Annotated in this window: 69 protein-coding genes, 2 tRNA genes and 1 pseudogene (2 of these 72 cut by a window edge); 22 read left to right on the top strand and 50 right to left on the bottom strand. The window is 41.6% G+C overall.

Annotated features, from left to right (window positions below):
* The 3 genes in view from maiA to ACPEPR_RS03965 are tightly spaced (at most 25 nt apart) and all read right to left on the bottom strand, a layout consistent with a single transcriptional unit that may run on beyond the window.
* On the bottom strand, nt 1–192 hold the start of the coding sequence (gene maiA, locus ACPEPR_RS03955) for a maleylacetoacetate isomerase (RefSeq protein ID WP_423561946.1). It extends 447 nt beyond the left edge of the window; only the first 192 of its 639 coding nucleotides appear in the window; its start codon is at nt 190–192; the stop codon falls past the left edge of the window.
* Nucleotides 189–1,409, bottom strand: coding sequence for a 3-hydroxybenzoate 6-monooxygenase (locus tag ACPEPR_RS03960; protein ID WP_160241396.1), 1,221 nt, complete (start codon nt 1,407–1,409; stop codon nt 189–191). The genes maiA and ACPEPR_RS03960 overlap by 4 nt, the downstream gene beginning before the upstream one ends.
* A gap of 25 nt (nt 1,410–1,434) precedes the next feature.
* Entirely contained in the window at nt 1,435–2,469 is a 1,035-nt protein-coding gene (locus tag ACPEPR_RS03965; RefSeq protein ID WP_423561947.1) for a cupin domain-containing protein, read from the bottom strand.
* Nucleotides 2,470–3,272: 803 nt separating this feature from the next.
* On the opposite strand from ACPEPR_RS03965, the pseudogene ACPEPR_RS03970 reads away from it, so the two are divergent.
* From ACPEPR_RS03970 to ACPEPR_RS04000, 7 genes and pseudogenes are all read left to right on the top strand, one after another.
* Nucleotides 3,273–3,593: pseudogene (locus tag ACPEPR_RS03970) on the top strand (IS30 family transposase); the annotation flags it as partial.
* Nucleotides 3,594–3,913: 320 nt separating this feature from the next.
* A complete protein-coding gene (locus ACPEPR_RS03975) occupies nt 3,914–5,272 on the top strand; it encodes an NAD(P)-binding domain-containing protein (protein WP_005177227.1) in 1,359 nt (452 codons plus the stop codon).
* A 72-nt stretch (nt 5,273–5,344) separates the two neighbouring features.
* On the top strand, nt 5,345–5,761 hold the full coding sequence (locus ACPEPR_RS03980) for a transposase (protein WP_423562020.1): 417 nt from the start codon (nt 5,345–5,347) through the stop codon (nt 5,759–5,761).
* Between the two features lie 419 nt (nt 5,762–6,180).
* Nucleotides 6,181–8,598: an Hsp70 family protein gene (locus ACPEPR_RS03985; protein WP_423561948.1), complete on the top strand. Its 2,418-nt coding sequence runs from the start codon at nt 6,181–6,183 to the stop codon at nt 8,596–8,598.
* A gap of 2 nt (nt 8,599–8,600) precedes the next feature.
* Nucleotides 8,601–9,767 carry a 3'-5' exonuclease gene (locus ACPEPR_RS03990; protein WP_423561949.1) on the top strand — a complete coding sequence of 389 codons (1,167 nt, stop codon included), beginning with the start codon at nt 8,601–8,603 and terminating at the stop codon, nt 9,765–9,767.
* The gene (locus ACPEPR_RS03995; RefSeq protein WP_423561950.1) at nt 9,767–11,602 is read left to right on the top strand and encodes a hypothetical protein; all 1,836 of its coding nucleotides are present in this window, start codon (nt 9,767–9,769) and stop codon (nt 11,600–11,602) included. Before ACPEPR_RS03990 ends, ACPEPR_RS03995 begins: the two co-directional genes overlap by 1 nt.
* 788 nt (nt 11,603–12,390) lie before the next feature.
* A complete protein-coding gene (locus tag ACPEPR_RS04000) occupies nt 12,391–13,653 on the top strand; it encodes a tyrosine-type recombinase/integrase (protein ID WP_423561951.1) in 1,263 nt (420 codons plus the stop codon).
* 681 nt (nt 13,654–14,334) lie between these two features.
* On the opposite strand, the gene ACPEPR_RS04005 is transcribed toward ACPEPR_RS04000, so the two are convergent.
* Both ACPEPR_RS04005 and ACPEPR_RS04010 read right to left on the bottom strand, forming a co-directional pair.
* On the bottom strand, nt 14,335–15,084 hold the full coding sequence (locus tag ACPEPR_RS04005) for an N-acetylmuramoyl-L-alanine amidase (RefSeq protein ID WP_423561952.1): 750 nt from the start codon (nt 15,082–15,084) through the stop codon (nt 14,335–14,337).
* Nucleotides 15,081–15,437, bottom strand: a complete 357-nt coding sequence (locus tag ACPEPR_RS04010) for a hypothetical protein (protein ID WP_423561953.1) — start codon at nt 15,435–15,437, stop codon at nt 15,081–15,083. The genes ACPEPR_RS04005 and ACPEPR_RS04010 overlap by 4 nt, the downstream gene beginning before the upstream one ends.
* A 143-nt stretch (nt 15,438–15,580) precedes the next feature.
* Here ACPEPR_RS04010 and ACPEPR_RS04015 point away from each other — a divergent pair, with 143 nt between their 5' ends.
* Complete coding sequence (locus tag ACPEPR_RS04015) at nt 15,581–16,603, top strand: acyltransferase family protein (protein ID WP_423561954.1); 1,023 nt, start codon at nt 15,581–15,583, stop codon at nt 16,601–16,603.
* Nucleotides 16,604–16,663: 60 nt separating this feature from the next.
* Here the strand turns inward: ACPEPR_RS04015 and ACPEPR_RS04020 are convergent, their stop codons facing one another.
* From ACPEPR_RS04020 to ACPEPR_RS04230, 43 genes are all read right to left on the bottom strand, one after another.
* Nucleotides 16,664–19,840: a hypothetical protein gene (locus ACPEPR_RS04020; RefSeq protein ID WP_423561955.1), complete on the bottom strand. Its 3,177-nt coding sequence runs from the start codon at nt 19,838–19,840 to the stop codon at nt 16,664–16,666.
* Between the two features lie 39 nt (nt 19,841–19,879).
* Nucleotides 19,880–22,693 carry a host specificity factor TipJ family phage tail protein gene (locus tag ACPEPR_RS04025; RefSeq protein WP_423561956.1) on the bottom strand — a complete coding sequence of 938 codons (2,814 nt, stop codon included), beginning with the start codon at nt 22,691–22,693 and terminating at the stop codon, nt 19,880–19,882.
* Entirely contained in the window at nt 22,659–23,042 is a 384-nt protein-coding gene (locus ACPEPR_RS04030) for a hypothetical protein (RefSeq protein ID WP_423561957.1), read from the bottom strand. Before ACPEPR_RS04030 ends, ACPEPR_RS04025 begins: the two co-directional genes overlap by 35 nt.
* The gene (locus ACPEPR_RS04035) at nt 23,042–23,539 is read right to left on the bottom strand and encodes a DUF1833 family protein (protein WP_423561958.1); all 498 of its coding nucleotides are present in this window, start codon (nt 23,537–23,539) and stop codon (nt 23,042–23,044) included. The genes ACPEPR_RS04030 and ACPEPR_RS04035 overlap by 1 nt, the downstream gene beginning before the upstream one ends.
* On the bottom strand, nt 23,536–24,015 hold the full coding sequence (locus ACPEPR_RS04040) for a hypothetical protein (protein WP_423561959.1): 480 nt from the start codon (nt 24,013–24,015) through the stop codon (nt 23,536–23,538). Before ACPEPR_RS04040 ends, ACPEPR_RS04035 begins: the two co-directional genes overlap by 4 nt.
* Nucleotides 24,015–26,573: a hypothetical protein gene (locus ACPEPR_RS04045; RefSeq protein ID WP_423561960.1), complete on the bottom strand. Its 2,559-nt coding sequence runs from the start codon at nt 26,571–26,573 to the stop codon at nt 24,015–24,017. Before ACPEPR_RS04045 ends, ACPEPR_RS04040 begins: the two co-directional genes overlap by 1 nt.
* A gap of 64 nt (nt 26,574–26,637) precedes the next feature.
* Complete coding sequence (locus ACPEPR_RS04050) at nt 26,638–27,291, bottom strand: hypothetical protein (protein ID WP_286396490.1); 654 nt, start codon at nt 27,289–27,291, stop codon at nt 26,638–26,640.
* A gap of 63 nt (nt 27,292–27,354) precedes the next feature.
* Entirely contained in the window at nt 27,355–27,525 is a 171-nt protein-coding gene (locus ACPEPR_RS04055) for a hypothetical protein (RefSeq protein WP_286396488.1), read from the bottom strand.
* Between the two features lie 41 nt (nt 27,526–27,566).
* Nucleotides 27,567–28,013: a hypothetical protein gene (locus tag ACPEPR_RS04060; RefSeq protein WP_423561961.1), complete on the bottom strand. Its 447-nt coding sequence runs from the start codon at nt 28,011–28,013 to the stop codon at nt 27,567–27,569.
* Entirely contained in the window at nt 28,010–28,492 is a 483-nt protein-coding gene (locus ACPEPR_RS04065) for a phage tail tube protein (protein ID WP_423561962.1), read from the bottom strand. Before ACPEPR_RS04065 ends, ACPEPR_RS04060 begins: the two co-directional genes overlap by 4 nt.
* Before the next feature lie 71 nt (nt 28,493–28,563).
* Nucleotides 28,564–29,100 carry a Rha family transcriptional regulator gene (locus ACPEPR_RS04070; RefSeq protein ID WP_423561963.1) on the bottom strand — a complete coding sequence of 179 codons (537 nt, stop codon included), beginning with the start codon at nt 29,098–29,100 and terminating at the stop codon, nt 28,564–28,566.
* A 103-nt stretch (nt 29,101–29,203) separates the two neighbouring features.
* A complete protein-coding gene (locus ACPEPR_RS04075; protein WP_423561964.1) occupies nt 29,204–29,575 on the bottom strand; it encodes a DUF3168 domain-containing protein in 372 nt (123 codons plus the stop codon).
* Nucleotides 29,572–30,030 carry an HK97-gp10 family putative phage morphogenesis protein gene (locus ACPEPR_RS04080; protein ID WP_423561965.1) on the bottom strand — a complete coding sequence of 153 codons (459 nt, stop codon included), beginning with the start codon at nt 30,028–30,030 and terminating at the stop codon, nt 29,572–29,574. The genes ACPEPR_RS04075 and ACPEPR_RS04080 overlap by 4 nt, the downstream gene beginning before the upstream one ends.
* Nucleotides 30,031–30,033: 3 nt before the next feature.
* Nucleotides 30,034–30,363 (bottom strand): phage head closure protein, encoded by a 330-nt coding sequence (locus tag ACPEPR_RS04085; RefSeq protein ID WP_423561966.1) that lies wholly within the window; start codon nt 30,361–30,363, stop codon nt 30,034–30,036.
* Nucleotides 30,364–30,371: 8 nt separating this feature from the next.
* Nucleotides 30,372–30,662, bottom strand: coding sequence for a head-tail connector protein (locus tag ACPEPR_RS04090; RefSeq protein ID WP_423561967.1), 291 nt, complete (start codon nt 30,660–30,662; stop codon nt 30,372–30,374).
* Nucleotides 30,659–32,095, bottom strand: a complete 1,437-nt coding sequence (locus ACPEPR_RS04095) for a phage portal protein (protein ID WP_423561968.1) — start codon at nt 32,093–32,095, stop codon at nt 30,659–30,661. The genes ACPEPR_RS04090 and ACPEPR_RS04095 overlap by 4 nt, the downstream gene beginning before the upstream one ends.
* A 10-nt stretch (nt 32,096–32,105) precedes the next feature.
* Nucleotides 32,106–32,273 carry a hypothetical protein gene (locus ACPEPR_RS04100; protein ID WP_423561969.1) on the bottom strand — a complete coding sequence of 56 codons (168 nt, stop codon included), beginning with the start codon at nt 32,271–32,273 and terminating at the stop codon, nt 32,106–32,108.
* An 81-nt stretch (nt 32,274–32,354) separates the two neighbouring features.
* Nucleotides 32,355–33,695 carry a phage major capsid protein gene (locus ACPEPR_RS04105; protein ID WP_423561970.1) on the bottom strand — a complete coding sequence of 447 codons (1,341 nt, stop codon included), beginning with the start codon at nt 33,693–33,695 and terminating at the stop codon, nt 32,355–32,357.
* Entirely contained in the window at nt 33,692–34,285 is a 594-nt protein-coding gene (locus tag ACPEPR_RS04110; protein ID WP_423561971.1) for an HK97 family phage prohead protease, read from the bottom strand. The genes ACPEPR_RS04105 and ACPEPR_RS04110 overlap by 4 nt, the downstream gene beginning before the upstream one ends.
* Before the next feature lie 55 nt (nt 34,286–34,340).
* On the bottom strand, nt 34,341–36,008 hold the full coding sequence (locus tag ACPEPR_RS04115) for a terminase large subunit (RefSeq protein ID WP_423561972.1): 1,668 nt from the start codon (nt 36,006–36,008) through the stop codon (nt 34,341–34,343).
* A gap of 8 nt (nt 36,009–36,016) precedes the next feature.
* The gene (locus ACPEPR_RS04120; RefSeq protein ID WP_423561973.1) at nt 36,017–36,478 is read right to left on the bottom strand and encodes a terminase small subunit; all 462 of its coding nucleotides are present in this window, start codon (nt 36,476–36,478) and stop codon (nt 36,017–36,019) included.
* Between the two features lie 112 nt (nt 36,479–36,590).
* Nucleotides 36,591–37,355, bottom strand: coding sequence for an HNH endonuclease (locus tag ACPEPR_RS04125; protein ID WP_423561974.1), 765 nt, complete (start codon nt 37,353–37,355; stop codon nt 36,591–36,593).
* Between the two features lie 88 nt (nt 37,356–37,443).
* Nucleotides 37,444–37,782, bottom strand: a complete 339-nt coding sequence (locus ACPEPR_RS04130) for an HNH endonuclease (protein WP_423561975.1) — start codon at nt 37,780–37,782, stop codon at nt 37,444–37,446.
* A complete protein-coding gene (locus ACPEPR_RS04135) occupies nt 37,706–37,999 on the bottom strand; it encodes a hypothetical protein (protein ID WP_423561976.1) in 294 nt (97 codons plus the stop codon). Before ACPEPR_RS04135 ends, ACPEPR_RS04130 begins: the two co-directional genes overlap by 77 nt.
* A 2-nt stretch (nt 38,000–38,001) precedes the next feature.
* Nucleotides 38,002–38,205 (bottom strand): hypothetical protein, encoded by a 204-nt coding sequence (locus ACPEPR_RS04140; protein ID WP_423561977.1) that lies wholly within the window; start codon nt 38,203–38,205, stop codon nt 38,002–38,004.
* A gap of 101 nt (nt 38,206–38,306) precedes the next feature.
* Entirely contained in the window at nt 38,307–38,492 is a 186-nt protein-coding gene (locus tag ACPEPR_RS04145; RefSeq protein ID WP_423561978.1) for a hypothetical protein, read from the bottom strand.
* Nucleotides 38,493–38,551: 59 nt separating this feature from the next.
* A complete protein-coding gene (locus ACPEPR_RS04150; RefSeq protein WP_423561979.1) occupies nt 38,552–39,061 on the bottom strand; it encodes a hypothetical protein in 510 nt (169 codons plus the stop codon).
* A gap of 9 nt (nt 39,062–39,070) precedes the next feature.
* Nucleotides 39,071–39,211 (bottom strand): hypothetical protein, encoded by a 141-nt coding sequence (locus ACPEPR_RS04155; protein ID WP_423561980.1) that lies wholly within the window; start codon nt 39,209–39,211, stop codon nt 39,071–39,073.
* Nucleotides 39,211–39,483 (bottom strand): hypothetical protein, encoded by a 273-nt coding sequence (locus ACPEPR_RS04160; protein ID WP_423561981.1) that lies wholly within the window; start codon nt 39,481–39,483, stop codon nt 39,211–39,213. Before ACPEPR_RS04160 ends, ACPEPR_RS04155 begins: the two co-directional genes overlap by 1 nt.
* Nucleotides 39,458–39,646 carry a hypothetical protein gene (locus tag ACPEPR_RS04165; RefSeq protein WP_407410729.1) on the bottom strand — a complete coding sequence of 63 codons (189 nt, stop codon included), beginning with the start codon at nt 39,644–39,646 and terminating at the stop codon, nt 39,458–39,460. The genes ACPEPR_RS04160 and ACPEPR_RS04165 overlap by 26 nt, the downstream gene beginning before the upstream one ends.
* A 623-nt stretch (nt 39,647–40,269) precedes the next feature.
* Nucleotides 40,270–40,346 (bottom strand) — tRNA-Arg (locus tag ACPEPR_RS04170).
* Between the two features lie 204 nt (nt 40,347–40,550).
* A complete protein-coding gene (locus ACPEPR_RS04175) occupies nt 40,551–40,991 on the bottom strand; it encodes a hypothetical protein (protein ID WP_423561982.1) in 441 nt (146 codons plus the stop codon).
* Nucleotides 40,992–41,002: 11 nt separating this feature from the next.
* On the bottom strand, nt 41,003–41,422 hold the full coding sequence (locus tag ACPEPR_RS04180) for a hypothetical protein (RefSeq protein ID WP_423561983.1): 420 nt from the start codon (nt 41,420–41,422) through the stop codon (nt 41,003–41,005).
* On the bottom strand, nt 41,415–41,750 hold the full coding sequence (locus ACPEPR_RS04185; RefSeq protein WP_423561984.1) for a dATP/dGTP diphosphohydrolase domain-containing protein: 336 nt from the start codon (nt 41,748–41,750) through the stop codon (nt 41,415–41,417). Before ACPEPR_RS04185 ends, ACPEPR_RS04180 begins: the two co-directional genes overlap by 8 nt.
* 322 nt (nt 41,751–42,072) lie before the next feature.
* A complete protein-coding gene (locus tag ACPEPR_RS04190; protein ID WP_423561985.1) occupies nt 42,073–42,654 on the bottom strand; it encodes a hypothetical protein in 582 nt (193 codons plus the stop codon).
* Nucleotides 42,651–43,127 (bottom strand): hypothetical protein, encoded by a 477-nt coding sequence (locus ACPEPR_RS04195; protein ID WP_423561986.1) that lies wholly within the window; start codon nt 43,125–43,127, stop codon nt 42,651–42,653. Before ACPEPR_RS04195 ends, ACPEPR_RS04190 begins: the two co-directional genes overlap by 4 nt.
* Nucleotides 43,124–43,318 carry a hypothetical protein gene (locus ACPEPR_RS04200; protein WP_423561987.1) on the bottom strand — a complete coding sequence of 65 codons (195 nt, stop codon included), beginning with the start codon at nt 43,316–43,318 and terminating at the stop codon, nt 43,124–43,126. Before ACPEPR_RS04200 ends, ACPEPR_RS04195 begins: the two co-directional genes overlap by 4 nt.
* Nucleotides 43,315–44,634, bottom strand: a complete 1,320-nt coding sequence (locus ACPEPR_RS04205) for a replicative DNA helicase (protein ID WP_423561988.1) — start codon at nt 44,632–44,634, stop codon at nt 43,315–43,317. Before ACPEPR_RS04205 ends, ACPEPR_RS04200 begins: the two co-directional genes overlap by 4 nt.
* On the bottom strand, nt 44,634–45,365 hold the full coding sequence (locus ACPEPR_RS04210; RefSeq protein ID WP_423561989.1) for a replication protein: 732 nt from the start codon (nt 45,363–45,365) through the stop codon (nt 44,634–44,636). The genes ACPEPR_RS04205 and ACPEPR_RS04210 overlap by 1 nt, the downstream gene beginning before the upstream one ends.
* A complete protein-coding gene (locus ACPEPR_RS04215; RefSeq protein WP_423561990.1) occupies nt 45,358–45,528 on the bottom strand; it encodes a hypothetical protein in 171 nt (56 codons plus the stop codon). The genes ACPEPR_RS04210 and ACPEPR_RS04215 overlap by 8 nt, the downstream gene beginning before the upstream one ends.
* Nucleotides 45,525–46,268, bottom strand: a complete 744-nt coding sequence (locus ACPEPR_RS04220; protein ID WP_423562019.1) for a KilA-N domain-containing protein — start codon at nt 46,266–46,268, stop codon at nt 45,525–45,527. Before ACPEPR_RS04220 ends, ACPEPR_RS04215 begins: the two co-directional genes overlap by 4 nt.
* Nucleotides 46,269–46,270: 2 nt before the next feature.
* The gene (locus ACPEPR_RS04225) at nt 46,271–46,600 is read right to left on the bottom strand and encodes a hypothetical protein (RefSeq protein ID WP_423561991.1); all 330 of its coding nucleotides are present in this window, start codon (nt 46,598–46,600) and stop codon (nt 46,271–46,273) included.
* Nucleotides 46,597–46,797, bottom strand: coding sequence for a hypothetical protein (locus tag ACPEPR_RS04230; RefSeq protein WP_423561992.1), 201 nt, complete (start codon nt 46,795–46,797; stop codon nt 46,597–46,599). The genes ACPEPR_RS04225 and ACPEPR_RS04230 overlap by 4 nt, the downstream gene beginning before the upstream one ends.
* 123 nt (nt 46,798–46,920) lie before the next feature.
* Here ACPEPR_RS04230 and ACPEPR_RS04235 point away from each other — a divergent pair, with 123 nt between their 5' ends.
* From ACPEPR_RS04235 to ACPEPR_RS04290, 12 genes are all read left to right on the top strand, one after another.
* Nucleotides 46,921–47,604, top strand: a complete 684-nt coding sequence (locus tag ACPEPR_RS04235) for a S24 family peptidase (RefSeq protein WP_423561993.1) — start codon at nt 46,921–46,923, stop codon at nt 47,602–47,604.
* A 202-nt stretch (nt 47,605–47,806) separates the two neighbouring features.
* Nucleotides 47,807–48,031 carry a hypothetical protein gene (locus tag ACPEPR_RS04240; RefSeq protein ID WP_423561994.1) on the top strand — a complete coding sequence of 75 codons (225 nt, stop codon included), beginning with the start codon at nt 47,807–47,809 and terminating at the stop codon, nt 48,029–48,031.
* Nucleotides 48,028–48,375 (top strand): hypothetical protein, encoded by a 348-nt coding sequence (locus ACPEPR_RS04245; protein ID WP_423561995.1) that lies wholly within the window; start codon nt 48,028–48,030, stop codon nt 48,373–48,375. The genes ACPEPR_RS04240 and ACPEPR_RS04245 overlap by 4 nt, the downstream gene beginning before the upstream one ends.
* Nucleotides 48,372–49,244 (top strand): recombinase RecT, encoded by an 873-nt coding sequence (locus ACPEPR_RS04250; protein ID WP_423561996.1) that lies wholly within the window; start codon nt 48,372–48,374, stop codon nt 49,242–49,244. Before ACPEPR_RS04245 ends, ACPEPR_RS04250 begins: the two co-directional genes overlap by 4 nt.
* On the top strand, nt 49,244–49,903 hold the full coding sequence (locus ACPEPR_RS04255; protein WP_423561997.1) for a hypothetical protein: 660 nt from the start codon (nt 49,244–49,246) through the stop codon (nt 49,901–49,903). The genes ACPEPR_RS04250 and ACPEPR_RS04255 overlap by 1 nt, the downstream gene beginning before the upstream one ends.
* Complete coding sequence (locus ACPEPR_RS04260) at nt 49,900–50,214, top strand: hypothetical protein (RefSeq protein ID WP_423561998.1); 315 nt, start codon at nt 49,900–49,902, stop codon at nt 50,212–50,214. Before ACPEPR_RS04255 ends, ACPEPR_RS04260 begins: the two co-directional genes overlap by 4 nt.
* Entirely contained in the window at nt 50,214–50,612 is a 399-nt protein-coding gene (locus ACPEPR_RS04265; protein WP_423561999.1) for a hypothetical protein, read from the top strand. Before ACPEPR_RS04260 ends, ACPEPR_RS04265 begins: the two co-directional genes overlap by 1 nt.
* A complete protein-coding gene (locus tag ACPEPR_RS04270) occupies nt 50,612–50,857 on the top strand; it encodes a hypothetical protein (RefSeq protein ID WP_423562000.1) in 246 nt (81 codons plus the stop codon). The genes ACPEPR_RS04265 and ACPEPR_RS04270 overlap by 1 nt, the downstream gene beginning before the upstream one ends.
* Complete coding sequence (locus ACPEPR_RS04275) at nt 50,858–51,439, top strand: HNH endonuclease signature motif containing protein (RefSeq protein WP_423562001.1); 582 nt, start codon at nt 50,858–50,860, stop codon at nt 51,437–51,439.
* Entirely contained in the window at nt 51,439–51,762 is a 324-nt protein-coding gene (locus ACPEPR_RS04280) for a hypothetical protein (protein ID WP_423562003.1), read from the top strand. The genes ACPEPR_RS04275 and ACPEPR_RS04280 overlap by 1 nt, the downstream gene beginning before the upstream one ends.
* Entirely contained in the window at nt 51,755–52,069 is a 315-nt protein-coding gene (locus tag ACPEPR_RS04285; protein ID WP_423562004.1) for a hypothetical protein, read from the top strand. The genes ACPEPR_RS04280 and ACPEPR_RS04285 overlap by 8 nt, the downstream gene beginning before the upstream one ends.
* Nucleotides 52,069–52,287: a hypothetical protein gene (locus ACPEPR_RS04290; RefSeq protein ID WP_423562005.1), complete on the top strand. Its 219-nt coding sequence runs from the start codon at nt 52,069–52,071 to the stop codon at nt 52,285–52,287. The genes ACPEPR_RS04285 and ACPEPR_RS04290 overlap by 1 nt, the downstream gene beginning before the upstream one ends.
* A 6-nt stretch (nt 52,288–52,293) precedes the next feature.
* On the opposite strand, the gene ACPEPR_RS04295 is transcribed toward ACPEPR_RS04290, so the two are convergent.
* On the bottom strand, nt 52,294–52,725 hold the full coding sequence (locus ACPEPR_RS04295; RefSeq protein ID WP_286420577.1) for a hypothetical protein: 432 nt from the start codon (nt 52,723–52,725) through the stop codon (nt 52,294–52,296).
* A gap of 115 nt (nt 52,726–52,840) precedes the next feature.
* A tRNA-Ile gene (locus ACPEPR_RS04300) sits at nt 52,841–52,917 on the bottom strand.
* Nucleotides 52,918–53,669: 752 nt separating this feature from the next.
* Here ACPEPR_RS04300 and ACPEPR_RS04305 point away from each other — a divergent pair.
* Both ACPEPR_RS04305 and ACPEPR_RS04310 read left to right on the top strand, forming a co-directional pair.
* Nucleotides 53,670–54,236: a 1-acyl-sn-glycerol-3-phosphate acyltransferase gene (locus ACPEPR_RS04305; protein WP_005177219.1), complete on the top strand. Its 567-nt coding sequence runs from the start codon at nt 53,670–53,672 to the stop codon at nt 54,234–54,236.
* A 109-nt stretch (nt 54,237–54,345) separates the two neighbouring features.
* Nucleotides 54,346–54,720 carry the 5' portion of a YebC/PmpR family DNA-binding transcriptional regulator gene (locus tag ACPEPR_RS04310; RefSeq protein WP_005177213.1) on the top strand. The gene runs 375 nt beyond the window's last position, so 375 of the gene's 750 nt are visible here — the first part of the coding sequence; its start codon is at nt 54,346–54,348; its stop codon lies off the right edge, out of view.

A 54,720-nucleotide genomic window follows, 5' to 3' on the forward strand; every position in this document is an offset into this window, starting at 1 on the left:
TTGAATCAGCAACTGGTCATTGACTTCCAACACCGGCACAAAGGTTTGTGGATTCAGGGCTTTAAAACTGTCCTGCTTGTGCTCATTTTTCATCAGGGAAATGGCCTGCAGTTCATAGTCAATTTTTTTCAGATTCAGCACAATACGGGTACGGTGCGAGGTGCCGCTGCGGAAAAAGCCATAGAGTTTCATGCTGCAGTTCCTGTGTAATGTTTCGCCGCGTCCAGACAGTTTTCTACATTCCAGCCATATAACCATTCCATGGCATCATAGAAACGCTCATTGGAACGGCCGCGCCATAAATCATTGCGCACCATGCGCTGCACGCCTTTAGCATGATAAATTTTACCCATCTCGCGTGAAGACAGCACAATACGTGCAGTACGGGCGACACGCGCACGCTGGTACATATCAAAGGCTTTGGCAATATCGTTATTGTTGACGCGTAAGGCTTCACCCAAGGTCACGGCATCTTCCATGGCCATACATGCCCCTTGCGCCATATATTGCGTAGTTGGATGAGCAGCATCGCCAAGCAAGGTAATCCGGCCATAACTCCAGGTATCAATCGGTTCGCGGTCTGCAGTGGCCCAGCGTTTCCACGTTTTTGGCAGCTCAATCAGCTGGCGCGCTTTCGGGCAGATGTCCTGAAAATAAGACAGCACTTCTTCTTTGGAACCATCTTTTACCCCCCACTCTTCCTGTTCTCGGCTATGGAAGGTCACCACCACGTTATATTCTTCACCACCCCGCAGTGGATAATGCACCAGGTGACAATTTGGCCCGACCCAGATACTGGCCGCATTCCACTGTAAATCTTCCGGGAATTCATCACGTGGTACCACAGCACGATACACCACATGACCGGTCACCAGTGCCGGGTCACCTACATACTTTTCACGTACCACCGATTTGACCCCATCTGCACCAATGAGCGCCTGACCGCGATATTGATTGCCTTTATGGTCAACAATGGTCACGCTGCTTTCATCCTGATCGACACTGACAATGCGGCAGTCGGTGATGATTTCAATTTCACCATTTTCCTGTGCCCCTTCAACCAGCGAGCTGTGAATATCGGCACGGTGAATCACCGCATACGGGTTGCCAAAACGTTTCAGGAAAGCCTCACCGGTTTCAATGCGACCAACACAATATTCATCAATCGCATCATGCATGACCATATAGTCGGTATAAACCGCACGGCCACGCGCACGATCACCAATTCCTAGCGCATCAAAAGCATTGAAGGCATTTGGTCCCAGCTGGATGCCGGCACCAATCTCACCAATTTCTGGGGCCTGTTCAAATACCTGTACCTTAAAACCTTGCTTGGCCAGCGCCAAGGCTGCGGCAAAACCGCCAATGCCACCACCGGCAATTAAAATAGGGTTTGCTTGATTTGTCATATTTTTCTTCCTTTAAAAACCAGTATTAACGACGTTCACGTACCGAGTACAAACCGAGTTTCTTTTGAATAGGTGCTTCATCGGCCACAAAAATAAAACAGGCTTCGCTGGAATGATTAATCAGATCGACCGCCGCAAAGCATGGCGCACAGGCGGTATCGGCTTTATCCAGTGCAAATTTCTGCGCATCAATTTTGAGTTCTACCTGACCTTCAATGACATGAAACACCTGTGCTGCAGAACGTGGCGGTAACTGTACGGTTTCATTCGGGCGAATCATTAGCGCGGAATAGCCAATAATTTTCTGGCAGTCTTCACCTGTTTCCGGATTGACATACGCCACCTGAACTGGCGCATCGGTCTGTTCTTTTGCCAAATCAATCAGCAGCTGTTTGGCTTCTGCCCATGGATAACGCAGCATCGGATAATCAGTTTCCGCACGAATATGATGTTTGGTCGGTACCAGCCCTGCGCCATAACGTGGTTTGTCCAGCACGCTCTCGACCGGCTGACATTCACCACCTTCTACAAAAGAGGCTTCCATGTAATACACCAGCGGTAAATCCAGCACATCAAGCCAGATCACAGGTTCATCACCATCATGACCGTGTTCATGCCATAAACCGGATGGTGTTAAGATTAAATCCCCATGTGACATTGGGCACTTTTGGCCTTCCACAGTGGTATAAGCATTTTCACCTTCCACAATAAGACGCACCGCATTGGGGGTATGACGATGTGCCGGTGCCCACTCTTTTGGCAGTAACAGCTGCATCCCCAGATAAATCACCGAAGTCGCACGCATATTGTCTAAACCATGACCCGGATTGGCCAGCACCAGTACCCGGCGCTCGGCTTTTTCAATTGGAGTCAGTTCTCCGGCCTCAATTAACAGTGGCTTGATTTCCTGAAATTTCCAGGCAATGGCCTGAGTCAGCGGTACAGGTTTTACTGGAGGGAGTACATTGCGCAGACTTGGCCAGAGGGGAACCAGATTGTTCTGTTTCAGCGTATCGACATACGTCACTGGCAGGTCTTCTAAGCGAGCAAGTTGTTCCATGTTGTGTCCCTTTTATGATTATTCAACCAATCAGTTGGTTGCTTTTTAGCATTATAATTAGTTTTGTCATTAAATCTAGAGATTCGTTAAAAAAATTTAAAAATCGGATTCAATTTAAATTAATTTATATTTTTCAATCATTTAAATAATTTTTAATTATTGTTTCTCTGGGCTTTACGTGGTAATGGCGGAAAATTGAGTCAAGATTTGAGGTTGGACTTTAGTCGGTGATGACAGAAATTGGAGGATAAAATGAGCCAAATATTGCCCGTATTTTTAGCATCAGCAAGCTAGGTTAAAGCAAAAATTGGAAAAATTTTAGCTAAATATAGGATGAAAATAGTCAATATTTATAGGGAGAAATTAAGGGTAACTCTATTGTTCAGGAACAAATGGGGAATCAATCTCAGTATTTAACAGCTCTCATCTTGATCAACACATGATGGTTGCCCGCCATCTTCTCAGCTGAGCATTTTAAATAGATTATGAATGTATATAGCAAACTGGATGATGACATCACATGAATCAAATAATTTTCGAGTCTAATGCTCCTTGCTCAGGAGTATATTCTCATACGACTTTGATTCAACCACTAAAGTCCCTATAAATACGAGAGCAAAATTGAGGTCAACTGTCTCCATTGAATTGGCTTTGTTGCATAAATATGTAAGCATCTGATTTAAATAAATTTAATTTTGGATCAAAAAATAATCAAAACCTTTAAAATCATATAGTTATGAAATCTTTGTGCAACAAAGCCAACTCAAATTAAAAAATAGCTATGGGGCTCAGCGGACGCTTACTTAGATCGTTTACGGATGAGCCATGCTTATAGTGTTACTTTTGATAATGGTAAGGAATTTGCCGAACACAAAAGAATCACTGATGCCGGCATAGATACGTATTTTGCTGATCCTTACAAGTCTATTCAACGAGCAAGGAATGAAAATACGAATGGTTTAATCCGGCAATATCTGCCAAAATCATCATCGTTTGATGACGTGTCAAACGAACAAATAGAGCAGATAGAATTTGCACTCAACCATCGTCCTAGAAAAACACTAGGTTGGTATACGCCTAGTGAAGTTATGGCTGGTTTTTATACTGTTGCACTTGCCGCTTGAATCCGCCAATATTAATGGAATGACTTTAAATTCACTTTTATAACTAAGAAAAGCCACAATTAATCAGAAATTATGATAAGATCAGCTTTCTTAAAAAATGTGTTTTTTATAAAGATGAATTGCTTAGGTAATTTTTACTGTCTTTAGCACATTTTATTATTTTTTCTTTTTTTTAATTCACATCCTATTTTGAACAGATTTTTAATCGCTCAATTTAGGATTGTATTTGCTTATCTTTATAATGCTTATATTTCAAATCCTAAATTGTGACACTCAAAATTGGAGAGGTAATTAAGAACTCAAAACTAATGGAGATAGCAATGGATCGAATTGCAATTATTGGTGCTGGCCCAAGTGGCATGGCCCAATTAAGAGCGTTTCAGTCAGCAAAGGCCAAAGGTCTACAAGTTCCTGAAATTGTATGTTTCGAAAAACAAAATGATTGGGGCGGGCTATGGAACTATACTTGGCGCACTGGTATAGATGAACATGGGGAACCTGTCCACGGCAGTATGTACCGCTATTTATGGTCAAATGGCCCCAAAGAAGCGCTAGAATTTGCCGATTATACTTTTGATGAACATTTCAAAAAACCAATCGCTTCATATCCGCCACGTGCAGTACTGTGGGATTACATCAAAGGCCGTGCAGAAAAAGCACAGGTCAAAGATTTAGTCCGTTTCAATAGTGCCGTTCAGCATATTGCCTATGATGAAACAACGCAAAAATTCACGGTAGATGTCGAAGATTATGCACAACAACAGCACTATTCAGAACAATTTGATTATGTTGTCGTTGCATCTGGACACTTCTCTACCCCACGTGTTCCTGTTTATGAAGGCTTTGATCAATTCCATGGTCGCATTTTGCACGCACACGACTTCCGTGATGCGCTGGAATTTAAAGGTAAGTCTGTGTTATTGGTTGGCAGCAGCTACTCTGCCGAAGACATTGGTTCACAATGTTATAAATACGGTGCTAAGCAAATTTACAGTTGCTATCGCAGTAAAGCCATGGGTTTTAAATGGCCTAAAAACTGGTCTGAAAAGCCACAATTACTGCGTGTAGATGAAAATACTGCTTATTTTGGTGATGGAACATCTGCCAAAATTGATGCCATTATTTTATGCACAGGCTATTTGCACCACTTCCCATTTATTGAAGATAACCTACGCCTCAGAACACATAACTGCCTTTATCCGCAGGGTTTATATCAGGGTGTGGTGTGGGAAAAGAATCCTCGCTTGTTCTACTTGGGCATGCAAGATCAATGGTACACCTTCAATATGTTCGATGCGCAAGCATGGTTTGTCCGTGATGTGATTTTGGGCAAAATTACTTTACCAAGCACGGCAGAAATGCAGAGCCATACGCAGACCTTACATGAAAAAGAGCAGCGCCTATTGAACGATGAACAATCTGCCCGCTTCCAAGGCGATTACATCAAACGCCTGATTGCGCAGACGGACTATCCATCATTCAATATTGATGCAGTGCATGATATTTTCATGCAATGGAAAAAGCATAAAAAAGAAAACATTATGGGCTTTAGAGATAAAGTCTATCGCTCAGTAATGACTGGAAAAATGGCTAAGCCACATCACACGCCATGGTTATATGCGCTAGATGATTCTTTAGAAAGCTATTTGGAAGATGAAGCGCAGCGTGAAGCGATGTAAGGCTTAATCACAAAAAGCCACACAATACGCAGCAAAATAGCCAACAAGCCCCATAAGTTATGGTCATGGGGTTTGTTGTTTGGACTGCCACCACTCTCCGAGACAAATAAGGCCGTACAGCCTTTACGACGTAACAACCCTGATGAACATGAACCTCTCGAAGCAAAGAAAGAAATCCTTTGCCTTAAAGCACCGAACGTTTCAATTGCTTCGGTCGCTTTGCAACATGGATTGAATACAAATCTTGTATCCAAATGGATTCGCTTAATTGATGGTAAGCCAGGGAATGATCGCTCACCACTACCGAATAAACCTGCATTTATTGCCTTATCTTGCTCTGCACCATTAGATCCTACTCCTACTGACATGTTAACGGTTCAAATTACTTTACCCCACTCAAAAGCAGAAATTGGCTTGAAATGGCAAGTATCAGAAATATCTGCTTTAGCAGAATTACTCAAGGCACTTGCAACAGGCTTTGTTGCATAAATATGTAAGCATCTGATTTAAATAAATTTAATTTTGGATCAAAAAATAATCAAAACTTTTAAAATCATATAGTTATGAAATCTTTGTGCAACAAAGCCCATAAATATATAAGACTATGATTTTATTTAATTTATTTTTGGATTGAAATTTAAACAAATCCTTAAAAATCAGTATCTTGAAGAATTTTTATGCAACAAAGCCAGATTGGTTCAATAAAAAGCGTGTACACAGTGCACTGGGTTATGTATCGCCTTTTGAGTTTGAAGCAATGTACTATGATAAGATTAACCCGTTGGGTCAGGTGGCCTAACTTAAATAAAAAAGTCTCCGACAAACCCGGTACAGTTCAGCTTACTATTGAATAAAACCTATAAGAACAACATAATAGATTTATTCTCCTTCAAAAAACCTTAATTAAAATGCCTATAGAACATTCTTCCAATACAAATTGGCTTATTAATCAAAATTCAGAAAAAAACCAACTTCCTTCATATCCCAATAAGCTCTATATTGGTATTGATTTTGGCACATCTACAACAGTTGTAAGTCAGGTAGTCATTACTGAGAACTCCGTTGAAAAAGTAAAAACACTTACTCTTAATCAACCTGATGAATATGGTGCGACCATACGGCATCACCTAGTGAATACAGTACTTGCGTGGCGAAATAAAACTCTTATTTGGGGCCAAGATGCATATCGATTAAAATCGCTATTAACTGAAGGTCGCAATGTCTTTTCATCATTTAAAATGCGTTTAGGGTTAGCGATAGGTCCAACTTATCCATTGACCCTTCTATCTGAGATCAAGGCTCAGCCTTATCTCATTGAGACAGCAGAAGATGCTACTCAAGTTTTTTTTAGTAAGCTTTTAGAAAGTATTAAGAATGAAACTGGAAATTCAAATTTGGAAAATTACAAATTTGCTTTCTCCGTACCAGCCTCATTTGAAGCTAATCAAAGACGTAGTCTATTTAATAGCTTGGAAGAATGTGGGATTGATGAGAGTCAATGTTGTTTAATTGATGAACCTAATGCCGCATTTTTAAGCTTTGTATATGATTGTACTAGAAATAATACAACACATCCTTTTTTAGAAAAACTCAAGTCTAGATCAACAAACATACTAGTATACGATTTTGGTGCAGGAACATGTGATGTGACAGTTCTTGAAGTTGATGCTTGCAACAACAAATTTTCATCAAAAAATTTAGCAATTTCAAAATTTACAGCTCTAGGTGGCGATGACATCGATCGAGCTATAGCCAAAAATATACTATTGCCTCAACTTTTAAGAGAAAATACTCATTTCCAACCAGATTCAAGAGATATTTCAGAAATTGTCATCCCTGTTTTGCAAGCGACAGCAGAACAATTAAAAATAGCTATTTGCAAATGGCTTGATCAAAAAAATATAAATCAATTTAGAAGCTTAGATCAATATTCTAGCGAAATTTTTACTTTACATTCTCTAGAAGGAATCAAAGTTAGAGACTCTAGATTAAATTTAACTAAACCGTCTATACGCCTTGATGAGTTTAAAATCATTATGGATGATTTTGTGGGGGTGTATGATGGTATACACACACCAATGCATTTAGCCTCTCCGATTGAAGATGCATTATCTAAAGCGAATATAGAACGTGAAGACATAGATGGTGTTCTTTTCATCGGAGGAAGTTGTCTTAACCCATTAGTGCAGTCATGCGTAATGAATTACATGAATGAGTTTTCAGATGAAGTTGAAGCTATCTTACCTAAGGATGTAAGAGCTCATGTTTCTCTCGGAGCTGCAATTCATTCATTTAGCTATCATGGTCTAGGAATTGATTTTATTAGGCCTATTGTTTCAGAAGCTATATATATCATCACCTCTCATGAGCATTTGGAAACAATCATACCAGCATCAACTGAGGTTCCTACCCCACAGCCTTTCCATACTCAACTAATAGTCACTCGTGATGATCAAAACATTATCGATTTACCTATTTGCGTAGGCAGCAAAAGTAAACTTTTAGGCATTTTGACTATAGAGATAGAAGATGATTATTTTAAGCAAGGAGCTATCGTTGATGTCTACGCCAATATTAATCATGAAAAGCTTCTTAATGTTGAAGCTGTAATTGATGGTATAAAAGTAAACACCTCTATTCTAAACCCTCTAGCCAATAATACTTTAACAAAAGTGGAAGAACGTATGCTTCGAGCGAAGCAAAAGTTTAATCAAGCACTTTTAGACTATAATGGTCGCCCTCCCGTAGATATTGCCGTTAAGTATGCCTCAGCCTGTTCAGAAGCTGGAGCATATGAACTAGCTGCAGATCTTTACATCGCTATCGAACGCTTAGATCGTAATGCTAATCACGCTACTAACATTTGTTATAATTATGCTCGAGCCGGTAAATCACAAAAATCTAATGAATGGGCCGAAATTGCCTACAAACGCTCACCAAATGCTGTCAATGCATTTAACATTGCTTGTAAGTCATACGGAGAGAAAGAGGAGCTCTATCTTCGCAAAGCATTAGAACATGATCCAAACTACACCTCCGCTTTATTAAGTCTTGGTAAAATTCTTAAACTTCGAGCTGATAAAGAAGGTACTATTCTTTTAGAAAAAGCACTCTTGTTATTGCAGGATGAAATATATACTAGCTCTGTTAGAATCAGGGATTGTGATGATCTTATTGAAGTATGTGACATACTTGACGGTTATGAACAGCTTAAATCTACAGCAACTGATACGAAGAAAAAAATCATTCATGAGAATAAAGAATTATATTCCTCTGAAAATTTAGTATCTAGCCTAAAACCAAATCTAGGCATGAAAGAGGATTAACTGTGGGTTGGTGGATTAAAAAACAAAATTTAAGCGAAGAGCAAATCACTTCAATTAAGTTAATCAAAAACAACCTTAAACATGTGCATTGGGTAAGAGGTGCGGCGGGTTCTGGTAAAACAACTGTCTTAGCTGCACTCGCTCAGGAGCTTAAAACTGAATATCCTGGCTCTAGCTTCTGCTATTTAACCTATACACATGCACTCAAGCAACTGGCCGAAAATGCCTTTGCAGAAGAAAATGTAAAAGGTGTCCACTTCTTAACGCATACCCAATTTGTAAAGAATAATTGGCCCTGTGATTTTGTTTTTTTAGATGAAGTTCAAGATATTTCAATACAAGACTTAGGCACTATTAAACGGCTTGCTACCCATTTAATGATTGCCGGAGACTGTGCGCAGACCATTTATGAACACGCTGCAACAGAGTCTGAAATTAGCAACACACTGAATCCTTTTCAGCATGTACTCAATATTATTCATCGTTTAACCGAGTTCTTGGCGAAAATCGCGTTGAGCATTTTACCCAATAAAGACTTATTGAGTGGTCAACCGGCGAATACGTTGCCCAATACCACAGCGCGACTGTTTGAATTCAACGATCAAAGACAGGAATTTATTTGGGTAATCGAACAAGCCTTAAGGCGTGCTAGACCAAATAAACCCAGTAGCATCTTATTTGCCTTTCATAAAGACATTACCACCTTTTTACAAACACTTGTGCCGCACCTGTGTTCAGAAGAGGCTGATCAAGTCTTGCAATATCAATCAGCCAAAAAAGATAAGTTTAATTACACTCAAGTCAATCAATATTTAAAAGCATACAATATCAATATACGCTATCTAGGCAATGGATTTGGTGATTTCAATGAAATGGCATCAAAACCAATGGTGTATTTAATGACCTATCACAGTGCGAAAGGACTCGATTTTGACAATGTATTTATTCCACAACTCAATCATAACAAACAAATTGTGTTGCCATTTGTTTTGGATAAAAACCCAGATTTAGATAAACGTCTTCTGTTTGTCGCTGTGACACGTAGTCGTTGTAATTTGTTTATGAGTTATAGCTCAGCTTACCCACACCCACTAATTCAAAACCTACCCAATATTACACAAATTAAATATCAGCCAAATCAAGATGATGAGGATGAGGAGTTCTTTTAATGTTTCAAGGTCAATATATTGTTCTGAGTTTCAAAGAATGGAGCAACTGGGTCGCACAAGGTACATTGAGATTCCATAGTGCTCGAATTCAACCTTATTTGAATACTCAACAGAGCTTTTTTAATCTCATGAATAGCGCGGCGGATATTAATCACTTGGATGACAATGAGTATATTCTTGCAGCATTATCGAAATCTTATTCTGCGTCTATTTATCAATCCGAACATACATTGGCCAACTATATTGGCCTAGAAGCAGTACAACAATTTTATGCATTAACAGAACGGGGAAAAATTGCCTTAAACCATAGCGCCAACAATCTGCAAGTGAGCTTAACCACTGATCCACAGATCGCACAATTTTGGGAAGCATATCGCTTAGATCAAAAAAAGACGTTAGAACACGAAAAGGCACTCAAATTTACTGCACTCATCTTTGAAAATGAAATTTCAAAAGAACGTTTAATGCGCATTGTTAATGATGAAACATTAAACCAATATTTTAACCCAACCAAATATAGTCCTGCTCATCTTCAGGCGCAAATACATGATGAAAAAACACAAAAAAATCTTTTTTCCTTAGAAAGTTATGAAAAAACCAAAGCTTATGCTGGCATGTTTACACGTTTCTTGTTTAACATTGAAATCAATGATCAACAACTAACTGAAAAATACAAACAGATTTCAAAGCGATGTGGTTCAAGAGAATATTATTCTAATGATTTAAGAGAAAAACAAACCCAATATGAACTCACCTTCGATTTTTTGTCTAAGAAAATTCTGCAAGAAAAAACTTTAACTGAATATCTACTCCTAGAATCGAATATCAAGCATTTGCCATTGCTTGCATTATCACTCTACTTTCATTATGAGATGTTAATTAAGCACGAATATTCATTAAATTTAAGCGCATTAAAGACCGATCTTTTCCGCCTTGACTTCTTTTATGCACAATCAGAATGTCAAGAATATAAAGATTTGCCCTATTTGGTAGCTTTTAGCATTGGCAAGTTATTGCCATCTGAATTTATTAACACACTTTATTACTATAAGACAAAAGCCTACCCATGTTTTAAGGCGACTCATCAAACCGATTTAGAACAGGCTTTGCCAAGCATTGCTGATGAAGGTTTTCTAGAAATGGAATTAAATGAACTTAATGAAGAAATTTCTAAAACTTGGACTGAAGTTCAGCGTAGCTTTCAGATGTCACAGATCTCCGACGTCACACCTTCAGAAAAAACAGAAGACGTAAACGCTTCGAATATTACTCAACACACAGGATCAGCAAACATCACTCATCCATCAGAAAAGCATTTGGACACTAATCCACAAACAATGCCAATATCCGAATCAACTGATTTAAGCGCACATTCTGAGGTACAGAGCAATCCATTAGTAACACCACCTGTTGTAATAGCAACTCAATCACAACCAGTCGATCAGCAACCACCGATGCCAGTACACCAACCTGAACATTCGAAACCTCAAGCCTCATCAAGGCCAAACCTACAAGAGCAAATCAGTTTAATTGTAGAACATCAGATAAATGAGGAATCGCTACCGGTATCAGCAGCTGATGAGACAATGGCTATGCCACAAAATCCGCTTATTGAGTATTTAATACGATTGTTTAATGACGCAAAGATTCAAGATTTTAAATCTTTGATCCACAATTTGAAGGCTGATTACAAATTCACTGACATCACAAGTCAAACTAAATTAAGAGATCGATTAATTAGTGAAGGTATTTTAAATGCAGAGAACACTCCTAAAGCTAGAGATACTGAAAATCTTTTTAATTACATGAAAAGAGAAATAGCTAAAAAGTCTTAGTTTTAACTGTGTGTTTCATTCTTCGGTACCCACTATAATTTTCTGAGAGATCAATCAATATATGAACTAAAGATTACTACTGTAATCTTTAGTTCATATATTGATTGAGAAAACCAACTCAATTCAAGTTGCTTTTTATGCCAGTCTACAATCCCATAAAGAAGAGAACTTACTAGCCTCTTCTGAGTTTGAAGCAATGTACTATGATAAGATTAACCTATTAGGTCAGGTGGCCTAACTTAAATAAAAAGTCTCCGACAATCCCGGTACGGTTCATAATCTCCTAGGGGGAAACAGGTAAGCAGCAAAACCTCAAACATTCCCCACTTCATTTACCATTTTCTCTGCGCTCAGCTCGCGCGATGTACTCACATCATATGAATCATCCACGATTCTGAACGCATAGCAAATGAGCATGAAGAAATGGTCTGAGTGGTATTTTTGTTGAACCCTGACAGGTCCCCAGCGGACTTTGTGGAAGATGGACCACATTACGGTCCGAAATTACTATATCTTTTTTGAGTCATATAGGCATAAAAAACCCCATAACTCAAAGAGTTACGGGGTTCTGAAACTGGTGGGCCCAGACAGACTTGAACTGTCGACCAACGGATTATGAGTCCTGAATTTTACGCATTTACTGGTGTTTATTGATGTTGATTGGTATTACATATAATTTTAAATTTCAATAGCTTAATCTAAAACACTATTTATTTTTGTTGACGCTTGTTGAATTAATTTGCTTACATAGTGCTTACACCACCCCTGATGTAAGCACTTGTAAGCAAATGAAGCTCAAATTTACGACCGCCAAAGTCTTAAAACTGGAAAAGCCTGATGATGACAAGAATCAGGTTTTTTACTGGGACCTCGACACACCAGGATTATCTGTCCGGGTTACCAAAAATGAAAACCGATCCTATATTTTCCAGGGTCGCGTCTCTGGTAAAAGTTTACGCATAACTATTGGTGATGTAAATGTCTGGTCATTAGAGGATGCCCGGAAAGAATCACGCAGGATGCAGCAGTTGTGTGACCAGGGAATTGACCCAAGGCGCAGCAAGGCCGAACAAGATCAGAAAAACGATGAACACCACCAGGCCAAACAAAATGAAAAAATTACCTTTGGTGATGTCTTTGCTGAGTATTTAGAAGCAAATAAGCACTTGTGGTCTGATCGTCATCATCGGGATCATGTTGAGCTCTCGCATCGTGGCGGTGAAGAAAAGCGGCGTGGCAAAGGTTTGACGGTGCCGGGCGCACTCGCCTCTTTACTAGATGTGCCACTTGTAAAAATCACATCGGAAACTTTAATTGAATGGCAGACAAAAGAGGCCGCAACCCGACCGGGTCGCGCAGCACTGGGATTTAGAATTGCGCGCTCATGCATCAACTGGTGCCAGGAGCATGAAACTTACATGCACCTGATTGACGCTAAAGTGCATCAAGCTAAACGTGTACGTCGAGCTGTGCCGGTATTAAAGCCGGTTAAAAACTCTGTGCAGCGCAACCAGCTGAAAGACTGGTTTAATGCGGTCAGTGGCATTCAAAATATTATGCATAGAACTTTTTTGCAGATTAGTATTCTGTGTGGTCCTCGATCTGAATCTATGCGATCACTCACCTATTCTCAGTTAGACTTCAAATGGAAAACTATTTCTATCTGGGATAAGGTTGAACAGGAAGACCGGATCATTCCGATGACGCCTTATGTGGAAAAGTTGCTTAGACAATTACCACGACATCCAGATTCTGATTTTGTATTCTGGTCCGAGCAATCACAGTCAGGCCATATCACAGATATTCGCAGAAGTTACTATGCCGCACTAGAAGGAAAAGGACTGCCAAAATTTACTGTGCATGACCTTCGCCGGTCATTTTCAAATTTGGCCGAGTGGTTAGAAATTCCGACAGGTGTTGTAGCTCAGATTATGGGTCATAAGCCAAGTGCTACTGCAGAGAAACATTATAAGGATAGACCGGTGGATCTATTGAGATTACATCATACAAAGATTGAAGAATGGATTTTAAAAGAGGCAGGAATGGAATAATGAAAACATGGGTCTATTTTTACATAGAACACACGATTAAGAATGGGGAGATTTTTAGGAAGGAGCCTGGGTGGGCTTTAAATTTAAAGAGTAATTACGTGGTTTTGAGTGGGGTTTGGAGTTGAGGCTATATTGCGATTGGGTGGATGGGTGGAAGGAATAAAAACATTTATTGATTATTGTATTTTAAGGTATAGTGTTTTGAAAAATATTAGGTAAATTTATAATATGAAAAAGTTAGTTCTATCTGGGGCGGCGGTGTTGGTATTGGCTTCGCCATTGGCAAATGCTGAATACTATAAGGTTTATATACAGAGAGATGATAGTAATCTTTATATAGATAATTCATTGAATCTGGTTATCAAGACCAAGTATTGTTATGAGTATTCGTACGGTGAAGATGCTATCTTAATATATGATAAATACTCATATTCAAATCAACTTGTTTTTAAGAATGGAAGTAAATGTGACGTTGACTGGATTGCTATAAAACAGTAAACCTCTTTTTCAAAAAGCCTTCACACATATCCCCACATTCACATTCGTCGTAATTGAATGAGTTGTGTAAGCCCTCACTTAGAGGGCTTTCAATTCACACACTGCACGCATACAGTAACGTGAACTTTTGTCGAGATCGAATGAGCTGTGCAACCTGATAGAAGGAGGCACAGCGTTAAAACTTTAATTGCGTTTTTCATAGTCAATTAACACTTTGGCCACAGCTTTAGCAGCCAACCAGTAACGCGCATTGAATCGAGCAAGTTCGTCTTCATTGGAAATAAAGCCAAGCTCTACAATCAGACCGCCAGCATTCACGTATGCCAGTCGACCGCGCGCAGACTTACTTTGATCAATCCATCCATTGTCACCACGCAAACGACTACCAAGCACATCTGCCACAGCAGCAGATAAGTCCTGTGCGAGTTTTTTGTCCCGTGGCAGTGCAATCGTTTCAATACCGTTTGCCTGCTTTGATGCTGCAGCATTCATGTGGAATTCGACTGCTACACTTGAGCCTTGAATCAACTTTACCGCAGCAGACAATGGGTCGTTCTTGGAGCCGCTTCCATCTGTAAGTGTAGTTACGCCAGCCTCGTGCAAATAATGAGTCACTGCATTTCGGAAATTGACGACCAGATCTGCTTCTTTGATTTTTCCGTTTACTGCACCGGGGTCCTTGTTGCTATGGCCAGCGGTGACGGTGACAAAGCCAAGCGGACTGGTGTGCAGTGCCGGCTGATAAATCTTCTTGCCGATCCACGACAAAATGACCATCACAGTACCGGTGATATAAGCGTGATATTCAACCGGGATGACTTTGTAATCCACGGCCCATTGCAGACCAGGAATCAGTACCAGCATGATGAATGCACCCAGTGCCGGCAGAATAAATGCCAGGTACTTGAGTGGCGAATCGTTAATGAATTTCATTTTATAGTTTCCTCAAGTCGTGTGACTTTCTCTTTCATGAGTGACTGTGTTTGATTGATTTGAATGATTGATGCGCCGACCCAGATGCACGCACCGATAAATGCACCTCCAAACAGGCCAGCCAGATAGCGAAGCATTGAAATACCTCCATCCTGCGTAGCCATCTTTTTATCAAATTCACGAAACTGGACGTGCAGAACATCCAGATCCTTCCGGTTTTCTTCTGCCACTGTCTTCTGAGTTTCATTGATAAAAGTTAGTCTGGTCACGTGGTCGGATAGGGTTCTAATATCTGACTGCATGTTGTCAATTTTCTTTTCAAGCCGCAGCCCGTATGACTCGTTGTCGGTCATTGCGCCCCCTAAATTTTGGTAATAAAAAAACCCCGATCTCATTAAAGACCGGGGTTGGTGGTGGTTTGTTGAGTGTAATTAGCTAATGATTTTTTAAGTAAAATACTTATAATCAATTAAAATTTTTTAGTAGATCTATTTAAATGAGATTTTACGGCCTAGATACACTTAGAGCTTTAATGATGCTGCTTGGTATTTTTATACATGCCGCCTTATTTGTTAATTACACAAATTTTACTTATAAGAGTGTTCATGGGAATAGTGACCTTATTACAATGTCAGTTTACTTTTTTTCTTTATTTAGAATGGAATGCTTTTTCATTCTATGTGGGTTTCTTGCCTGCATGATTTTTGAGAAAAAGGACAAAAAATATTTCTTAAAAAACAGGCTTGATCGAGTAGCAATCCCTTTAGTTTCTAGCTTATTAGTCTTTACATTATTTCCAACCATAATAAATGGTGGCAATCTCGATTTAAGCGTTGGTCACTTGTGGTTCCTAATCACTCTTTTGATACTTTCAGCAATTACAACCATAGATAAGGTTAGGGGCTTTTTTAACCAAAAAAAAATTAACCCATTATTATTTATAGCGTCATTAATAATATATTCAATCTGGATGGTAATAACTTATTTACAATCCAATATTGAAGAAAACCTCAACTTTTTTATAACTCAACTTATAAGCCTTCCATTGTATTATTCTATGTTTTATTTTCTTGGATTCATTCTTTATAATCAAAAAAACATACAGTTGATTAGCTCAAAACTAACAATATTAATAATTTCAGCTATTACTTTTAGTATTTCTTCAGTTTATCTTTATTACAAAAAGTACGCTATGAATAATATAGGAATTATTGAACAATTAATAAAAACGTACTCTGATTTTTTTTGCGGACTTTCAATCAGCTTAGTTTTGATAATTATTATGCTCAAACATTCCAAATCTAATAAAATCATAAACTTCTTAAAAGATAGCTCCTTAGTTATATACGTTTCACATTTTTCGATACTTGGCGCTATAGCTCCAATAGTTGATAAATACACTAACTCAGTTTACACATTTTATTTTTCAATATGTTTTTTAACATTTTTAATAGCAACTGCTATTTATTTAATATTTAAGAAATTTTATTTAACCAGATTAATGTTTGGTATTAGATAAAAAATAGGATATACAGCATAAAGCCCCGCCACTTTGGTAGGGCTTTATTTTAAAGGAGTATTAGTTCGTCACTGCGTCAGGAAGTGTTAAAGCAACCCCACCGAAGTTCAGACTGCCACCATTCCTTGTGTTGAGATAGGCTGCGACATAAACCTCATCATCGAACGAAATATCTACCGAGTTCAACAACTCGGTATATGAACGTAAACATGGTAATAGTCGAATTTGAACAGACTTAGTTCGCTGACTTATCACAGCAACAATAACATCAACGTAAGCGTCCGCAGTAGCATTCGTGCTGCGATTCACGATGTCCGCAAGACTGTTGTATTGGCACACAAGAGTTGCAGTAATTTTTGCAGCGACAAACAGCTTGTTTAGTGGCACTGGTGATACCGCTACTTGTTGTGCATACGGGTGTGGAACTGACGTTAAGCATTGAATACCATAAGCCATCTTCACCTTACCATCATGCCCTACAACAAAAGTCGGCTTATAAATATCACTACTCATTCCACGCCAGAAGAACGGATATTGGGTAGTTGTAAAATTCACACCATCAGTTGATGTGAACACGAATCCATTCGTCATGCAGTAGAACACACCGTCATAATAGCGTAAGCCGAAATGCCACAACGAACCACCATTTGCGTTATTTTTACTAACCGATTGAGGGTTGGTAAAATCAAACGTGTACGGACTTGTTCCTGAATATCGAACTAAATTCATATTACTCGCGCCTTCTCTTGCGTAGTAATACCATTCAGTATCGTTCACTTTGACAACTTGTGGCGATAAATCAGTGCCACCAACCCCCCCAGCCTTATATTTAAAGCAAATATGGTTTCTCACACCGTTGGTTTTGGTGAAGATTAACTGAGCATTCGCTTCGTTATATGGCATTGTTGAGCCGTCTTCACGAACAATTTCCCAATTCATCCCATCGTTGGTGCGGAAGCAAACAACATATTTATGGTCGAATGATGTGTTCACAAAACCCAGATTATATAAAATGTAAACATTCACATAACCATTGTGATAAGAAATTGCAGGATCATGGTTTAAGTATCCTGTAATCGTTTTTGTCTCTGTTGTAGACTCTAACGCAAATTCAAAACTACCACTGTTCGGGATAGGCATAAATGTGTTCTTGTAACTAGAGTTCCAAAATACTTCTGGGTTTTTAAATGGTAGACCACCATTATCGGATTCGTAAAATCCACGGATACGCTTCCATGTTACCCCATCATTACTCACAAGTAGATCAGCATCTTCTTTGCGGTCACTTCCGTTCGTAAAGTTAGAATTGACCATCCAGTATTTAAACCCACCGACACCATCTGGGGCGTAACACATGTCTGGATGAATCCACTGCGAATCCATTGTTTGCCCCAAGATACCGCGTCCTGCCGAATTACCTGCACCGAACGGAACTGAGGATGTGTCGCGTATTAAGTCGACTTTTGGATTGTTTGCGTAACTAGCAAGAGCTTCAATATATATGCCAGCTATACCAGAAGCTCGGCTTGTTTTTAATGCTGTTAGTGTAGTTTGTTGGTGATCATTTGCTGCGCTTCCAGATGCTTCATTATATAGGAACCCGTTCACCATTCTTCGAGTTAGTGTTAATGGTTGTGCGGCAGGTAGAGCCATGTTTGAAGAAACTCGACTTACCCCACAGTCAATATAATCGGTTATAGCCACACCTTTATTTACATTGGCAACCTTGTTCGCTTTCTCGACAATAGATGGGTGAATCTCACCATTGTCTCCAAAGTATATGGTTTCTACTGCAATTTGTGACGGGTCGATGACAACTCTAACCTTAATTGGATCGGTATCTTGGGATTTCACCCACTCGATACGAACGTAACCATCTGCGTCAGGTAGAGCAAACGCATTAAAGCCTGGTTGAAGAACACCATCTTCGGTTTCACTAGATATAAAAACATCAACATAGCCGTTTGCTGATTTTTTTACTGCGGTAATAATGAATCTTCTCGGCAGCCCTGTTAGTTTATTGATTAAACCGTTATGACCTTTTTGAATCTCGACATGTTTAACGATTTGAGAAATGTGTAAGCCCTTAACTGTTCCTAGGCCGCTTTTAAAATATGGAGTAATCGCCTTTGCTTCACCTTTTGTTCTGTCAATTGTTATTGCAGAAGGTACACCGTAGTCGATGCGATTAAAACCATCTGGTGGCGATAATGGTTCGGCAAGAGTTGCTGTGTTGCTGTTGTCGGGAATGTATCTTAAATACTTGGATGCAATCTCAACGTTACCTAAGCCAGTAACCACGCCAGTTGTTGGGTTGTTTACTTCCAGATTAATGTAAACGTATTCAGCATTGGCTGGGATTGTTGCATTTATCAAGTGCGCTAGGTTTGAACCACCACCAGTTGTTGTTCCACCGCTTGCTGCCAAGAAACCCCATGTCACAGGAATGATTGTTACAGGATAAGCAGCAATGTTTAGCTTGTTTTCAACTCCATCTGTGTAGGTACGATGAATTGGGATAATCATACAAGCATTTTTTGGGTCTACCGTAATGTTATTTAATGTACCGATAGTGAAACCTCGGTAAATCATGCGATCATCAACATGATTTATTTTACCCTCTGCCATTGTATTAATTTGACGAATCCAAAAACGCTGATTAGTCCAGTTTTCTAAGTTAATGTTTACAAACGTGCGCTCATCAGCATTGTTATAGCGGACTGTCAGACCTTGCTTTCGTAGATCAGCAGGCACAGAACCAATTGCATCTGCAAATGCCAGATTGTAGTTGTTGCTATAAGCGGACACATCAAAAACATCAGTAGAGTCTTTCGTGAAAGCCTTCGCCTGATCAAGCTCACTCAATCCAGTGTCGGCCCAAGTCCCGGTAATAGGTGTCACACCTTCTGCACTGGTACGAGTCCATCGGTAAATCTTACGGGTATCATCGGCACGTGCGCGCATTTCAGCAACAACAGGCTTATCAGCTAAAAGCAAAGCTTCGGTGGTGTAGCCCTTGTAAAACCCTTGAGCTACCACCTGGTCGGCCTTGGCATTCAAAGCAGCTACTGCGGCAACCCCATTGCTTTCAATTTCTTTAATTGCCAATGGGGCTGATTTATATTGGTCGCCATAGCGCGGGGTTACAATCGTTTCCTCATTCACCGCCTTGCCAAGATTCTCAACATCAATGTCGGCATCAATTAATTTTTGCTTCGTTAATACTTGGTCAGCCATGTTTCTCTCCGGCATTAAAAAACCACCCGAAGGCGGCTGTTAAATCAAATTATTAATGTGGTCTTTGTCGTTGCTGTAGTAGCGGGTGTCATAGTTAATGGCGGTGACTTCACTTTCAAATGGACCTGAGTGGGACTTCTCGGTAATCAGAAAGGCCTCTGAATCCTTTTCGGTTGAAAGTGTGATGGAGTATTTGGCATATTCGTCATACTCGCTTTTCACTACCAATGGTAGAACTGGCAACCTCTCCAATACCAAGCTGTATTCATCTGCACCTTGTGTCACCAGCATGGTTTCTACGCTGCGGTTTAGGTGCTGCAAATGAATTGTGTAGCTTTTAGTTGGGTCAAGTTCCACTGGCTGAGAGATAGAAATATTCTGCCCCTGCCAGTAGGTGATATCACCACTCGAAGTCAGTGTTGGCACCACATCATCTACTACTGCAATCCGGTCATTTAACGACACAAGATCCGCTTCGCCATAAGCGGTGAACTTCACCATCTCGCGCTGATACTGAATCTTGTTCCATGCGCGATGTGCCAGAAAGTGTGCTTGATACTTATTGGTCACGCCACTTAACTCAAGTTTTTTCGGATTGGTAATGAATTCATCCGGTAATCGAATGATTGATTCCACCCAGCCATCAGCCGGATCAATCCAGGTCACTTCCACCCCATCATGATCCCGGTCCACACCGTACTTTTCGGAACGCGTTTCAGAGAATGGCCGCTTGTTCCGATGGTTAAACAGGATACTTGAGTTTGGATTTTCTTTCTCAAACTGAAAGTAAATCTGCGAACCTTCACGCCTTGCGTTAGACCCGACACAGCTTGCAATCTGAGCCAGAGCTTCTTCAAAAGACTGAGAGCCTTGATCAAATGTATAGTTGAAATGCGCGGCCAGTGGTGTGCCAAAGTAGTTCTTGATTTCCTGTGAAGTGGCATAAATCCCCTGCACATCAAGATCATTCAAAGTGCGTCGGCCAATCAATGGATCCAGCGTAATTGCAGTAACAATGTCAGCAAAATCATTAGTGGGCTGTTTGCTTAAAGATCTGGCGCCTGACGCATAGGAGTAAAGCTTCTGTGTTCCAATACAGTTCCACTGGCGCTCTTTAACCGACAAAGCGCCATCAGTGGCCACAGTTCTTGATCGAACCAGGGTGACATCCGGGTAAATTAGCTTTTTTAGGTGCGAGCATGCATAAACAGATTTAAGTTTAATCTCGTCATATACTGCTGACCGAGGATATGTATTCTGTGAGGTTTTCCGCACACGCACACGCACACCTTCAGAAAATGGAACAGGTAAATCAATCCCTTCAGACAACCCGAAAGTGGATTGTTGCTGTCGGATCAAATACCCGTCGAGCTGCAATACCGGCCCTACCGGGGTGCTGCCTTCCAGTTCCTGATATTCAATATCGTAAGAAGCATGCATTCCAGCATTCTTCCCATCTGTACGCACTGAAAACAGACCCTTTGGAAAGTAGAAATTAAAAATTAACTTTTCAATATCCGCTGAGTTGATATAAAACCAGCCAAGCCAGTTGTCTGTGTATTTACGCAACTCAATCGTTGCGCTATCTACGGTGATTCCATTGAGCTTATCCCACTCAGATTGATACTCAACCGGGATTTCCAGTTCAATAAAATCCGATGTGACCGCAGTGATATTGGCGTAGTCGCCCGAAATATCCACCGAGTTGCTATTGTTGGTCAATATGGTGGAACTATTCGCCAAATTATCCTCAGTTAGCAACGCCCAGTTTGGATTCACTGAAACCGGATTGATTAGCGCAATCTCATAAGCAAATGAGCCGCTTTTCAAAATAGATGCAACTTCATATCGACCTGCCAGATCCAATAGTCCATTTAGGTCATCCTGAATTAATAGGGTGTCAATCTGGATGCTTTTAAAGTTATCTGGGTTCTCAATATTGACTGCTGATCCAATGGTAATCACTCCATTTGTTTCAACGTTGGTTGAACCTGATAGCTGCGCATCGGCTACACCAATTCTTTCCGAATTCACTACTACGGATTCACCCACAGAGAACGTTGCGTCCAGACCACCACCAACCAGATACAGGCGATTCGGATATTGTGGATACATCGTGCCTTCAATAGCCGTGTCGATAACTGATTCGGTTGGGGCCTCTAGAGTCTGACCAGTAATGGCTGAACTCTTTTTACCCACCAATGGGGCCTCGGTGAATGCTTCGCCAATCTGAATTTGTGGTGTGCCGGTTAGGCTCATGCCGGGCGCATAAACAGATGTTGAAAATCCATCGATAGTTGAGCCGAAAGTATCGCCATCTTTAATGTCAGTGATTTCAAATTCGCCCCGACCAATGCACATCAGACATTCTTCAACCTCAACACCGTCTTCTTTGTAATATAAAATTGGAGGTGCAATCAGATCGGGTACACATTTATTGGTGCCGAATGGATCAGGAACACGGCCTTTAATGCGCTCACGGTTTACCCGGTTGGATAGTTCGTTATTGCCAGACTTTTGATTCATCTCTGGAACGTCTGGCATGTTGAGGTAAGTATAAATCGCAAGGCCCGCAGACAGAACCGCGGTTGCTACAAGGAAGATTGTGAGGGGTTCGCCCGCTTCACACACAATATCAAAGTCATTCGTTTTGGCCAGCATTTGCAAGGACGCAGCATCTATATGATTAGATGGCGTTACATCGTTTTGCTGACATGCCGGGCGTAAAAAAATCCGCGCTTGCGGACTTTTCTTTTTCACTTCGATAAAGGTTTCGAGAACCTTGTCTGTTCTTATATGAAGAACTTCATCGCCCCCATCAACCGGGTTCTTGAAAATACGTAATCGGCTCATAGTATCGAATCCGTTTGTAAAAGCGTTTTATGGTGATCAGTGGTAAAAAATGCGTACCCATTTCCGTTAGATGTAAAACCCGACCACAATAAAAAAGCCCCACATGGGAGCTTTGGTTGATATTGGTCATCAGGACAATGCAGCCGTCTACTGGCTCCTTGATTTGCCTGTTGCGCGTGGCTGTATGCCTTGAGGTTCGCAGGGTTTCATGTAATGAAGTTGTGAGCCCAATAAAGCTGTCTGAGTAATCCCGATTAAAAAGGTATTGAGCTGCCTCAATCAAAAAATGCACACAGTGGTATTCCTCAGGGTCGTATTTTCGATCCAGTAAAGCATCAATACTTTTCATCAGAAGAAGGCCTTTAGACTTGGGAAATTATCCACGGTGTAAAACATGCCCGTGCCGGTGGAGTTGGCGCGTTTTGTGGCTGCATTAAATGTCGTGGCCTGATGATCAGTAGAGCGATCCTCCACCTCATAGCCTTTCACCACCTGCAAAGGTGAATCCAGGTTATTAGATGAGTAGGCCCGATAAACTACAGACGGACGCTCAAAGTTATCCGCATCTCGAATGATCTTGAGCAGCTGTGGCACCACTTGACCCAGATCACCAACTGTAATGCTTAAGGTCTGATCCAGATCATCCGAGTTCGCGCCTTTGTTGATCTGCACTGGCATAAACTCATAGTTGTATACCAGCCCATCCTCGTGCTTTACAGTCACGCCATCGGCATGATTGGTCACATATCGCAGTGGCTGTGGCCAGAGTGGATGACTAATCTCAATCAGCTCTAGCATTGCCGCACTTGGTGAAGCATCCAAGTAAAACTTGTCTAAATCGCTCATGACACCCCCAAAGCATCTGGTAAACTTTCGTTCACCAACTTCTCAAGTAGATTCAGCATATCAAGCGGACTGCCAGATCCCCATAAATCCACAATGCTTTGATCAAAGGCTAAATCACCATTGTTCAATGGCTTGCATCGCACCTGAAAAGATACGTTATAAGCCACGCCATTACGCTCACCGACTGACAAAGAATCGGCGACGAACTGGCAGGTATGATCCTGTGCTTCGGCTGAGTCAGTTATCAGTCGCCATAAAAATGGCTTTGGATCGAGCGTATGCAATCGCCAAAATGCCCAGAAATACTGAGCATGGGTTTTGGTTTTAAGCAGTACAGACACATTGACCACATGCACGTTATTCACAAACATTCTTCGTTGACGGGCGAACCCGCCAAGAAGTTGCTGCTCCAGCATGTTATTGCCAGGTGAAAAGGAATACCCGGCTTGTAACGGGCATAATGCAAAGCTATTCACTATCGTTTAACTCCCGCTGTGGTATTACGCTGGACCTGCTTAGATTCATACGAGTTAGGATTGCTTAGGTTCCCCCAAGACCGCTTAATTTGCTTCTCAACAATATCAATCGTCACAGCACCATCAGCACCGCGACTTTGCTCAGCTGTGTAGCCTGGTGGAACATTGATATTGATTTGAGGGCCATTGTTGTTCTGATTGGCAATCATGTTCTTCAAGTCAGCATTCGTCCGACTGTCAACAACACGTTCACCTTTATCCAAAAGCCAAGTGCCTTCTTTCGGGATGTTGTCGATACCATCGTGGGCCATACCTGCAATGGTTTGACCGGCGATTAGTCCAACTGAGGCGTAACCCATAGCACGAACCAAAGTAGATGCTGGAATACCTAGAATTGGACCAAGCTCCAGCGCTCTTGTTGCAGCCAACTCGGTGCTAATAATAGCCTGACCAATCGCAATTGCTTGCTGCATTAAGAACATGGCCTTGTAAGCGCTAGATTGCTCTCCTGCACTATCCTTAACCATCTGAGTCATGGACCCCCAAACAGTCCCTGCTTGCGAGAGAAGCATTCCATAGACTTCTAGCTTATCCTCATAATTCTGGGCCTCTAAATCCTTTACTCTTTCATGATATTCAACATCAATAGCAGCCATTGCATCACGGTACTCTTGATGCGCTTCTAACAACGCAGCATAGCGCTCGTCATCAGTAGAATAAGCATCACTGGTCATAATGTCCTGCTCAACTCTGACGCGCTCATTCTTCAAACCCAATTGAGAATTTGAGCGATCATTTTCTAGTGACCATCGAGCATAATCTTGCGGTGACATTGTGGCTTGAGCAAAGATTTCATCAGCACCATACGAAAGACCTTTAATGCTTTCTCGCATGGTTTGCTGTACGTTTTGAGCATGGAATCGGGCTTTTTGAAGTTCAATAGCATATTGCTCATCAAGCGCCTTGAGTTTTAATTGCTTCAGCTCATCATTGTATTTACCAGACTCATTCACAATAATTCGCTGAGTCTCATAAAAATAATCAAGCTTCTGCTCTTCAGACCATTTGAAGGTATTAATTTCCTCAGTGATCTGGCGAAGATACATCTCCTCTTCATACTCATAACGAGCTTTTGCTTTAGCTATATATTCAGATTCTTGTGACCCAAAATTAGCTTCTTTGATTTCAGCTACTTGGCGCTTATAGTCTTCAGCGAATTTTGCAAAATCATCCATGTAATCATAAGAGATTGCGTCACGCGCCCGGGCTTGCTGCTCAAGTAAGCTGTTCTGCTCTTGAAGGGACTTACTTACACCTGCCGCAGCTTTGGCTGCTTTGTTTTGTTTTTTAATCCACTCATCCGAGCCTTTGGTTACACCAGCCTGACTGTTTTGGATTTTTGCCATTGCTGCGGTGGATTGATTAACAGCATCGCTATAAATACGGTTAATAGAGTTTGCAACATCATCAGCAACCTTAGCATTGTCTTGTGCCGCCATAGCAACACCGCTATTTGGCGCCTTAGCAAGAGTCAACCCAGTAATTAGAGATTTGCCAAGCTTTATGCCAGGCAGCTTATCCACCCAACTACCACCCTGAGCTGCTAAATCAACATTTTTTTTAGCGTTCACAGCGTCAACTGCTAAGCCAGCAATGGCATTGGACAGCATTTTGACAACTGCATAAACCCCCATGCCAACAGCAGCAACACCCTTGAATACCTCACCAAGTGTCTCACCCGCATCAGCCATGAGGTTGGTTTCCATGGTTGCATCAGATAAACCATCACCAACTGACACAAGTGCAGGCATCAAGCCTTGAATAAACTGATTTTTAACACCTTGCACCTGAAGATTAAGTAAATCCATTTGAACACGAAGCTCATTTGCTTTTTCTATGGCGTGCTCATCCATGATTACACCAGCGCGTTCAGCAGCATCGGCCCAATATTCAAAACCCTTACCACCATCCCTCAAGAGCGGAATAAGGTTGGTTGTATCGGATGCCATGCTTTCCAAGTAGAAAGACATTTGTTGCTGAGTAACGCCTGCCTCTTCAAGTTTATCTACATAAAGTTGCAAGGCTTGTGGACCTGAAAGGTTTTGCATTTCAAGTGCTAGTTTTCGTGCAGCCTCTGCTGAACCTTCTGTTTTAATAGCAATCTGTTCAAAGAAATCAACCGCACCACCAGAGCCAATAGTGATGAACTCGCCTAGTTTTTCATTAAAATCTTTTAACTGGTCTGCTAGTTTTTCTGAGCTAATTCCCATAGTCTCAGCACCAACAGCCATCTTTTGGAATTCTTGCGTTGTTGCGTTTGAGATGGAGGCAAAAGTCTGTAGTTCACGGGCAGCATTTGCGTATTCGTTTGCCATGGCAAGCACACCAGCGCCTACAGCAGCAGCACTAGCGACCGCCACTGCCCCGTAGCTATTTACATGCTTGCGCATATTATCAAAGCTTAATTTCGTCTGTTTTTCTGCTTTTTTAACAGGTTCAATAAAGTTACCAATCTTGGCAATTAAATCCAGCGTTAAAGTTCCAAGTTTTGTACTCATAAAAACCTCAGACAATAAAAAACCGCCTGTTATGGCGGTTTAAATATGTGTATATTTCACTTAATCAGGGACTCCATTCCAGGTCTCCTACATCAAATGTGAACTGTTTTTTACCCTCTTGGTAAAAAGGCACCTCAATAACTAACTTTTTACTATTTCTTAACTGATTAATAATTTTTGCTTCTGTCTTATCGTATGCAACAAACAACATGTCTGAAGCGTGACTATCAGGCTCAACCATTGATATTGATTGGACAGGGTTATCATCAAACTTAAACGCAACTTCACACCCTCTTAGGTCACAAAGTATCTGGCCTTTAGTGATATTAACCATCACATCCGTATCGTTACCTGTTTTCCGCAAAGTTAGAATTAATTTAGAACCACCACTATATGGGAAATCAAAATTCACTGTATTGGTGCTTACCGATGATGCATATTTTGTTGAGGTTCCGCGCATCTCATCATTAGATGTATTGTATTTCCAATTTGGAATTTTCTCGTTTTGAGTTGGTGTGGATGCTGTATTTTGGCTTGCTTGCCGCTTGTCATCGCTATTTCCACTCATTATTCCAATAAAAATAAATACAAGAACTAAGCCAGCAAATATTAATGCTAACTTTGACGTCTTTTTTGGCTGTTTAGCTCCACATTGCGGGCAACTTTCAGCTTTGTCACTAACTGGACCACCACATTCCTTACAAGGCTTAATCGCCATACCCTCACCCAAAATTTATAATTTAGAACAAGATACTAATTATTGGGTTAAAAAGAAACCAAGCTAACCTGATTTCTTCTTAATAGCTTGCATGCGCTCTTCTTCAAAAGTTAGCTCCGGCATTGTCTCGTGCGGCATAAAGATGCGAGCATCAACACGCTTGTCTTCTTCAACCTTGCCATTGAAATAAAGCGCATATAGATTACCCACGCCCTGCTCTATACGTCGGCCCATGTTAAATGAGCCATACTTATTTCGATAAGCCTGCCAGATTCTCAGCTCTTTTGGAGTGATTTTCTTTTTTGCTTGCTCAATGGTTCTCCCACCGATTCCGTTGAGGACAAGTTCGCACCAGAGTTCGTGCTCTTCAACTTCAACTTGTTCTTTCCCAAAAAATCGTTCACTTCATCGGATGAATCATGGAGCGCATTCAGAATGGCTGGGTGGGTCTGTCCCACTGCTTCAATATCTGAATACAAAGGCTCTTTTGTGTCCAGATTGTAAACAGTGAGCAGTACACGCCGCTTAACCACATCAGCAACTGTGAGCTTTTCAGGATCTTCACCCTTGAACATATTTGACAATTCATCATAGCTTAGCGACTTAATTAAAATATCCGCCTCAAAAGCTTCATCATTGATAATGAATTTTGCAGACTTTGGGGATAAGTCAGATAAGGTTGTACTGGAAAGCGCTAAAAGTTCAGATGCATTTAACTTCACGGAGTCACCACCTTAAATTCATCAGTTACTTCAGTTTGACGCTTCATTGGCACCGTATGGTTTACCAAAGCATCAGCGTCAAATACTGGGGAGCCTTTGCGCAGAATTGCACGGAAAGACGACCATGTGCGGTCTGTTGGCAGGGTTACATCGCTACCAGTGATGGTTGGTGTTGCATCACCATCAGACCAGCCCACATAAACACCTACTTCTGCACGCTCAGCCGCAAGCTGCAGTAAGGTCATGTGAGTTGCGTTTTTAGGATCAGTATCAATCTGGATTGAGCCTTCACCTGGTGTAGTTAAACCCCAATCCGAAGTTGCTGTGGTTTCTTCTTCCAGACAGGTTGTATTGATTTCTGTAGTGCTGTCATCGCCAAGCACTAGAGCTTTGACGCAGTCCATCTTTGTGAGTGTTGGAGTATCGCCATGTAAAATCCATACTTGCGTACCCTGAGATAAAACACCTTTCTTCGCCATGAGTAGCTACTCCTCAATTTTAGGCATAAAAAAAGCCACCGAGTGGTGGCATTGGTTTGGAAATAATTTGGTTATTCAAATAGACATGGCTGAATTTGCCGATCTACATTTGCAATCGCAGTGGTTAGGCAGTCACGCTGCTTTTTCCAAGCCGATAATCCCTTTCCGCAAGCGCTTGCTATTTCTTTTTCGCATTCGAGTTTTGCGCTAAGTGCTTCACGTTGCTGGATCAGAGCAAAATAATCTGTTTGAAGCAGGGTTCTAGCTTCAAAGAAGGCTTTCACCAGTGCTTTTTTAAAATCAATAACCTTTGGACTATTACGCATTAAGGTCATTAGAAAATATGACTGCTGTTCATTTAGAACTGCGTATCGAGTATGGCGACCTCTTGTAGATTCACGTTCTGAATTCGCCATTTCAAATGCGGAATTCAAAGACTCGAATTTAACGCGCCCAAATTCCTGAATATCAGGGAGGTAGGTGCGAACCAACTGAATCACTGTTTTATGGACCAGCCCCAATCCAACCGCTATCTGCAACGTAGTTGTTGTTGGCTCACCTTTCTGAACATCAACCAGTTTAATTGCCGGATTAAATTTAGCATTCATGAGTAACTCCTTTGAGTTGTGTTGACCTGAATGCAGAATGCAAATAAAACACTCAGGCATAAAAAAGCACCCGGTTGGGTGCTATGTGGAAAATGAAATCTGTTTAACGATCTAAAAACCAATTCGCATCAAAGCCGCGACCAAAAATATTGGTGTCAGCAATGCGCTCAAAATGGTTTGGGTGAATATTGGTGACATAGCAATGTGGCTCTAAAGCCTTTCGTATTGCTGCTCGAATATCGGATGCTCTTTTCTGCTGAGTGTCATAAACCACAATCTGGAATGACACATGATCAAGGTTAGCCGGACAATCCAGATGGTTTTCAGGATTGGCTGTGACCACTGACCAGACCGCATAGGGATATGGCGTTTTGTGTGGTGCTACATCTTCAAATACCCTTAAAGGACTGGTGCCGAGCAATGCTGTGACTGCCGAAGCCAATTTCAGTGTTGGAACTACAGGTAAAATGTTCATAATTTTGCGAGTTCCTTGTCAATTTCTTTATTGAAGTTTTCAGCAAAGCTATTTGTTACGGCTTGGATATTGTTTTGCAGTGCTGGGCGCATGAATGGAGTGCCTGGATTGTTGGCACTTGGGTACTCAATAAAGCGCCAATGTCGAGTGTCGCCACCTGGTGTTTTAGGTGGATTTTTGTTTGAGAATGACGCACCACCACGCACACCAACACGCATCACCACTTCACTTGGGTTTCGTGTTTTACCCGCAGCAGTCGCAATATTTTTCCAAATCTTTTCGCTTGTTTGCGGGTCATCTATTGCTTTTGCACCTGATCGTGCCGCATCCCGCACAATCGCCATAGCTTTACGAGCAGAACGCCGAGCAGCATTCTTCATCAAACGAGGATTGCCAAGTCTTTTAAGCTTTTCCTGAACCTCATCCAAGCCTTCAATATTGAATTCTACTGACATGGCTTACTCCACTAAAGACAACTCCAGCGTCATATAAATTCGACCGTTTTCATTGTCAGGCTTGGGTGGTGACACGATCTGGAACGTTTGACCATCAAATAAAACGCGCATGCCGGTATCAATATCTTTACGTTTACGCAGTTTTAAGCGAGCTGTCGTTTCCGATCCCGCAGCTTTGGTCGTTAAACTGTCCTTTACTGAAAGGAAGTCGATTTTCCCCCAAAGCTTTTTATATTCAATCCAAGCTTCGGTTTCATAGTTGTATTCATCATAGACCGTGGTTTTATGCTGAATCGTTACACGGTGGCATAGTTCGCCTGCACGTTGGGTCATAAGTCACCTCAAATCGCTGTAGGCTTGCGATATGGATAAAGCAGACTTTGCACAGGCATTGGCAGAAAGTTGCCATTCACCGGCATTTCTTGCTCAGCATTGCGGTACTGGTCCCAATATCCACACAGCAATAAAATTGCCTGATGAATCGCTTTAGGGTAATCAGGTCCAAGCTCATCAGTGATGTAATTCAGCACCACCGAATCAGCTGCATCCAAATACCCCTGAAGCATCAAATCATTTGAATCATCGTCATAGCGCAAATGCTCTTTTAGGGTCTCAAGACTTACAATACTCATTCTTCACCCCATTTTTTCTGCGCTAATTTGAAGTTTTCGTGATTAAAATCACCAGAATGATCTTTTTCACAATGCCATAACGAGCCTTTATGCGTCACAAACTGGCCTGATTTGTACTGATTTTCAGCCTTAAAAACGCCTTGATATTGGCCTTTTTGGTCTGAATTTTCGGTATTTTGCGGCGTATTTGGCGCAGATTTCCCAAAAGGATCTTCTTTTTGATCGCGCTTAGACAATGCTTCAAGCGAATAGTTCTGCTGCTGCATGTAAACTGTATCACCACCAACCAAAGGCTCTAAATTGAACTGCTGACGCGCTTCATTAGGTGTAAAGATCGAAGCTTTCACACCACGTTCCTGAATACCCATTTTTGTTTCTTTATCCATGCGGAGTAGAGAATCAACATCAAGGAATATTTCAAGGCCACGCGCTTTTAAATCAAATGCATCATCGAGCAGGTTTTCAATAGCCTCTACAGGACTTTGAAGGCAGTCAGAGAAGTAGATTTCATTCAGATCACCAACCTTCTGCCCTGCTGGAATCGTTCCATAGCCCACCTTAAAGGCTGGCACATGCAACACTGAGCAAATAATCTGATTCGTCATTTCCAGCTGTTCAATAGTCTGAGTGTCTGAAGCTGTCATGCTGATTGGCTGATACTTCAAATCATCACCCAGTACCGCAGTTTTACCGATGTTTTGGCCTGTATAGTTCGCATTCCATGCTGCACCGATGGCACGTGCTTTATCTTCTGAAATCGCACCAGGAGCAACCAAAATACCGCTTGGTCGGCTCATGTTTCCAAAAGAAGTTTTGGAATTTTTCAGAATGTTTAGGCCCAATCCTGCTGAAATTCCATACGCAGTGATGGCAGGAATGCCAACCAATGGATGGTAAAGGCAGTTTTCACGATCATGGATAATCTCAGAGGCCGGAACAACAACGGATTCTGTCCCATTCAGCCGATCAACTCCCAGCTGGTAAAAGACTTGACCATCATCACTAATCAGTGGTTTTGTTTGATCAGGATTCAAAATAACAATTTTAACTACCTGCCCAAATACATCACGCACCTTAAATCCGTATGCATTACCGCGTAATTTTCGGCAGATCATCCAGAACTCTAAAAACTGCTGCCAGTTTTGGTAATGGTTTGGACGTTTAAGAACAACCAAGTCATCAGGAATGGGTGCATCAACTAAAATTCCGCCTTTCTGCTTTTTAAGCAAAACACCCATTTTTCCAATGTCTTGAGAGATCAGGGAAATACATGAGAAAACTGCAGGATGTGCTGCCAAATCTTCCCGGGTCAGTTCATCATTCTTCTGCCAGGCACCAGAATAAGGCTCGTGTACAAATAAAGAAGTCCACCCTTGGTTTGAATGGACACTTTGCAGTGATTTTTTTCGGAAAAGTCTGTCAAAAATGCCCATCTAAACCGCCTTATTTTTGCTCTGTAGTAACTGTTTTGGTCTTGCGAGTCGTCTTTTTAGGTTCTTCGTAAGCTTCCGCCACACCTGTTTTAATCAAAATATTCGCTTCAAATTCGGTAACTTCAAGCACATCACCTGGATTGGCGTTATGCATAACCTTTAAATATTTAATCTTCATAGACTGTTCCTATAGCTAAACAATTGTGATGCTTAGATATAAAAACAGCCCCGATTAAGGAGCTGTTTTTGGCAACTTGGATTAGCCACCAGATGGAGTGTAGTCCAGGAGTGCTGCAGCAATCGGACGACGTTTCGCCCATGTGATGAATTTCTCAACGCGTACCGCAAATTTGTTTTCTTGCCATAAGTGATGAGTCGTACCACCATCAACCAGAGTTGCTTGATCAGAGTAAGACACATCCACACCACCATCCTGAGCAAGCAGGATTTCAGACGTTTTCACAAGAATGATCTTGTCGCCGACTGTTTGTGATGTGATTACCGGAATACCCATCAATGTACGAGTACCGCGAAGTGCCATGCCTTGGAAGTAGGTATTTCCTAGCGCATCACGAAGCAAGCTGATTTGAGCCGCGCGTGTTTCCGACATGATGAAGTATGAGCCATCCAATGAAAGGTTGGCTGCCACAAAGCTATTAATCAGAGCCAATAGGTCAGCCTCATATGCTGCCGCAGTGGTCCCAGTATTTGCTGTTGCTGTCACCCCATTTAAAACACCAGCAGGACGAACCGCTGTGGCAGCACCCGCATCAAGGAAGGTGTTATCAATTAAAGTTTTTGATGCTTCAATCAAATCATCACGAACCAAAATATCTACGGCTGGGTCAGAGCGGCGCATTAATTCCTGTGTATAAACAGTAATCGCAGCAAGCTTATGCTCTTTGACTTCCACTTCACCATAGGTTGGGTTTGTTAATGGCTTTGGAGCACCTTCACCTACCCATGAAGCGGTACCGCCGGTTAACTGGCTTGGGATTTTCGAGTTGAACGGCACATTACGGAAACCTGTAAGTTGATCAAATACAGTTGCAGCGCGAAGCATGTCAACAAATTCACCAACAAGGCGGTTTTCAGTGACTAATGATGCTGCAAAACCTGAGTCTGTAGTGGTGCCCAAGGTTGCTTTTGTCACAAGGTCTTGAACTTCATCACCAAAGCCGCGTTCTTTCGCAATCTCAAGTGCTGACTTATAATTGCCTTCTTTTGCCGCTAACTGTGACAAAATTTTTGCACGGGCATATTGAGCAAAACCAACACCTTTAGCGAGTGGCACGGTTTCAATTTTCGGCTTTTTGCCTTCAGGATCTGGATCACCTTCAGCTGATTTTTTTGCTTCTTCAGCCGTTTGTCCAGCAGCAGGAGTTGCAGTTTTTGCAGCAGCTTCAGAGGCGGCGATTTGTTTTTTAACCCGAGCAATATTCTTTTCAATTTGCTCGATTTCGGCTTCAACTGCTTGAATAGACTTTTCAGTTTCTTCGTCTGGTGTTTGTCCAGCATCTAAAGATTTGGTCATGTGGCCTTGAAGCTCTAAATTTTTAGCAGCAAGAGCGTCAAGCAGCTGTTTTAAATATTTATTCATACTAATTTCACTCCACCCTTTGTTGGGCTGTTAAGTTTTACGACAACGTGTTTTTGTTCAGATGAAGCGCCACCTGGAACGTCTTGAGGTTTTTTACCCAACGCGGCTTTGTGTTCCTCAAATGCTTTTGAAAATTCTGTTTCTGATTCACGGTTGCAAGGGATAGTCACCAATGAAAGCTCATACCATTCCCATGAGTTGAACTGGATGCCACCACCCTTAATCATCTCCGCCTCATCCCAATTCGGGATAAAACCAACTGATAAGCCTTTAACCAAGTCGTACTTTAGCGACTGATACGCCTCATCTACCCGATCCTTTAAGACACCCGGTTCCTCAATTTCAGGAATATGGATTTCAACTTCGATACCATTTGCGGTGACTTTTGCGCTTGTCACCTGCCCGATTGCTTTTGTTGGGTCATGATGGAAAAGCAAAGGCATAGGCAGATTAAACTCTGCGCCTTTTGGCACCATCACATCCTTGGCGCGATCTTGATTTGGTGTGCTTGCGATTCCTTTGAAGGTTCGCTTTTGCTCATCAAGGCTCTTAATTTGGACCGAGCCAAACGTTTTATGTAGAGCAGACATAAGGCTCTCCCAATAAAAAAAGCCCGCGTAATGCGAGCTTTGGAAAGTGAATAAATTAAACGAAATAGATGTTGTATTCTTTTTCGGCCTGCTCTGGGTTCATTGACATCAGAGCCACTGCGTTAAACGTCGCAATCAATGGGTCAATCTTCCCAACACCTGATTCCTGTTTGCTGATCATCATACCGTTACCTTTCACGACTGCACGCGCATTACCAACACACCAGGTCATCAAGTCTTGGCCAGCGTGGTAAAGATTGCCTTCTGCCAGTTTTCGTTCTGTGGTGAGGATATAGCCCATCAACTTAAAGCCTTGAGCTACTGCAATAAGCTTGTCTTCAGGAATACCAGCATCCAGTAAGCCATCTAACAGACCACCCAGACCAAGTGGGTCCAGTCCTATTTTGTCCAACTTGCCAGAGTCGAAGCATTTCTTTGCAATGGCCGCCAGTTGGTCAATGTCATCACCAATGCGCTCAACAATGGTCAGGCTGCCTTCTTTTTCATAATCAGCATATTTTGGTGCGTTCTCTTTGCGTCTTTCGACTGCGGTTTTATTGCACCATGCGTGATTCCAGAGCCACCATTTACGGCTTTTTGCATGCCTACCAAGTGCAGCGAAGCCCAGCAAGTCATCAAGGCCACCACCATCGATACCACAAGTAATAACGTCTGATTGTTCAATCAGTTTATCCAGGGTGAATTCTTTGGATTGCTGCAACCAATATTCAGCACCAGCCCAGCGGTTAGCACGAAGATTAATACCAATTTCAACATTGAGCCGCTTGGCTAGAAAATCTCGAAAGTCCGATTCTTCACCATCGCGTGACTGCTCAAAGTCATCTTCAAGCTGAACTGGATCAACCGAGGTGCCATAGTTTGGATTGGGTATGTGGAAGTTTTCTTTTTTAAGATGCTCACCATCCTCAATCATCTGCTTTGGGAACTCGTAAATCAGAGGTAGAAACTTATTGTTCTGTTTAATCCCATCACGAACATCACGGGCATAGTCTAATTTTTGCTTAAATACACCGCACGGCTGCTCATTAGCCTGAGTTGTCAGGTAGATAATGCAACCTTCTGGGCGTGATGCCAGACCACCCGTTGCCTCGCGAAACATGCTTGCCGCACCTGCATTCTTTTGAAACAAGTGCAACTCGTCAATCAGAATCCATGAAGCCTTTTTACCACCTACTGTATTTGATTCAGCAGCAACCACCTTAAGAGTGGCCTTGGTTGATCGATGTGTGATTGTTTTGGTGTGCTCTGAAATATTAAGCAATGCGCTTAATTCTTCATCCGCTTTAATTGCATCCCGAATTGGAATAAAACTATTGTCCGCGACCTCTTTTGTGGGCGCGAGAATAATCAACTCAGCAGATCCGCGGTCATTCATGATCAATGCTGTCAGCATAATGAATGCTGCCAGTGTTGACTTTGAGTTCTTCTTTGGAATTAAAAGGAAAAATTCACGGATTAAGCGCCGACTCTCATCTTCACTATAAGCACCAAAGATTGAGGCCACGAATTCAAATACCCAAGGCCGGGTAATTTCACCCATAGTTGGCTGGCCAATCACATCAGTCACAATCAGACTCTTAAAAACATCCAATGCCATTTCCGCTTCTTCTGGAAATAGTGGCTTGCATGGCATGAGTGACTGCCCTTTTACAATCTTTTGCTCCCAATCGGGACACGCTGTGGACCAATTGAGTGATGTCATACTTCAACCTAACTGTAATTTGCTTTTCTTGCTGATCGAGTAGCGTATTTACCACCGCCAGTTGCAGCAGCCTTGGCATCATCTGCTTGAGATTCTTTTTTGCCTTTCTCAGCGACTTTGCCATGGAAATATGGAAGGGCTGCTTTTGCTGCATCCATTCGCAATTTCATATCTTCAACTGGATCAGTCCAGATTTCTTCCAGAAACTTTAGCGGGTCAGCACGGCTGCCAGCAGTCTCAATATCTTTTTTGGTGATAATTGGTCTTGGTTCTGGTTTGGAATCAGCTTTAACTTCGGTGTTAATCTTGAGTCTTTCAATGTGTGCAATCACATCAGGGTCTTTGGCTAATCTCGATCCGGCTTGTGAGGCCGTTTCAGGGCTGTAACCCGCGAAAATAGCGGCTTGCTTGTTATCTGCGCCATCATGTTTAGATTGGGCAAATGCCTTCTTTTTTGCTGTTAAAGCCATAAGCCCTCCTTTAACTTATTTGTGAAATGGGAAATTTTTTTATAAATGAGAGGGCGCGTGGTCTAGAAAAACAACCTATTTTTTAAGACTCTTTTACCCCCCACCCTCTTGCTTAGATATCCTGAATGTACTTCGAGCTTCTAGGCCCAGTCTTTGATAGCCTTGGGCGTAAAACCTTATCTACACTCCAACCTTGTTTAATCCTCCAGTCCAAAGCTCCCTTGGAAACTTTCAACTCTCTAGCCCACTCACTGAGGCATTTGGTTTGACCGTTAAATGTCAATAAATGACCTTGCTTTCTTTGCGTGTCAGTCATCTTATCTCTGCCTCTGGATTGATTGCAGATAGCACATGCAGGTCTAAGGTTCTCAATTCTATTGTCAGTCTTATTGTCATTTAAATGATCGATATGTAGGTTGGACCAATCAACCTGCTTGTTGCACATATAACAATTAAATGGTCCGTTGCCGTACTTCTCAAAGTAAACGTAGCGATGCTCATACACTGTGAATTTTGTTGCAAGCGGATGATCTGGTTTATGTAGGAGAATATAACCTTGGGAGTGAATGTATTTATCCTTATGTGTGATAACAGTGTCGCTCGTTCCATTTCTTCTGATTCGAGCGTGATGCTTCTCACAAACCCCATGTTTAATTCTATTTGCCATACCTAGACAGCCTGCAACACTACAAACCTTATAAACAATAAGTTTTGATGCTCTCACAGGCAGATCAAAGGATCTATACTTAGCCCATCTAAGGCTGTGTTTGTTGCATACCGCTATACCATTAGCACCTTTGCAGAACTGTCTCGCCTTATCTTGACAATCATCCACTTCACAAAGCTCTGGTAAAACTTTAGAATTGCTTTTAGTCATGTTTATCTCCTGATAGATAACTTGATTAGAAAACCCTTTAGATGCCAGTCTTTAGGGTTTTTGTTTGTTCAATAATTATACCATAATATCATCTAAATTGTTGTTTTTCTTCACGTTGTTTTACAGATGAGTGACATGAGGCGCACAGCGATTGCCACTGACTTTCATCCCAAAATATTGTTTGATCGCCCTTATGTGGAATGATGTGATCGACTACTGTTGCCACAGTCACACGATTGTTTCTCTCGCAGTAAACACATAGTGGATTTAATGACAAGAAGCGCTCTCTTGCTTTTTGCCACTTATAACCATAACCGCGTTGGGTGGACGACTTGCCATCACGCCATGAATCACTGACCTGCTTGATTGGTCTCGGTGCCTTCGGTGTCATCGCCTGTAGTTTGCTTTGCAGTCTGGGTAGTTTCATCACTAATCTCTATAACAACATTGCCATACAGGGTTTCGGTTTCAATATCCTTGCGCCACCGATTGATCACAAACTTGCCATCAACCTTCTTAAACCGCTCGATGTATCCCTCTTCCTCATCAGCAACTACCACATCCCGGACGTACTCGCCATCAAGCTTAACCTTAACCTTGCTGAGCAGCCCACGATCTATGGCTTCATCTACTGTTAATCTCATAATCATCCATCCAAATACTGTGACTTAGGCTGCTCATCTTCCTCACCACCTTCCAACTGAATCAATAGCTCATTGATCTGAGCATTCTGTTCATTGTTGATTTGGATGAGTTGGGCCACCTGGTTTATTAGCTGGTTGTTCTGTTCGAGTAGCTTTAGAATTAAGTCGTTCGACGCATAACCGCATTCTTTCTTTTGATCGTTCATATTGTTCTTTCATCCATTTGCGTCTTGCTTCACATGCTGCACAAGTCATTTAAATCACCCAATAAAAAACCTCCCGAAGGAGGTCTTTGTTTTACATCGCGTTATGCAAAAATAATTTCACGACCGATAGTCTTAAGGAATCGGTTTAAGTCTTCCATATGAGGGAATTTAACTTTTGTGTAGCGACCTTCATCAAATCGAATTTCCAAATAGAACGCATTCCTATTGATTTCGATATATGTAATTTGATCTGTATTAATAACAACATCATCAACTTGAATTAACATTATTTCCCCCGAGTATTCATTATTTTGAACAACGAGAATATTCAAGTATTTGTATTACGTCAATCTTGATAGCACCACATCAAATCATCAGGTGTATGCAGATAGCACCCATGTTTATTACAGAATGCATGAATGTCATTTAGGTACTCAGTGAACTGGTCCACCGTTGCATCCGTTGTGCTAATCAATTCATTCAATCCATCTGCCACTTGCTGATACATCGGGTGCTTTTGATCTTTTAAAGCCTTTACTGCTGCAAACGTCTTTCGATACTGACCAACATCATCACGATGATAAATACGTGCTAAGAATTGCTTCTTGAAAAATAAATGCTCTGCATCTTTATCGGTGCCTTGGCGCTTGGACCATTGAGATAACCAGAGCCAATAGAGTCTATTCTGTGCTTTGCTTCGATCTTCCTGCTTCTGATCTATACGCACCACCAGTGGCTTACCATCTTCACACGCTGCCGCATGATGCCTGTGCATATACGCAATAGCACGACCTACTTCTTCAAATGACTTGATAACAAAGCATGCAGGTTCGAGTTTTGGAGTAGGGTTTTTCATTACCACTCCTCAATACATCTTAAAAAGCTGCTTAAGCAACCAAATCAAAAGAATCAAGATAATGACGAAAAGAATGTTTTCCGCAATGAGTACCAACATCACACCAAGCGTCAAACCAATAGCAATAGAAATGAGCGTTTGTTTATCCATCAAAACACCTCACCACCTTTTCGCATCATCAATTCTGTTTTAACCAACCACCGATCAAACATGGCTTCACTTTCTGCCCGGGTCCCAAATTGGAATGTATCGAACTGGAAATGGCATGAATGGCATAACGGAATAGTGAACTGGTCAGAAGCCTTAATCGATCTGCCCTTACCATGCTTCGCTGAATTTGAATGAGCAGCCTGGCTATGTGGATTACCGCAACGTACACACGGCAATTTACGAATCTCAGCGAGTCTTTTTGGATTGCGCATTTAATTGTTCTTCTATGCCGTGGATCTGCTTATTTACTTTGCGAAGTTCAGCACCGCACATTTCTTTAAATGCATAGCTTGAAAACAGATGGTTGTAATTCATCAATCGGCTGCGGTTCTTTTCCAGAACTTCTAAATTCCGTTTTGCTTCTATTGTGTCCATAAACACCACCAATAAGAAAAGAAAACCCCGCCAATAGCTAGTATGTGGCAGGGCTTTGTTTGCCGTAATACGTTCGGCAAATGTAATTATTTGTTAATGCAACATTAACAATAATGCTTTAAATTTCTATCAACTATTAATTTATTGTGAGGAAAGTCATGAAATACACTTTTTTATTGATATTCTCCGTATTATTACTTACTGGAGGTGTCATTGGTTTTGGGCTTGGGATTTATACAAAGGATTCATATTTCATGGCAATTGGAGCATTGTTAGTTGTGGCCTCAATCTTAACTTACATTGAATCAAAAAAAGCAAGACGTGATCCATTCCTATGAGTGGGCCTACTTAACTTCTTTCAAACAATCACGACATACTTTGATTTCTTCATCATCAATCGTGTAATCGATCTCAGTCGCACCATGTAGGCCGAACAAACACATTAAGAATCGGAGCATCACTTTCCTTCAGATAAAAAAATACCTCCCAAGGGATGTAGGAGGTAGAAATTGGAAAGAGACTACAGCTATAGAGTCTAAGTCACTATTTTATACAAGTTTATTATTTAACCATTGGCGAAAAATTACATAGTTGATTAAATGAAGTTCGCCGGAATTAGAATCTGGCACGCCATGTAGGATTCGAACCCACAACCATTGGTATAGAACACCCATGCTCTTTCCAGTTGAGCTAATGGCGCAAGGAATGGCGGCATTCAATTTAAACCACTACGATTAAAGGGAATCCGCCATTAGGCGCCCCGATATTGCTTTCACGGACATTTCTCGGGGCAACAAAAAAGCCCACCATTTGGCGAGCTTCTTTTAGAACCAAGTGCAATATTTACACTTCGGTCACTTATAACACAAAATAGCATATCCGCATTTAAACGCAAGTTATTTAATCATTTTAAGCGAAGTCTTTTGTCATGGCCCACCAGGTAATAACTTCCTGCAAACACCATGTTATTAATTGAGCTTCGACTTAGAGCAAATTCCTTCTCCATCTGACTTAATGACATCCCTCTCACATTCTTCTCAATAAACAACTGCACAGCCACCTTTGCCGAAGCACAAACCAAACTTGACTTATTAAAATCCACAATCAACTTCCGCACCTGCTCAGCTTCAAAATCATTAATCTTGCAAATGATCTGATCCTTACGCGGTGCCACCCCTTTGTTATTTTCAAGAATCAGCCAGTAAATCTGGTTAATTCCCAAATTATCAGGCATATTTCCCGACTTCATTCGGCATATTTGGATGTATGCCCCATACTGCTTAAGCCAATCCTCAATACTAAAACGATCCCAGTTCATAACTTCCGCCTTAACCATCGCATTCATCCCATCACCCCTTACTTCATACCTATGATCAACATCGCAGCATCTCGTTGCTCTTGATTCGTTCTGCCTTGCCAACCTGTAATTCGATTAAAATCTTCTGCTTTCAACTTTGTACGTGTCGGCTTAACCAGTACCACCGCTAAACCGCATTCTTTTGCCATTTCTGCGAGCAATTTGCCTGTTGCGTGGTTCTCCCCCACATTCTTGGCAATCTTCTCTCCTGCGCTCTTAGAGTGACCGAAACGGAAATTGGATTTCTTGTTCAACCAGCCTGCCTCAATGACGACCTTCTTGATTTCACTCTTGTTTACTTCAAAATACTGAGATAAGTCATAAAAGCTCATATTGCAGACTCGGAGTGAGCCGTCTTTTAAGACAGCCACCCCTGATTTTTCCAAATCTGGATCGATGCCAATAATCAGGTCAGTCATTAGCACCTCGCAGGGCTTGCGCCTCTAAAATCGCTTCAGGTACACCAGATTGCTGATTATCAAACCACCACAAGAACATCCCGCAGCAAATTGCATGGGCTAAATGATGCTCTCCAGTCTCAGGGTCTTTCTGCTCACCCTGCCACCATGCATCTATGTGGCGTTGCATTGCATCGTAATATCGCACCTTAGGGTCAGGAACATGCTTCCAGTTATCTATCTGATACTTACTAGCCCCAAACTCTAAAACGCGAATTACGGCATTTAGAGCGCCTTTTGGGAGCAATGACATTCTCGGCTTTTGCTTATCGTGTTTTTGTCCAATCATCTCTCAATCACCACTGTAGTTGGGCTGATGTGATTACGGATGTCGGTCACGCAGTCCGTTATGTCCTCATCCAAAGGGATAAAATTGCGCGCACTATCGCAGTGCTTACAAACAAAAAATCTATACTTGTCACCATTGCTTGTGGTTTCATTCCACTCATGCTGACATTTGTTGTGGTTGGCTAGAGCGGTGCGTAAATATTCAATAGCCATACACTTTGAGCATGGGAGTACGTCAAGAAACTGTCTCTTGTCCTTGCACCACCACCTTGCCCACCCTGGCGCCCCATCCACAATTTCCCGCATTTGTTCGATTGTTAAGTTCATGCCGCTACTCCCAACCCATTACCAAGAGTCACCAATTGAACGCATTTAAACTCTCTTAAACACGCTTGATTCCTGAATGCTGAAAAACAAGTCACAACATAGGGCTGCTTTACAATCTTGAAACCAGGTCCCGCAGTTTCATGGAAATACGCATCCATTAGTTTGTTTACACCCTCCCAGCGAGTCTTTATCCCTTTATCCATCACATAGATTGGTTCCTCTCCACTCTCAACATCAGCACCACCTAAGAACTGGCTGTATGTCATGCGCTCTGGTATCGCTATCTCATAGTCCAATTGGATAGCGGTGCCATCTGGATGCTTTGCGTGAATTTCACAAGCAATATGAAAACTTTGCTGTTCATCAATGAGGTTTTTACGCATTGCAATAACCAAGTCGCCCTTTGTGAATTTCAATAAATGCGCAATTTCAGGTGCATCATTTTCGGTTTTCCCATTCATGAGTTGCCACAATTCAAGCATTCTGTTTTCTTCTTGCGCTTCACCAATCAGCTGAAATTTACGCACTGGATTAATCGCGGGTTTATTCGGGTTATATTTCTTATTGCGCTTTTTCATGCTGCCACCTGCTCCTGCTTCTCAATCGCTTTCATTGCTAACTTAATTTGCTCATAACGCTCTTTTGAGCATGGCCTAACCTGATTTGTAATCTGTGAGATAAAGCCACGCGCTACACCTATGTGCTTGCATAATTCACTACCACGGCCCTTGCGTTCTTTGCACCACTGATCCAAAGCCTTAATCTCTGCTAAGGCGGCCTGATCCTCTTTTTGTCGAGCACGTTTCTTGTTGGCTTCTGATACAGCACTCGCCATAACTGCACGCATGGTCTTTTGAGCATTTTTCGGTTTTGTCAGGCGATTGTTAAACACTGCACCCGGTTCCCCAGATTGCCCGGTTGGGATGCGTTTAATTTCTCCACCTTTGGCCAGAAATTCAGCCAGTTCTGTGTCCAGCTGCTCACGTAAATTGTTCTTCTGCACCGCTGCTGTGTAGCTCATGTGAGCCAATAATTCGTTTGTAATGCTCATGCTGCACCCCCTGCTTGCTCCACGTAATACGCCAAATCCCGCATGTGCTTTAAAAACTCTGGTGGCGCCTCATTCAGCACATCCCAATCCAGAAAAACTTTGTTCATTGCAGCCAGTGCCGCCTGTGCAACTTCAAGCGGCATGGTCACTTCTAACCAGTCTTGAGTTTTGTTGTCGTTTGGGTCTTTCATGCTGCACCCCCTGCTTCTTCAACCTGTACCGATGTAAAGCGACACACGTCCAATTGATCCTGAACCAGTACAATCCCTTTCTTGCCATGACGGTTTTTAGTCACTAGCACTTCAGTCACACCAGTCGGCATTAAGTCCTCTGATTGAAGTTTTGGGTGCAATAAAACAATCTGATCTGCATCCTGTTCAATCTGACCTGATTCTTTAATGTCTGAACTCTTAGGGCGTGAGCCTTTGTCTGCATCACGATTCAACTGCACCAATGCAATCACTGGGCATTCAAACTCTTTCGCCATTGATTTGAGTTCACGGCTGATGGATGCCACTTCCTGAATGCGGTCTCTTTGGCTCGGATTGCGAAGAAGTTGCAAGTAATCAATAACGATGCACCCAAGTCCTATCTTCTTAAATCTGCGCTCTGCTTTGCGCACATAGGTACGAACTTCGCTTAATGTCGGCTTTTGCTTTGGTTCGATCCAGATTGGCAATTTCGCATAAGCAACTTGAGCGTCAGTGAAGTCCTTCAGCACACCTGATGACATGCGGGCGTTGTGCAATTCGTCATAAGGAATAAAGCTAAGTGCGCTAATCATTCGATTGGCCAAAGTCTCTTTATCCATCTCAGCCGACACAAACAGCACACCCTTGTTTTTGATTGCAGTATCCAGTGCCAGCATTTGAGCCAAAGTTGATTTACCTGAACCTGGTCTACCACCAACAACGCACAAATGACCTTTTTGAACCGTGCCAATCAGATGGTCCAAAGTAGGAAGGTTGAACCTCACTCCCGATGGTTTACCTACTGCCATTGCTTCGGCTTTTTCGATCATCTTCTGCAAAGCACTGTTGATTGAATCTTCAAAGCTTGCGCCCAAGTGATTCTGATCCTGATTATCTGATCCGCTAAACAAGCCCTCTGCTTCTGCAAAGACATCATCAAGATTTAGATCATGTGCAATCATGGCAATCTTCTTGCCGATTTCCTCAACCTTGCGATGTGTTTTTAATTTGTTGAGTTCAGAAACATAGCTACCCAAGTTATAAAAACTCGCTGGTGCTTCAGACATAATCGTCATCAGGTAGTCAGTGGCATCAATCAGTGATTTGCTTTGATTTAGCTTTTGCTCAACCAGTACAGCGTCATAAGGCTTTCCAGCATCAGCCAATTCAGAAATGGCTTTAAAAATCTCTTGATGCTTTGTTGAGAAGAAACAGTCTTGAGTTAAATCCCCTGCCACAGTTTCATAAGAGTTTTGAACTGTCATCAATGCAGCAAGAACACATTGCTCAATTGCGATGTTATGAATATCAGACATTACCAAGCTCCCTTCACTGTTTTAAGGTTTTGAGGAATTGGTGCTGACTGATTAGATACTGGCTGCTGAGTAGTCCAGTAATCGTTCTCCCAGTTCTTTTGGTTCAACCAAGTAGTTGGTGCTGGAATAAATTCACCATCTTGTTTAATCCAGGAGTGATCTTGTTTTTGAGCATTTAGAATTTTGATCAATGTTTCAGTAGTCACAACTGATTTGTATTTCTCAAAAGTTTTAAATGTTCCAGATTTGTCTGATTTACGCTTACAACGTGGATATGCTTCCCAAAACTTTTCAAAGTCTTCTGAGTACACCCCTTGTTTTTGATTAGTTGTTTTTATAGTTGTTTTTGTGTGTGGAAATTTTCCACTAGTAACTGGTGGAATTTCTCCACTAGTATGGTGTAAATTTTCCACTAGTGGAGATTCTACTAGTGTAGAAAATACACTATCGTTTAGAGCATAAGACTTGGCTGCTTTAGCGTTCTTTTGGGCATACTCTTTCACAAAACCGAACTCGATTAGCTCATTGATTGCCTTGATTACTGTCTTTCTTGATAGACCAGTAATTGCTTCAAATTGAGTTAATGAGATAGCATCCTTGTTCTTCTGCCAGCCACGAGTCTTGCGAACAATCACGATATACAAAAGGTTTGCTGTAGGGCTGAGTTTCTTCATTGCCTCATCTACAAAAGCATTCGGCAATTGGAAGCTGTTAGGGATAAAATTACTCACAATCTCCCCCTTGTTTAAATTCTTCGTACTCATCCTGCACTTCTTCAATGTGAAACATATCCAGGTCAGCGTCATAGAGATCGGCTACTGGGCAATAACGAGACTCAAAGTCTGGATGCGCTTTGTCGTATTGGTCGATAAATTGGCGGGTGATGTTGTTCATGCTGCACCACCAAAATGTTTAGCCAGTACAGCCATGCCTTTTGGCAGGATAAAGAACTCAATTTTTGTATAGTTGTACGGCTCACCAGACGGCTTCACGCCATCCACTTCTTCGAATTTTGTTTCGCAATAGCCGCGCTCTTGGCTGTAATGAGTCGAAGCGCGAGATTTATTGATGTATCTATCCCAACCTTTAGCGCGAAGCCATTTAGCAAGGTCAGCCTGCTTTACGTTCAGGATTTTGCAAGCCTGCTGAAACTTCACACCGTTTTCGGTTGCTGTAATATTTTCAATGGCTTTTGCGAGTGTTTGGTTTTCAGCAGCCAATTGGATATTTTGCTCTGCATAACCAAGTAGCAATTCGCGTAATTGGGCTGGATTGTTTAAGTCTGGAATGTGTTTTTGAGTCACAACAGCATCAAAAGTATTAATAACCTTTAGATTGAAAGCCGCACTAATCCACATTGCATAGGCATAAACAATTTGCTTAACAACGTATGTGCCTTGTTCTAAGCCGCCACGAATAACCTCAATAGGCGATAGCGGAATTCCGCTATCGGTCAAAGCTTGAACAAGTTCTTGTGTTTGCTTGTTTTCAAGAAAGTAACGAGGCTGATTTTTTTGTTCACCACCACTTGCCTTGTGTAAATCATTTAGGCAGTAGCGACCAAACTGATCTTGACGAATGACAGCGCCATCAATTTCAATGGCTTTTTGGTTCTGTGAAAATTGTGATAACATATTCACTGTTCATTTCCCTCTAGGTTTTGAATATCAAGCTCAGTAGTTACCGCTACTGGGCTTTCTTTATTTGTGGACGATGTATTCACCGTATTCGTGGTATTACCAAACGCCCTGCTGAGATACTCATGTTGTTTCTTGAACTTCAGGAGCTTCTCAATGGCTGCATCCCGAATCCACTCTGAACGCTTTATGTCGTCCATTGCTGCCAGCGCATCAATCGCCTGCAATGCTTCATGTGTCATGCGCACTGATGTTGAGTCAGTCTTTTTCCCATGCACATCAAGAAAACCTAAATCTAGTGCTTCTTGCATTTCATCTACTCCCATCACGCAATATCCTTATTGCGAGTTACGCTTGAGATATTTGGATTCAAGAAGATATGCGGATACTGGAGCTTCACTTCCGCAGGAATTCCCCTTGTCATCCAGTTTTGAACTCGCTGTTTGCTTTTTAAGCCAAGCATCTCAGCAACTTTTGTTGACCCACCAAGAGCAACAATGATGTCTTTATCAGTGCTGATAGACATTTCACTCTCCTATAAACATTTGTGTATTAGATGGTAAACGCTGTGTTTACTAATGTCAAATCATTTGTTTAACACAATTTGTTTACTGCTGAGATAATAAAACCAAGAAAAAAGGAGCTTGTTATGCATGAATCATTTGAAAGGCTGCTTGAAATAAGTAACGGTCTAAGTCAGGAAGTAATAGCAAGACGCATTGATGAGTCACCACAAACGCTGACCAATTGGAAAAAGCGTGGCGTATCAAAAGCTGGGGCTTTAAAAGCTGCTGCTGAGTTTGGTTGTTCTGCAAATTGGATTTTGAGTGGTGTGGGCGACAGCTCCAGTGGCGATGTTTCGCGTGTCGCAGGGTGGGATAGTTCCACTCCGTTAGATAGTGATGAGGTTGAGGTGCCATTTTATAAAGATGTTTTGGTTTCTTGTGGCTCAGGCTCGCTCGGTGAAATCATAAATACAGAAACAAGAAAATTAAGACTAAGCGCCTCAACTTTAAGGCGTTATGGTGTTGAACCAGCAAATGCGCTTGCATTAACAGCATTTGGCAACTCAATGTCACCAGTCATCAATGATGGCGCGACAGTTTATGTTGATATAGGTAGAAAAAATGTTATTGATGGCAAGATTTATGCGATATGTCACGGTGGTCTTTTTAAGTTTAAGTACCTATACAGAATGCCAATGGGCGGCATAAGGATTGTTAGCGCCAATAGTGACGAATACAAAGAGGAAGTTTTGACGCAGCAAGAAATTATTGACCAGGAGTTTGAAGTTATTGCTTATGCATTTAATGTGCAAAATTCGCTGCCATAGATAAGTAAACAAAATGAAATTTTAAGACTGCTTATGCGGTCTTTTTTTATGTCTATATAAAACAGTTGTTTATAAAATAATTAAACATTTGTTTATTACAAGTGTTGACTACAGTACACATCATGTTTACTATTGACCTCGTAAACAACAAAAAGCCCGCAGCGACTGGAAATCTAGCGGGCTCGAATACAACGAGGTCATTATGGCAACAAATACTTCTCAAAACAAGCTAGTCGAAACGCTAATTAAGCGCCAAGACAAAAAACGCTTTGTTTCTAAGCTTAAAAGCTTTGCTTCAAATGCTGCTGCATCTGCTCTGATTGCAGCAATCACATTCATCTTTTTTGGTGTTGGTTTAAAGGCTTGTGAAGCTGAACAAGTTGCACAGGTGAAAGCGGCTAAGGCACATCAGGAGGCTATGCGATGAACGCAATCGTACAACAATTCCAGCCAGTTGCAACGCTAAATGACTTTCAGGTCTTTGATGGTTACGAAACAAAATACGCGACTGCAAACATTGTACTTGAGCAGACCTTTCCTAACTTTTTCGGCGGCTGCTTAAACAAAATCACGCTGAACCTTCGCTTTGATGAGCATGGTTTTGATGTGGAAGAAACGCAGATTCAATACTTCAATCTGCCGGTAAATGCGCACGGTCAGGCCGATTCAGATGACTTTCTGACACAAGAGCAGCTTGAGCGAGTTCAACAGATGCCGGTGGTGTCTAGGCTGATTGAGCAGTTTAAGGAGATGGTGGGAGAAGTGGCATGAATGCACCAGTAAAACATAACGCTAAAGACTTTTTCGCAAAACCAATGGTTCAGGAAAAGCTAAAAGAACTTGTTGGTAAGAATGCCCCTGCTTTTGCAACGTCTGTATTGCAGATCGTGAACAGCAACTCAATGCTGGTAAATGCTGACCCGCAGACTATTTTTAGTGCTGCGTGTATGGCTGCAACGCTGAATCTGCCAATCAACAATAGTCTGGGTTTTGCCTATATCGTGCCTTTCAAGAACCGCAAGGCTGGCACCATCGAAGCACAGTTTCAGCTTGGCTACAAGGGATTCATCCAACTTGCACAGCGTTCCGGTCAGTTTGAGCGTATTGCAGCAACTCCTGTGTATCAAGGCCAGTTGCTTAATGCTAACCCATTGCTCGGTTATGAGTGGGATTGGTCAGTCAAACCACAAGGCCAACCAATCGGCTATGTTGCTTTCTTTAAGCTGATTAATGGCTTTACTTCTGAGCTATACATGAGCCGTGAAGAAGTCAGCGCACATGCTAACAAGTACAGCCAGACAGCCAAACAAGGCTTTGGTGTGTGGAAAGACCAGTTTGACGCAATGGCACTTAAGACGGTCTTAAAACTGCTTTTATCAAAGCAGGCACCGCTTTCAATTGAAATGCAGCAAGCACAATTGGCAGACCAGGCGATTGTCCGTGACGTTGAAACAGGCCAGTTTGATTACATCGACCACCAAGAAACGGTTGCAGATTTGGAAGCACCAAAACCGCCATTAGATGATGAATCTTTCAGTAATGCACTCGAGCAGCTCAATGCTGGTGCAATTGATAAGGCTTACATCCTTGATGGTTATCAGTTGACAGATGCTCAACGTGTGGCAGTGGAGGCTCAGTGATGAAGTTATTCCGCTGTTCTTCTCTACATAAACTTATTGGTGATGGTCGCTCTAAAGCGGCTGTCATCAGCGACACGGCAAAATCAGCTATCCGTGACATCGTGAAAGAGGACTTATACGGCTTTCGCTCATTCACAGGTAATCAGTACACACAAAAAGGAAATTTGCTCGAAGATTTAGCGATTGAAATGTCGGGCAAGATGCGTTTTCGCAATTACCAAAAGCACGTTGGTCGTGTTGAAAATGAGTTAATCACCGGTGAGTGTGATGTGTTGGATCTGGAACGCAAACTGATCATCGACACGAAATGCACCTGGGATATTGGCACCCATCCTTTCTTTGCTGATGAAGCAATGGAGAAGGTTAAAAAAGCAGGCTATGACGTTCAGATGCAAGCCTACATGTGGCTGTATGAATGCGAAGTTGCTGAGGTGGATTTCTGGTTATTCCCTTGCCCGGTTGAACTCACAAAGGACTGGGATGACCGGGAGCAACTGATCGACATGGTTGAAGCTATCGACATTCGTGAGCGCCTAACTACCGTGACCATTGAGCGTGATGAGGCGATTATCCAGAAGATCAAAGATAAGATTCCGCATTGCCAGGAGTATTACGCAAAGCTTATGGCTGAACGTAGCAAAGGGAGGATTGCAGCATGAAACTACCAAACAGTATTTCGCCTGCTTTTATCGAATGGCTAGATCGTGGTGGCCACAAAATCGAACTCAAGAAAAACGTAATGATTGTGAAAAAGAAATTTAGCGATGGTGTTAAGCGCAGCGAGATTCCTTTTGATCGGCACGAAGTAAAGGAATTTTACGATCTGGATGATTACTTGTCCGGGCGTTATGAGCTTTTTCTAAAGCAGTATTTTAACAACGGAAAAAGCTTTGTTGATGACTTGAAATGGACCATGACGAGCAAGTATCGCAAGGCTGTGATGATGAATAATCTGGCGAAGGTGGCGTGATGATTGGTGCTCAAATCAAACCTGACTACTCGGATGCTATTGCTGAATTTTTAGCGAAAGGCGGTGAAATTAAGCAGGCCGTAAATACCAATAAAGCCGAGTTTAATTTTTCAATATCCACTGGCGGTTCAAAGCAAAACATTCCACTGCGTAAAGCGGCTGAAGCCAAAGGATTGAAGACATACACTCCTTTTTCTCCGTGTGAGAAATGCGGAACGTCTGAGCGATCTACAAAAACTAATGCTTGTCTTGAGTGTGACCGCCGCCGGGCAAGAGCTAAAACGGGCTTGAGTCTTAAAAACTTGGAAGCAGTTGGGCATTACTTGCTAGATAAAGGTGAATCGGTGGAGTTCACCAGTGGCGGCCAAAAGTACATTTTAAAAGTTGAGGTGGCGTGATGAGTACATTAAAAGATTTAAACAAGCATCTTTTTAATCAGTTAGAGCGCTTGGCCAAGGCTGACAAAGAAGAGCTTGAAACTGAGGTTAAGCGCGCTCAAACAATTCAAGGCATTAGCGCTGAGATTATCAAAGCACACACCACTCAGTTGGATGCGGTTAAGTTGGTTGCTCAATACAAAGGGCTTAATGAGAATCAAGCTGTGCCACGCATTGCGCTTGGTGATATGGATGTCGAGGTTTAAATGAAATTTAAATACACGCCTGAAATGGATGCCTTTTTGATTAAGCACACAACCATGCCCCGCAAGGAATTAACCGAGCTTTTTAATGCTGAGTTTGATGTGAATGTCAATGTAAACCAAATAAAGGGGCACTGTTTGAGAATTGGCGCTAAAACTGGCCGCACTGGTCGCTTGGAAAAAGGTCATGCTACTTGGAATAAGGGCATGAAAGGCTATAAGCCAAGTCCTGAAACCATGTGGAAAAAAGGCAATATTCCTCATACAGCAGCACCGGTTGGTCATGAGTATGTCACGAGAGATGGTTACATCGAGTGCAAGTTTGAGGGTGAGCGCCAAATGAAGCTCAAGCATAAGTACCTATGGGAGAAAGCCAATGGCCCGATTCCTAAAGGTCATGCGCTGATCTTTAAAAACGGAATTAAAACCGACTGCCGACTGGATAATTTAATGTTATTGAGTCGCGCTGAATTGCTTGCAATGAACCGCAAATTTAAAGAATTGCAGCGTCCTGAAACTAGAGAAACTGTTGCGCTTTTAGCAAAGCTTTATGTGCAAAGTCGGAATATTGGAAAGGTGGCGTGATGGATATTCAGGAATTAAATCAGTTTGAATCTGTGTATCAACCAAGCAAAGAGATTACTTTTTGTTGGGGTGTGAAGAAATACGTGCAGTTAAGCGTAGAAGAAAACCACACCGAAATTGTAGACCACGCAAATGACTCGCTTCGTATTTGGCAAGCAGCCAAAGCCCAGGCGGTGCCAGAAGGATTTGTGGTTGTTGATTCTGAACCAAACAGAAAAGTTTTAGAAAAACTATCATATATTTTCCCTGACATTTGTGACAGCAGAATTTTTGTTGCTGCATACAAAGCCATGATCGAAGCACAGGAGCCAGCCGATGACTGAAATTCAACTAACCAATGTGCAATTCGCTCAGCTTCAGCTCGATAATCTTGTCGCAAAAGATAAACCGTACATCGAGTCGTGGTCCGCCGGTGATGTTGGCTCATTCAATGCAATCGTCAATGCAGTGGATTACGACAATGAGTTCACTTTCAATATGCGCGGCTGGTCCAGACAGCGAGTTAAAAGCGGCACCGGTGCAATGATTGAAGTGAATGAAATGAATGCTGATCAGTTGTATCACCTGTTCACGTGTTATTTGGGTGGACTGCCGAGTGGTGTGGTGGAGAGTTTAAAGGAGGTGTCTTGATGACTGACATTCAATTAAAACCTGAAGAGCGCCTTGCTCAATTAATCAAGTCGGGTGCCAGCTTGGTTGGCCACACCGACTTTGCAAAAATCATGGGATGCAAGGCAAATACAGTTCGGGTCTGGGCGGTTCGCGGAAGTGGCCCGATTAAACCGGTCATTGTGAATGACATGTATAAGTGGCGTTTAACTGATATTCGAAATTTGGTAGGGGCTTAAGCCCCTTCAATCATTTAACATCTTGATAATTTGATTGGCTTTCTTCTTTAATTCAAATTTATCTACTTCATCAATAGTAAATCTTATTGGGCTATCAGGATCATATAGAGGTAATTTTCCATAAGCCGTTTTTTGAATTGTATTAAATTCCGCACACAACTTTTCAAGTCTTTTCGCTTTATAAGAATAAAACATATTGAGGCCGGACTTGTAGCTTATGTAATTATCTAAGGCCCTATCTATCTTATATTCTGAATTAGTATTTGGATCTTTAGCCTGTTTTACATAAAAATCTCTTAAATCTTTTGATAGTTCGAAAAGCCTATTTCTTTTATCGCGATAAATATTCAAACGATGACCTGCAATCAGCCCAATTAAAAAAGTAAGAATAGATATTCCGCTTATACCCAACCACGAAATCTTGAACACTTCTTCCACTTTTAATCCCTCTTTTAAATACTAACTATTTATTTTTATTGCTTACATAGTGCTTACATGGATTTCAGAAACAAAAAACCACTTACGATTAATACACGTAAGTGGTTGTTTTATATGGTGGGCCCAGACAGACTTGAACTGTCGACCAACGGATTATGAGTCCGCTGCTCTAACCAACTGAGCTATAGGCCCTTTTCACTGAAATTGTTATATATCAACAAGTTCAGGCGCCATGAATACTATCGAAGATTTTTTTAAAATACAAGCCCTTTCAAAATCGCTTGTACAGTAAGACAACAGTTAACCAGAAGCTCAAAAATTAGCAGGAAATTGCACAACATCATCTCATCAAGCATTGCACTGAAACTGCGCTCATATCATGAGAGGTAAATTCGAAATTTATTTTTTTAAGATAAAAAAGCAATAAATCAATAAAAAATTATACTTTTTTGAAATAACTTTATATCGTGAGTACAAAAACTTATAAAGTATTCGTATTGCTGAAATTTTAAACTCTTTTTGAGTTCAGTGACTTTTCTTTGCGCGATTCGAACACAAGTTCAGCAATAGACCAAAGCACAATCACCATTAAAATGAGCGAAGCAACAATTAGTGCGGTCAAATATGTCATTTTGCTATTCCTGTTGAGGTTAAGCCTAAAGTTGGACATTGGCCTGAACTACGACCTATCTACGACAAAAGTCTAATGCTTAAATTATCTGCTGAATAGCTTTTTTTTCACCTTTTTAATAGTAATTTTCTATATACTCATTTATTTTAAGTCTTAATAACTTTTAATTTATATCTAAAAACAATAAGTTGTTAGATTATATTCTGCGGCTAAACAGGTCTTTATTTTTTCTGCACAGTTGCACAAATTAACCCTTGACTCTAAAGCCGAACAAGCACAAATTATGCGCTTTCGTTTGTTTTACTCTGTACCCATGTTAAAAAAATTTATTGGCGAAGCTGCATTTAAAGTTGCCGGATGGAGCTATAACGTCGAACCTGATATTCTGGAAGATAAACAGGTCATTATTGGTTTTGAGCATACCTCGATGCTCGATGCAGTGCTATCACTGGCCATCTTCCAAATTTTCGACATGAAAATTCATACCTTAATCAAGAAAGAATTATTCAAAGGTCCACTTAAACCGGTACTTGAAGCCGTGGGCGGTATTGCGGTTGATCGTAAAGCCAATCAGGACATCGTGGGACAAATGGTGGAGCTGTTCCAGCGCAATGAAAAATTCAATCTGGTGATTGCTCCTGAAGCGACCCGTGCCAAAAATGGTGAAGCACGTAAGCCAATTCGTACCGGTTTCTGGCATATTGCCAAAGCCGCCAATGTGCCGATTGTGCTGATGTATGCCAACTCTAAAACCAAGCAAGGCGGGATTTTTGGTAAAATTTATCCAACCGACCTGGCGCATGATCTCGCGCTGATCAAACAGCTCTATAAAGAAAACACCGGATTGGATATTATTATTCCAGACGTGAAAACAGCGTAAATTTTTCAGTTAAAACTTAAAACCCTGCCCTTTTTTCAGAAAAAGGGCTTATGGTAGAATCTGTGCAATTCGATCGGCATACAGCCAATCTACAAGGAGCATATTTCGCATGGCGGGTCATTCCAAGTGGGCCAATATCAAGCATCGTAAAGCCAAACAAGATGCTAGTCGTGGTAAGTTGTTTACCAAATACATTCGTGAACTGACAACTGCTGCTAAACTCGGCGGTCCGGATGCAGGGAGCAACCCTCGCTTACGTGCTGTAGTCGAAAAAGCATTATCAGTCAACATGACACGTGATGTGATTAACCGTGCGATTCAACGTGGTGCTGGCGGTGAAGATAACGATGACTTAAAAGAAGTCACCTATGAAGGTTATGGTGTCGGCGGTGTGGCCGTGATTGTTGAAACCATGACTGACAACTTAAACCGTACCGTACCAGACGTTCGTCACTGCTTCTCTAAAACCGATGGTAACTTAGGC

This window comes from Acinetobacter sp. AND/436 (assembly GCF_049546925.1).
Taxonomy (GTDB): domain Bacteria; phylum Pseudomonadota; class Gammaproteobacteria; order Pseudomonadales; family Moraxellaceae; genus Acinetobacter; species Acinetobacter indicus.

What these genes read in the sequence shown, in the direction of transcription:
- ACPEPR_RS03960 (WP_160241396.1), bottom strand. Translation starts at nt 1,409, where the DNA reads ATGACAAATCAAGCAAACCCTATTTTAATTGCCGGTGGTGGCATTGGC.
- ACPEPR_RS03965 (WP_423561947.1), bottom strand. Translation starts at nt 2,469, where the DNA reads ATGGAACAACTTGCTCGCTTAGAAGACCTGCCAGTGACGTATGTCGAT.
- ACPEPR_RS03975 (WP_005177227.1), top strand. Translation starts at nt 3,914, where the DNA reads ATGGATCGAATTGCAATTATTGGTGCTGGCCCAAGTGGCATGGCCCAA.
- ACPEPR_RS03985 (WP_423561948.1), top strand. Translation starts at nt 6,181, where the DNA reads ATGCCTATAGAACATTCTTCCAATACAAATTGGCTTATTAATCAAAAT.
- ACPEPR_RS03995 (WP_423561950.1), top strand. Translation starts at nt 9,767, where the DNA reads ATGTTTCAAGGTCAATATATTGTTCTGAGTTTCAAAGAATGGAGCAAC.
- ACPEPR_RS04000 (WP_423561951.1), top strand. Translation starts at nt 12,391, where the DNA reads ATGAAGCTCAAATTTACGACCGCCAAAGTCTTAAAACTGGAAAAGCCT.
- ACPEPR_RS04005 (WP_423561952.1), bottom strand. Translation starts at nt 15,084, where the DNA reads ATGAAATTCATTAACGATTCGCCACTCAAGTACCTGGCATTTATTCTG.
- ACPEPR_RS04010 (WP_423561953.1), bottom strand. Translation starts at nt 15,437, where the DNA reads ATGACCGACAACGAGTCATACGGGCTGCGGCTTGAAAAGAAAATTGAC.
- ACPEPR_RS04015 (WP_423561954.1), top strand. Translation starts at nt 15,581, where the DNA reads ATGAGATTTTACGGCCTAGATACACTTAGAGCTTTAATGATGCTGCTT.
- ACPEPR_RS04020 (WP_423561955.1), bottom strand. Translation starts at nt 19,840, where the DNA reads ATGGCTGACCAAGTATTAACGAAGCAAAAATTAATTGATGCCGACATT.
- ACPEPR_RS04025 (WP_423561956.1), bottom strand. Translation starts at nt 22,693, where the DNA reads ATGAGCCGATTACGTATTTTCAAGAACCCGGTTGATGGGGGCGATGAA.
- ACPEPR_RS04030 (WP_423561957.1), bottom strand. Translation starts at nt 23,042, where the DNA reads ATGAAAAGTATTGATGCTTTACTGGATCGAAAATACGACCCTGAGGAA.
- ACPEPR_RS04035 (WP_423561958.1), bottom strand. Translation starts at nt 23,539, where the DNA reads ATGAGCGATTTAGACAAGTTTTACTTGGATGCTTCACCAAGTGCGGCA.
- ACPEPR_RS04045 (WP_423561960.1), bottom strand. Translation starts at nt 26,573, where the DNA reads ATGAGTACAAAACTTGGAACTTTAACGCTGGATTTAATTGCCAAGATT.
- ACPEPR_RS04050 (WP_286396490.1), bottom strand. Translation starts at nt 27,291, where the DNA reads ATGGCGATTAAGCCTTGTAAGGAATGTGGTGGTCCAGTTAGTGACAAA.
- ACPEPR_RS04055 (WP_286396488.1), bottom strand. Translation starts at nt 27,525, where the DNA reads ATGGGCCGACGTATAGAGCAGGGCGTGGGTAATCTATATGCGCTTTAT.
- ACPEPR_RS04065 (WP_423561962.1), bottom strand. Translation starts at nt 28,492, where the DNA reads ATGGCGAAGAAAGGTGTTTTATCTCAGGGTACGCAAGTATGGATTTTA.
- ACPEPR_RS04070 (WP_423561963.1), bottom strand. Translation starts at nt 29,100, where the DNA reads ATGAATGCTAAATTTAATCCGGCAATTAAACTGGTTGATGTTCAGAAA.
- ACPEPR_RS04075 (WP_423561964.1), bottom strand. Translation starts at nt 29,575, where the DNA reads ATGAACATTTTACCTGTAGTTCCAACACTGAAATTGGCTTCGGCAGTC.
- ACPEPR_RS04080 (WP_423561965.1), bottom strand. Translation starts at nt 30,030, where the DNA reads ATGTCAGTAGAATTCAATATTGAAGGCTTGGATGAGGTTCAGGAAAAG.
- ACPEPR_RS04085 (WP_423561966.1), bottom strand. Translation starts at nt 30,363, where the DNA reads ATGACCCAACGTGCAGGCGAACTATGCCACCGTGTAACGATTCAGCAT.
- ACPEPR_RS04090 (WP_423561967.1), bottom strand. Translation starts at nt 30,662, where the DNA reads ATGAGTATTGTAAGTCTTGAGACCCTAAAAGAGCATTTGCGCTATGAC.
- ACPEPR_RS04095 (WP_423561968.1), bottom strand. Translation starts at nt 32,095, where the DNA reads ATGGGCATTTTTGACAGACTTTTCCGAAAAAAATCACTGCAAAGTGTC.
- ACPEPR_RS04100 (WP_423561969.1), bottom strand. Translation starts at nt 32,273, where the DNA reads ATGAAGATTAAATATTTAAAGGTTATGCATAACGCCAATCCAGGTGAT.
- ACPEPR_RS04105 (WP_423561970.1), bottom strand. Translation starts at nt 33,695, where the DNA reads ATGAATAAATATTTAAAACAGCTGCTTGACGCTCTTGCTGCTAAAAAT.
- ACPEPR_RS04110 (WP_423561971.1), bottom strand. Translation starts at nt 34,285, where the DNA reads ATGTCTGCTCTACATAAAACGTTTGGCTCGGTCCAAATTAAGAGCCTT.
- ACPEPR_RS04115 (WP_423561972.1), bottom strand. Translation starts at nt 36,008, where the DNA reads ATGACATCACTCAATTGGTCCACAGCGTGTCCCGATTGGGAGCAAAAG.
- ACPEPR_RS04120 (WP_423561973.1), bottom strand. Translation starts at nt 36,478, where the DNA reads ATGGCTTTAACAGCAAAAAAGAAGGCATTTGCCCAATCTAAACATGAT.
- ACPEPR_RS04125 (WP_423561974.1), bottom strand. Translation starts at nt 37,355, where the DNA reads ATGACTAAAAGCAATTCTAAAGTTTTACCAGAGCTTTGTGAAGTGGAT.
- ACPEPR_RS04130 (WP_423561975.1), bottom strand. Translation starts at nt 37,782, where the DNA reads ATGAAACTACCCAGACTGCAAAGCAAACTACAGGCGATGACACCGAAG.
- ACPEPR_RS04135 (WP_423561976.1), bottom strand. Translation starts at nt 37,999, where the DNA reads ATGAGATTAACAGTAGATGAAGCCATAGATCGTGGGCTGCTCAGCAAG.
- ACPEPR_RS04140 (WP_423561977.1), bottom strand. Translation starts at nt 38,205, where the DNA reads ATGAACGATCAAAAGAAAGAATGCGGTTATGCGTCGAACGACTTAATT.
- ACPEPR_RS04145 (WP_423561978.1), bottom strand. Translation starts at nt 38,492, where the DNA reads ATGTTAATTCAAGTTGATGATGTTGTTATTAATACAGATCAAATTACA.
- ACPEPR_RS04150 (WP_423561979.1), bottom strand. Translation starts at nt 39,061, where the DNA reads ATGAAAAACCCTACTCCAAAACTCGAACCTGCATGCTTTGTTATCAAG.
- ACPEPR_RS04155 (WP_423561980.1), bottom strand. Translation starts at nt 39,211, where the DNA reads ATGGATAAACAAACGCTCATTTCTATTGCTATTGGTTTGACGCTTGGT.
- ACPEPR_RS04160 (WP_423561981.1), bottom strand. Translation starts at nt 39,483, where the DNA reads ATGCGCAATCCAAAAAGACTCGCTGAGATTCGTAAATTGCCGTGTGTA.
- ACPEPR_RS04165 (WP_407410729.1), bottom strand. Translation starts at nt 39,646, where the DNA reads ATGGACACAATAGAAGCAAAACGGAATTTAGAAGTTCTGGAAAAGAAC.
- ACPEPR_RS04175 (WP_423561982.1), bottom strand. Translation starts at nt 40,991, where the DNA reads ATGAATGCGATGGTTAAGGCGGAAGTTATGAACTGGGATCGTTTTAGT.
- ACPEPR_RS04180 (WP_423561983.1), bottom strand. Translation starts at nt 41,422, where the DNA reads ATGACTGACCTGATTATTGGCATCGATCCAGATTTGGAAAAATCAGGG.
- ACPEPR_RS04185 (WP_423561984.1), bottom strand. Translation starts at nt 41,750, where the DNA reads ATGATTGGACAAAAACACGATAAGCAAAAGCCGAGAATGTCATTGCTC.
- ACPEPR_RS04190 (WP_423561985.1), bottom strand. Translation starts at nt 42,654, where the DNA reads ATGAAAAAGCGCAATAAGAAATATAACCCGAATAAACCCGCGATTAAT.
- ACPEPR_RS04195 (WP_423561986.1), bottom strand. Translation starts at nt 43,127, where the DNA reads ATGAGCATTACAAACGAATTATTGGCTCACATGAGCTACACAGCAGCG.
- ACPEPR_RS04200 (WP_423561987.1), bottom strand. Translation starts at nt 43,318, where the DNA reads ATGAAAGACCCAAACGACAACAAAACTCAAGACTGGTTAGAAGTGACC.
- ACPEPR_RS04205 (WP_423561988.1), bottom strand. Translation starts at nt 44,634, where the DNA reads ATGTCTGATATTCATAACATCGCAATTGAGCAATGTGTTCTTGCTGCA.
- ACPEPR_RS04215 (WP_423561990.1), bottom strand. Translation starts at nt 45,528, where the DNA reads ATGAACAACATCACCCGCCAATTTATCGACCAATACGACAAAGCGCAT.
- ACPEPR_RS04220 (WP_423562019.1), bottom strand. Translation starts at nt 46,268, where the DNA reads ATGTTATCACAATTTTCACAGAACCAAAAAGCCATTGAAATTGATGGC.
- ACPEPR_RS04230 (WP_423561992.1), bottom strand. Translation starts at nt 46,797, where the DNA reads ATGTCTATCAGCACTGATAAAGACATCATTGTTGCTCTTGGTGGGTCA.
- ACPEPR_RS04235 (WP_423561993.1), top strand. Translation starts at nt 46,921, where the DNA reads ATGCATGAATCATTTGAAAGGCTGCTTGAAATAAGTAACGGTCTAAGT.
- ACPEPR_RS04240 (WP_423561994.1), top strand. Translation starts at nt 47,807, where the DNA reads ATGGCAACAAATACTTCTCAAAACAAGCTAGTCGAAACGCTAATTAAG.
- ACPEPR_RS04245 (WP_423561995.1), top strand. Translation starts at nt 48,028, where the DNA reads ATGAACGCAATCGTACAACAATTCCAGCCAGTTGCAACGCTAAATGAC.
- ACPEPR_RS04250 (WP_423561996.1), top strand. Translation starts at nt 48,372, where the DNA reads ATGAATGCACCAGTAAAACATAACGCTAAAGACTTTTTCGCAAAACCA.
- ACPEPR_RS04255 (WP_423561997.1), top strand. Translation starts at nt 49,244, where the DNA reads ATGAAGTTATTCCGCTGTTCTTCTCTACATAAACTTATTGGTGATGGT.
- ACPEPR_RS04260 (WP_423561998.1), top strand. Translation starts at nt 49,900, where the DNA reads ATGAAACTACCAAACAGTATTTCGCCTGCTTTTATCGAATGGCTAGAT.
- ACPEPR_RS04265 (WP_423561999.1), top strand. Translation starts at nt 50,214, where the DNA reads ATGATTGGTGCTCAAATCAAACCTGACTACTCGGATGCTATTGCTGAA.
- ACPEPR_RS04270 (WP_423562000.1), top strand. Translation starts at nt 50,612, where the DNA reads ATGAGTACATTAAAAGATTTAAACAAGCATCTTTTTAATCAGTTAGAG.
- ACPEPR_RS04275 (WP_423562001.1), top strand. Translation starts at nt 50,858, where the DNA reads ATGAAATTTAAATACACGCCTGAAATGGATGCCTTTTTGATTAAGCAC.
- ACPEPR_RS04280 (WP_423562003.1), top strand. Translation starts at nt 51,439, where the DNA reads ATGGATATTCAGGAATTAAATCAGTTTGAATCTGTGTATCAACCAAGC.
- ACPEPR_RS04285 (WP_423562004.1), top strand. Translation starts at nt 51,755, where the DNA reads ATGACTGAAATTCAACTAACCAATGTGCAATTCGCTCAGCTTCAGCTC.
- ACPEPR_RS04290 (WP_423562005.1), top strand. Translation starts at nt 52,069, where the DNA reads ATGACTGACATTCAATTAAAACCTGAAGAGCGCCTTGCTCAATTAATC.
- ACPEPR_RS04305 (WP_005177219.1), top strand. Translation starts at nt 53,670, where the DNA reads ATGTTAAAAAAATTTATTGGCGAAGCTGCATTTAAAGTTGCCGGATGG.